48 protein-coding genes, 1 pseudogene and 2 riboswitches (2 of these 51 cut by a window edge) are annotated in these 57671 nt (G+C 64.8%); of the genes and pseudogenes, 25 read left to right on the top strand and 24 right to left on the bottom strand.

Going from position 1 to position 57671, the window contains the following annotated elements; translation table 11 throughout:
- The 9 genes from J1M81_RS03170 to gcvP form a co-directional block, all read left to right on the top strand.
- Window positions 1-116, top strand: the 3' portion of a protein-coding gene (locus J1M81_RS03170; protein ID WP_206497567.1) for a DUF881 domain-containing protein. It extends 739 nt beyond the left edge of the window; 116 of the gene's 855 nt are visible here — the last part of the coding sequence; the start codon falls outside the window, past its left edge; the stop codon is at window positions 114-116.
- A 113-nt stretch (window positions 117-229) separates the two neighbouring features.
- Entirely contained in the window at window positions 230-553 is a 324-nt protein-coding gene (locus tag J1M81_RS03165) for a small basic family protein (RefSeq protein WP_205912519.1), read from the top strand.
- 3 nt (window positions 554-556) lie between these two features.
- On the top strand, window positions 557-1288 hold the full coding sequence (locus J1M81_RS03160; RefSeq protein ID WP_206497566.1) for a DUF881 domain-containing protein: 732 nt from the start codon (window positions 557-559) through the stop codon (window positions 1286-1288).
- Window positions 1289-1328: 40 nt separating this feature from the next.
- Window positions 1329-1733, top strand: coding sequence for a glycine cleavage system protein GcvH (gene gcvH / locus J1M81_RS03155; RefSeq protein ID WP_027497169.1), 405 nt, complete (start codon window positions 1329-1331; stop codon window positions 1731-1733).
- A 229-nt stretch (window positions 1734-1962) separates the two neighbouring features.
- Window positions 1963-2460, top strand: coding sequence for a glycogen accumulation regulator GarA (gene garA, locus J1M81_RS03150; protein ID WP_027497168.1), 498 nt, complete (start codon window positions 1963-1965; stop codon window positions 2458-2460).
- A complete protein-coding gene (locus J1M81_RS03145; protein WP_027497167.1) occupies window positions 2457-3194 on the top strand; it encodes a MerR family transcriptional regulator in 738 nt (245 codons plus the stop codon). Before garA ends, J1M81_RS03145 begins: the two co-directional genes overlap by 4 nt.
- A gap of 97 nt (window positions 3195-3291) precedes the next feature.
- Window positions 3292-3765, top strand: a complete 474-nt coding sequence (locus J1M81_RS03140; RefSeq protein WP_027497166.1) for a bifunctional nuclease family protein — start codon at window positions 3292-3294, stop codon at window positions 3763-3765.
- 413 nt (window positions 3766-4178) lie between these two features.
- Window positions 4179-4718 carry a MerR family transcriptional regulator gene (locus J1M81_RS03135; RefSeq protein ID WP_157226114.1) on the top strand — a complete coding sequence of 180 codons (540 nt, stop codon included), beginning with the start codon at window positions 4179-4181 and terminating at the stop codon, window positions 4716-4718.
- 12 nt (window positions 4719-4730) lie between these two features.
- Window positions 4731-4828: riboswitch (glycine riboswitch) on the top strand.
- Between the two features lie 205 nt (window positions 4829-5033).
- Window positions 5034-7874 (top strand): aminomethyl-transferring glycine dehydrogenase, encoded by a 2841-nt coding sequence (gene gcvP, locus J1M81_RS03130; protein WP_032400830.1) that lies wholly within the window; start codon window positions 5034-5036, stop codon window positions 7872-7874.
- Between the two features lie 31 nt (window positions 7875-7905).
- Here gcvP and J1M81_RS03125 read toward each other — a convergent pair whose 3' ends face one another.
- The 9 genes from J1M81_RS03125 to J1M81_RS03085 all read right to left on the bottom strand — a co-directional run bounded on the left by J1M81_RS03125 (window position 7906) and on the right by J1M81_RS03085 (window position 20432).
- Window positions 7906-9045, bottom strand: a complete 1140-nt coding sequence (locus J1M81_RS03125; protein WP_032372392.1) for a metallophosphoesterase — start codon at window positions 9043-9045, stop codon at window positions 7906-7908.
- A gap of 3 nt (window positions 9046-9048) precedes the next feature.
- A complete protein-coding gene (locus J1M81_RS03120) occupies window positions 9049-10713 on the bottom strand; it encodes a VWA domain-containing protein (RefSeq protein ID WP_230595109.1) in 1665 nt (554 codons plus the stop codon).
- Between the two features lie 67 nt (window positions 10714-10780).
- A complete protein-coding gene (locus J1M81_RS03115) occupies window positions 10781-12955 on the bottom strand; it encodes a malate synthase G (RefSeq protein WP_032372755.1) in 2175 nt (724 codons plus the stop codon).
- Between the two features lie 64 nt (window positions 12956-13019).
- The gene (locus J1M81_RS03110; RefSeq protein WP_206497565.1) at window positions 13020-13934 is read right to left on the bottom strand and encodes a 3-methyladenine DNA glycosylase; all 915 of its coding nucleotides are present in this window, start codon (window positions 13932-13934) and stop codon (window positions 13020-13022) included.
- Window positions 13935-15056: a hemolysin family protein gene (locus tag J1M81_RS03105; RefSeq protein ID WP_032370576.1), complete on the bottom strand. Its 1122-nt coding sequence runs from the start codon at window positions 15054-15056 to the stop codon at window positions 13935-13937.
- Entirely contained in the window at window positions 15049-16428 is a 1380-nt protein-coding gene (locus J1M81_RS03100) for a hemolysin family protein (RefSeq protein WP_027497158.1), read from the bottom strand. Before J1M81_RS03100 ends, J1M81_RS03105 begins: the two co-directional genes overlap by 8 nt.
- A gap of 331 nt (window positions 16429-16759) precedes the next feature.
- Window positions 16760-18196, bottom strand: coding sequence for a GuaB1 family IMP dehydrogenase-related protein (locus tag J1M81_RS03095; protein ID WP_206497564.1), 1437 nt, complete (start codon window positions 18194-18196; stop codon window positions 16760-16762).
- Between the two features lie 11 nt (window positions 18197-18207).
- The gene (locus tag J1M81_RS03090; protein WP_032372395.1) at window positions 18208-19107 is read right to left on the bottom strand and encodes a DMT family transporter; all 900 of its coding nucleotides are present in this window, start codon (window positions 19105-19107) and stop codon (window positions 18208-18210) included.
- Window positions 19104-20432, bottom strand: coding sequence for a DEAD/DEAH box helicase (locus J1M81_RS03085; protein WP_032372396.1), 1329 nt, complete (start codon window positions 20430-20432; stop codon window positions 19104-19106). Before J1M81_RS03085 ends, J1M81_RS03090 begins: the two co-directional genes overlap by 4 nt.
- Window positions 20433-20519: 87 nt before the next feature.
- Between J1M81_RS03085 and J1M81_RS03080 the strand changes: the two genes are divergently transcribed.
- Entirely contained in the window at window positions 20520-21047 is a 528-nt protein-coding gene (locus tag J1M81_RS03080) for a DUF4262 domain-containing protein (RefSeq protein ID WP_052053297.1), read from the top strand.
- 71 nt (window positions 21048-21118) lie between these two features.
- On the opposite strand, the gene gndA is transcribed toward J1M81_RS03080, so the two are convergent.
- The 4 genes from gndA to J1M81_RS03060 form a co-directional block, all read right to left on the bottom strand.
- Window positions 21119-22570 (bottom strand): NADP-dependent phosphogluconate dehydrogenase, encoded by a 1452-nt coding sequence (gene gndA, locus J1M81_RS03075; protein ID WP_206497563.1) that lies wholly within the window; start codon window positions 22568-22570, stop codon window positions 21119-21121.
- A gap of 164 nt (window positions 22571-22734) precedes the next feature.
- Entirely contained in the window at window positions 22735-24408 is a 1674-nt protein-coding gene (locus J1M81_RS03070) for a DEAD/DEAH box helicase (RefSeq protein ID WP_032366175.1), read from the bottom strand.
- A gap of 280 nt (window positions 24409-24688) precedes the next feature.
- On the bottom strand, window positions 24689-25645 hold the full coding sequence (locus J1M81_RS03065) for a M56 family metallopeptidase (protein WP_206497562.1): 957 nt from the start codon (window positions 25643-25645) through the stop codon (window positions 24689-24691).
- Between the two features lie 23 nt (window positions 25646-25668).
- Complete coding sequence (locus tag J1M81_RS03060; RefSeq protein WP_032366177.1) at window positions 25669-26085, bottom strand: BlaI/MecI/CopY family transcriptional regulator; 417 nt, start codon at window positions 26083-26085, stop codon at window positions 25669-25671.
- A gap of 194 nt (window positions 26086-26279) precedes the next feature.
- On the opposite strand from J1M81_RS03060, the gene J1M81_RS03055 reads away from it, so the two are divergent.
- The gene (locus J1M81_RS03055) at window positions 26280-27581 is read left to right on the top strand and encodes an esterase family protein (RefSeq protein WP_032372398.1); all 1302 of its coding nucleotides are present in this window, start codon (window positions 26280-26282) and stop codon (window positions 27579-27581) included.
- A 101-nt stretch (window positions 27582-27682) separates the two neighbouring features.
- Window positions 27683-30205 (top strand): bifunctional lysylphosphatidylglycerol flippase/synthetase MprF, encoded by a 2523-nt coding sequence (locus J1M81_RS03050; RefSeq protein WP_032372757.1) that lies wholly within the window; start codon window positions 27683-27685, stop codon window positions 30203-30205.
- A 9-nt stretch (window positions 30206-30214) separates the two neighbouring features.
- Here the strand turns inward: J1M81_RS03050 and J1M81_RS03045 are convergent, their stop codons facing one another.
- From J1M81_RS03045 to J1M81_RS03035, 3 genes are read right to left on the bottom strand one after another with little or no spacing between them, the layout of a single operon-like run.
- Window positions 30215-31084, bottom strand: coding sequence for an ABC transporter ATP-binding protein (locus tag J1M81_RS03045; protein ID WP_032372399.1), 870 nt, complete (start codon window positions 31082-31084; stop codon window positions 30215-30217).
- Entirely contained in the window at window positions 31081-32133 is a 1053-nt protein-coding gene (locus tag J1M81_RS03040; protein WP_174557250.1) for an iron chelate uptake ABC transporter family permease subunit, read from the bottom strand. The genes J1M81_RS03045 and J1M81_RS03040 overlap by 4 nt, the downstream gene beginning before the upstream one ends.
- A 47-nt stretch (window positions 32134-32180) precedes the next feature.
- Window positions 32181-33656: an iron chelate uptake ABC transporter family permease subunit gene (locus tag J1M81_RS03035; RefSeq protein ID WP_206497561.1), complete on the bottom strand. Its 1476-nt coding sequence runs from the start codon at window positions 33654-33656 to the stop codon at window positions 32181-32183.
- A 222-nt stretch (window positions 33657-33878) separates the two neighbouring features.
- Here J1M81_RS03035 and J1M81_RS03030 point away from each other — a divergent pair, with 222 nt between their 5' ends.
- The 8 genes from J1M81_RS03030 to J1M81_RS02995 all read left to right on the top strand — a co-directional run bounded on the left by J1M81_RS03030 (window position 33879) and on the right by J1M81_RS02995 (window position 41084).
- On the top strand, window positions 33879-34601 hold the full coding sequence (locus J1M81_RS03030) for a hypothetical protein (RefSeq protein WP_228139410.1): 723 nt from the start codon (window positions 33879-33881) through the stop codon (window positions 34599-34601).
- Window positions 34602-34823: 222 nt separating this feature from the next.
- Window positions 34824-35285 carry a PaaI family thioesterase gene (locus tag J1M81_RS03025; RefSeq protein ID WP_027497142.1) on the top strand — a complete coding sequence of 154 codons (462 nt, stop codon included), beginning with the start codon at window positions 34824-34826 and terminating at the stop codon, window positions 35283-35285.
- Window positions 35286-35290: 5 nt separating this feature from the next.
- Window positions 35291-36562 carry an aldolase/citrate lyase family protein gene (locus tag J1M81_RS03020; protein ID WP_045841896.1) on the top strand — a complete coding sequence of 424 codons (1272 nt, stop codon included), beginning with the start codon at window positions 35291-35293 and terminating at the stop codon, window positions 36560-36562.
- Window positions 36563-36612: 50 nt separating this feature from the next.
- Window positions 36613-37245, top strand: a complete 633-nt coding sequence (locus tag J1M81_RS03015; protein ID WP_045841750.1) for an urease subunit gamma — start codon at window positions 36613-36615, stop codon at window positions 37243-37245.
- Entirely contained in the window at window positions 37245-38966 is a 1722-nt protein-coding gene (locus J1M81_RS03010) for an urease subunit alpha (RefSeq protein WP_206497560.1), read from the top strand. Before J1M81_RS03015 ends, J1M81_RS03010 begins: the two co-directional genes overlap by 1 nt.
- Complete coding sequence (locus tag J1M81_RS03005) at window positions 38966-39655, top strand: urease accessory protein UreF (RefSeq protein ID WP_045841751.1); 690 nt, start codon at window positions 38966-38968, stop codon at window positions 39653-39655. Before J1M81_RS03010 ends, J1M81_RS03005 begins: the two co-directional genes overlap by 1 nt.
- 61 nt (window positions 39656-39716) lie before the next feature.
- Window positions 39717-40421, top strand: coding sequence for an urease accessory protein UreG (gene ureG, locus J1M81_RS03000; RefSeq protein WP_032370566.1), 705 nt, complete (start codon window positions 39717-39719; stop codon window positions 40419-40421).
- A 3-nt stretch (window positions 40422-40424) separates the two neighbouring features.
- Window positions 40425-41084 (top strand): urease accessory protein UreD, encoded by a 660-nt coding sequence (locus J1M81_RS02995; RefSeq protein ID WP_027497138.1) that lies wholly within the window; start codon window positions 40425-40427, stop codon window positions 41082-41084.
- Between the two features lie 90 nt (window positions 41085-41174).
- Here J1M81_RS02995 and J1M81_RS02990 read toward each other — a convergent pair whose 3' ends face one another.
- The 5 genes from J1M81_RS02990 to dapA all read right to left on the bottom strand — a co-directional run bounded on the left by J1M81_RS02990 (window position 41175) and on the right by dapA (window position 47580).
- Window positions 41175-42578 carry an NAD(P)/FAD-dependent oxidoreductase gene (locus tag J1M81_RS02990; protein WP_032372402.1) on the bottom strand — a complete coding sequence of 468 codons (1404 nt, stop codon included), beginning with the start codon at window positions 42576-42578 and terminating at the stop codon, window positions 41175-41177.
- Between the two features lie 111 nt (window positions 42579-42689).
- On the bottom strand, window positions 42690-43490 hold the full coding sequence (locus J1M81_RS02985; RefSeq protein ID WP_206497559.1) for a HugZ family protein: 801 nt from the start codon (window positions 43488-43490) through the stop codon (window positions 42690-42692).
- Between the two features lie 99 nt (window positions 43491-43589).
- Window positions 43590-44150: an isochorismatase family protein gene (locus J1M81_RS02980; protein ID WP_206497558.1), complete on the bottom strand. Its 561-nt coding sequence runs from the start codon at window positions 44148-44150 to the stop codon at window positions 43590-43592.
- Window positions 44151-44182: 32 nt separating this feature from the next.
- Window positions 44183-46564 carry an excinuclease ABC subunit UvrA gene (locus J1M81_RS02975; protein WP_032400730.1) on the bottom strand — a complete coding sequence of 794 codons (2382 nt, stop codon included), beginning with the start codon at window positions 46562-46564 and terminating at the stop codon, window positions 44183-44185.
- A 71-nt stretch (window positions 46565-46635) separates the two neighbouring features.
- Window positions 46636-47580: a 4-hydroxy-tetrahydrodipicolinate synthase gene (gene dapA, locus J1M81_RS02970; RefSeq protein WP_052061602.1), complete on the bottom strand. Its 945-nt coding sequence runs from the start codon at window positions 47578-47580 to the stop codon at window positions 46636-46638.
- A 73-nt stretch (window positions 47581-47653) separates the two neighbouring features.
- On the opposite strand from dapA, the gene J1M81_RS02965 reads away from it, so the two are divergent.
- Window positions 47654-48574, top strand: coding sequence for a LysR family transcriptional regulator (locus tag J1M81_RS02965; protein WP_032400731.1), 921 nt, complete (start codon window positions 47654-47656; stop codon window positions 48572-48574).
- Here the strand turns inward: J1M81_RS02965 and helR are convergent.
- Window positions 48530-50692 carry an RNA polymerase recycling motor ATPase HelR gene (gene helR, locus J1M81_RS02960; RefSeq protein ID WP_032400732.1) on the bottom strand — a complete coding sequence of 721 codons (2163 nt, stop codon included), beginning with the start codon at window positions 50690-50692 and terminating at the stop codon, window positions 48530-48532. The genes J1M81_RS02965 and helR overlap by 45 nt on opposite strands.
- A 94-nt stretch (window positions 50693-50786) precedes the next feature.
- Between helR and J1M81_RS02955 the strand changes: the two genes are divergently transcribed.
- Window positions 50787-51311, top strand: a complete 525-nt coding sequence (locus tag J1M81_RS02955; RefSeq protein ID WP_155288724.1) for a hypothetical protein — start codon at window positions 50787-50789, stop codon at window positions 51309-51311.
- Here J1M81_RS02955 and J1M81_RS02950 read toward each other — a convergent pair.
- Together J1M81_RS02950 and J1M81_RS02945 are read right to left on the bottom strand one after the other, a co-directional pair.
- A complete protein-coding gene (locus J1M81_RS02950) occupies window positions 51269-51625 on the bottom strand; it encodes a hypothetical protein (protein ID WP_206497557.1) in 357 nt (118 codons plus the stop codon). The two genes, J1M81_RS02955 and J1M81_RS02950, sit on opposite strands and share 43 nt — an antisense overlap.
- Before the next feature lie 269 nt (window positions 51626-51894).
- Window positions 51895-54090 carry a GGDEF domain-containing protein gene (locus J1M81_RS02945; RefSeq protein ID WP_206497556.1) on the bottom strand — a complete coding sequence of 732 codons (2196 nt, stop codon included), beginning with the start codon at window positions 54088-54090 and terminating at the stop codon, window positions 51895-51897.
- A 373-nt stretch (window positions 54091-54463) separates the two neighbouring features.
- Between J1M81_RS02945 and J1M81_RS02940 the strand changes: the two genes are divergently transcribed.
- The 3 genes and pseudogenes from J1M81_RS02940 to J1M81_RS02930 all read left to right on the top strand — a co-directional run.
- Entirely contained in the window at window positions 54464-55408 is a 945-nt protein-coding gene (locus J1M81_RS02940) for a squalene cyclase (protein WP_206497555.1), read from the top strand.
- Between the two features lie 145 nt (window positions 55409-55553).
- Window positions 55554-56651 (top strand): annotated as a pseudogene (locus J1M81_RS02935) (hypothetical protein).
- 223 nt (window positions 56652-56874) lie between these two features.
- Window positions 56875-56962, top strand: a riboswitch (ZMP/ZTP riboswitch).
- A 15-nt stretch (window positions 56963-56977) separates the two neighbouring features.
- Window positions 56978-57671, top strand: the 5' portion of a protein-coding gene (locus J1M81_RS02930) for a benzoate/H(+) symporter BenE family transporter (protein ID WP_052061588.1). The gene runs 524 nt beyond the window's last position; the window shows 694 of its 1218 coding nt (coding positions 1-694); it begins with the start codon at window positions 56978-56980; its stop codon lies off the right edge, out of view.

Genomic DNA, 57671 nt, shown 5'->3' with positions numbered 1-57671 from the left:
GCACGGTCGCTCAGCTCTACGGTGTCGGTTTCTCGGTACGGCCTGCCACCGATCTCGAGTTCGGGCCGGCCGTCGCCAGGGAGTCGTTCGAGGCGAAGGAGGTGGCCCCACGATGACGGCGAGTGACGTCCCGGACGTCGAGCCATCCGACTCCGGCAGCCCCGGTCCCGAGGTGCCCGGCGGCACCGAGCCCGCCGCGACCGGCCGCGCCGGATTCGCGCTCGCAGCATTGGTCGCGCTCGTCGTCGGAGTCGTGATCGGTCTCGTCGCCGGGCCTCGGGTTCCTGCAGTCGTCGCCCCATACCTGCCGATCGCCGTCGTGGCCGCTATCGATGCAGTGTTCGGCGGCGTGCGCGCCTTTCTCGACGGCATTTTCGACGCCAAGGTGTTCGTCGTGTCGTTCGTCTTCAACGTCCTCGTCGCGGCGCTCATCGTGTGGCTCGGCGATCAGCTCGGAGTCGGAACGCAACTGTCCACCGCCATCGTCGTCGTGCTCGGAATACGTATCTTCGGCAACGCCGCTGCGTTGCGCCGACGGCTTTTCGGTGCCTGACCGATGAACGCAGGCCCCGGACGGCACGGTCGGCGCACCCGACGTGGACAGCGCACGTGGTTCGGCATTCTCGCTCTCGTGTTGATGTGTGCCCTCGGAATCGGAATCGCGACACAGGTGCGCGAAACGAGCACGTCGGGCAATCTGGAGAATTCGCGGCCCGAGGACCTGTTGGTGGTGTTGGACTCACTGACGCGACGCGAGGCGTCGATCCGCGACGAGATCAGCGCGCTTCAGGGCACGCTCGCCACCCTCCGGCAGTCCGGTTCAGGGTCGGACGCCGCGGTGGCGGAAGCCCAGGAAAGATTGTCCGCGTTGTCCATTCAGATCGGCACCGTGGCGGCCCGAGGACCCGGCGCCACGTTGACGATCGACGACACCGACGCCGGCGTCGGAGCAGAGGTTCTGCTCGACGCGTTGCAGGAGCTGCGGGCCGCCGGTGCCGAGGCGTTGCAGATCAACGGTGGTGGGGTCGCCGTCCGCATCGGTGTGGATTCGTGGATGGCCGGACCGGCCGGCCGAGTCGTGGTGGACGGCCGAGAACTACGCGCTCCCTACACCTTCACTGCCATCGGAGATCCGGCGACTCTGGAAGCTGCACTGAACATTCCGGGAGGGGTGATCGACACGGTCGCCCGCAACGGGGCGAGCTCGCGAGTCGAGCGATCGGACCAGGTCACGGTCTCCGCCTTGCGGGATCCGCGCCCACGTCAATACGCTCAGCCCGGAAACTGATCGCCCGCTCGCCCCGGGCACGATGGAAGGGAATGCCGCGTTGAGCGACATCGACACACCAGCTGATCTGCTTTACACCCCCGAGCACGAGTGGGTGCAGCGGACGGGGCCTGCGACGGTTCGAATCGGTATCACCGACTACGCCCAGACTCAGTTGGGCGACGTCGTGTTCGTTCAGCTTCCGGCGATCGGTGACAGCGTCACCGCGGGCGAGTCTCTCGGTGAAGTGGAATCGACCAAGAGCGTGTCCGACGTGTTCAGTCCTCTCACGGCCAAAGTCGTTGCCGTGAACGAAGATCTGGATTCCGAACCCGAGAAGGTGAACTCCGGACCGTACACCGGCGGGTGGCTGATCGAGCTCGAGGTCGCATCCTCGGAGGCATTGGACGCGGCGCTGGCACCGATGCTCGATGCCGCCGGATATGCTCTCATCACAGCTGAGTGACGAAGGGCCGTACACACCGGCCAACCGACCACAGGTCCTCGGCGCGCAGGGTACGGTCGACACCGAGCGAACAGCCTGTCGGGGCGAAGGTCGCGCATGGTGAGTGGTCCGCCACGCACCGAGGAACCGAAACGCACCACCGAACGCCAGCAGAACCAGAAGTGAAGACCATGTACTGCGTTACCCGAGGTGATCGTTGCCCGGGTCAACGGACTGAGAAGGAGTAACGGTGAGCCAGAACGACAACGACAGCAACTACGGGGAGTCGCCGGCCGAGACCACCTCGGTCTTCCGCGCCGATTTCCTCCAGGAGCTGGACAACTCCGCTACCGCCCAGAGCACCGAAGCTCCGGTATCGGGTGTCGAGGGCTTGCCTGTCGGAGCTGCCCTGCTCGTCGTCAAGCGTGGTCCCAACGCCGGATCCCGATTCCTGCTCGACCAGCCGACCACGTCGGCCGGTCGTCACCCCGACAGCGACATCTTCCTCGACGACGTCACCGTGAGCCGTCGACATGCAGAGTTCCGCCAGGACGAGGACGACTTCCAGGTCGTCGACGTGGGCAGCCTCAACGGCACCTACGTCAACCGTGAGCCGGTCGACTCCGCCGTGCTCGCCAACGGTGACGAGGTGCAGATCGGCAAGTTCCGTCTGGTCTTCCTCACCGGGCCGCGTGGCGGCAATGGATCTGCAGTCGGCGAGTCGTCTGCGGGTGCAGGAAGCCAGTGACCGCCGTCGGGCAGCAGTCCAGCGGGGGGATGTCGATTGGCTCCGTCCTCGATCGACTCCGGCCCGACTTTCCCGACGTGACTATCTCGAAGATCAGATTCCTCGAAGCCGAGGGTCTGATCTCTCCGGAGCGCACTCCGTCGGGCTATCGGCGTTTCTCGATCGCGGACTGCGAACGGCTGCGGTTCGTGCTCACCGCTCAGCGTGATCAGTACCTGCCGCTGAAGGTGATCAAGGAACAACTCGAAGCGATCGACCACGGCGTTGCAACCGTCGAGAGAGCAGACGCCTCGGTCAAGCGCCCACGGTCGTTGACGATCGCGGCCGGTGAAGTCTCGCCGGAGGAGTTCCTGCCCGATCGCGAGGTCCGCATCAGCAAGGCAGATCTACTGGCTCAGGCCGGCATCGACGACGCCTTCCTGACCGAGTTGCTGCGCAGCGGTCTGATCACTCCCGGGCAGGCCGGGTTCTACGACGACGGTGCCGTCACGCTCGCTCGTACCGCGCACGCGATGTTGCAGTTCGGGCTCGAGGTTCGTCACCTCCGTGCGTTCAAGCTCGCGGCGGACCGCGAAGCGGGTCTCGTCGCTCAGATCGCCGGGCCGGTCGCCAAGGGGCGCGATGCCGGTGCACGTGATCGTGCCGAAGAGATGATCCGGGAATTGGCAGCTCTGTCGTTGACCTTGCATACGTGTCTGGTCAAAGCAGCGGTGCGTGGTGCGCTCGACCGGTGAGGTTCGCTCGCGCCGGTTCGGATTCCAATAGACTCGGTTCTGGTGAGCTGGACCAGCGACGACCAGCGAAGATTTCTCGAGGTGTGAGGTGGACACGATGAGTGAAATGCGTGTGGTCGGTATTCGTGTCGAACAGCCGCAGAACCAGCCCGTGTTGCTGCTGCGTGAATCCGACGGAGATAGGTACCTCCCGATTTGGATCGGCCAAACCGAAGCTGCCGCAATAGCTTTGGAGCAGCAAGGTGTGCAGCCGGCTCGGCCGCTGACGCACGATCTGGTGAAGAACCTGATCTCTGCGTTGGGGCACGAGCTCAAGGAGGTGCGCATCGTGGACCTCCAGGAAGGCACCTTCTACGCCGATCTCGTATTCGACAAGGACATCCGCGTGTCGGCGAGGCCGTCGGATTCGGTTGCCATCGCGCTCCGTGCCGGAGTCCCGATCTATGCGGAGGAGCCTGTGCTCGCCGAGGCCGGCCTGCTGATGCCGGACGAGCGGGAGGACGAGGTGGAGAAGTTCAAGGAATTCCTCGAATCGGTGTCGCCGGACGACTTCAAGGCCACCGACGGGTAACGGAATAGTCTCAACCTCAACTTTAGGTTCAGGTTTACGGCGCGTTGCGTTGAATCTGGTCGATCGCCCCCATAACGTTCGTGCCAGTGAAGTTCATCGCCGGCGCAGTCCGGACCGACGCAGTTCACGCCTCTTCGGTTGCCGCCGAGGCGTAGTCTGGCCCTGGTACACGGTATGACTTCACGCGAGTACACCGAGGCGTTCAGGCGCGCTTCGGACGGATCCCAGTACTGACTGGATCCGAACGCAGTGAGACATCCGAGAGGGAGCAGTCAGTGGGAGATCAGCCGCAGCAGCATCACGGCAGTCGAGAATCCGACGCCGCAAGCCGGACAGAGGACGCGTCCGCAGCCGATGCTCGGGTCGAGACCCCCGACGAGGCGTCGAATCGCCCTGTCGCACAGTCGCAGGACATTCAACCCGGCCTGTTCCCCGACGATTCGGTGCCCGACGAACTCGTCGGATACCGCGTACCCAGCGCGTGCCAGATTGCCGGCATCACCTATCGGCAACTCGACTACTGGGCTCGTACGGGCCTGGTCGTACCGTCCATCCGAGGCGCAGCAGGTTCGGGCAGCCAGCGGCTGTACTCGTTCAAGGACATGCTGGTCCTCAAGATCGTCAAGCGCCTACTCGACACCGGAATCTCGTTGCAGAACATCCGCGTCGCGGTGGATCACCTGCGCCAGCGTGGCGTGGGCGACCTCGCCAACATCACCCTGTTCTCCGACGGCACCACCGTCTACGAGTGCACGTCGGCCGAGGAAGTAGTCGACCTGCTGCAGGGCGGGCAGGGCGTCTTCGGTATCGCCGTCAACGGCGCGATGCGCGAGCTCACCGGCACCATCGCCGACTTCCCGGCCGAGCGAGCAGACGGCGGAGAGAGCCAGCCGAGCCCCGAAGACGAACTGGCGTCCCGCCGCAAGAATCGCGCGAGTCGTAAGACCGGCTAGACTTCTCACCGTCGCGCCTGCGCGGGAGAGTTCCGAGGCATCCAGTCTCGGACGCCGAAGGAGCAATACCTCCCCGTCAATCTCTCAGGCACACGGACCGTGTGGGCTTCGACAACTCTGGAAAGTGGTGGGAGCACCCACCCGCCCAAGGGGAAAGGTGCCGGTGCGCGCACGTCAGCGCGCCGTGTTCTACCGAATCTCTCAGGCGCACGCGTCAGCGAGCACACGACAGAGGGGGAGGAGCGGTCGGCGCGTATGCCCCGGCCGTCCGACGCCTTGTCTTGGGACCCCTGGGAGTAGACCGTGACCGACCGAATGACTTCGACCGCATCGGCTTTCGTCGACAGACACATCGGCCCCGACACCACCGAACTGGCCCGCATTCTCGACGCAATCGGTGTCGACAGCCTCGACGAGCTGGCCCGCAAGGCTGTTCCCGAGTCCATTCTCGATACCGTCGTCGACGGGGTTCCCGATGGCCTGGCGACATTGCCGCCTGCTCTGAGCGAGCACGATGCGCTGGCCGCGCTGGCCGATCTCGCCGGCCGCAACACGGTGGCCACCTCGATGATCGGCCTGGGCTACTACGACACCCTGACGCCTCCGGTGCTCACGCGCGGCATCCTGGAGAATCCGGCCTGGTACACCGCCTACACCCCTTATCAGCCCGAGATCAGTCAAGGCCGACTCGAGGCACTGCTCAATTTCCAGACGATGGTGTCGGACCTGACCGGTATGGATGTCGCGAATGCCTCCATGCTCGACGAGTCCACTGCCGCAGCCGAATCCATGACGCTCATGCGTCGCGCCAACCGAGGCTCGAAGTCACCCCGCCTCGTCGTCGATTCGGATATTTTCCCGCAGACCAAAGCCGTGCTCGCTACGCGCGCCGAACCGCTCGGGATCGAGCTGGTGTACGCCGACCTCGCCGACGGCCTGCCCGAAGGCGACTTCTTCGGAGTGCTGGCGCAGCTGCCGGGAGCATCAGGCCGTCTGGTGGACCACACCGCCACGATCGAGGCAGCACACGAGCGCGGTGCGCTGGTTGCAGTCGGGGTCGATCTGCTGGCCGCCACCCTGGTGACCGCGCCCGGCGAAATCGGTGCCGACGTCTGCTTCGGAACCACCCAGCGCTTCGGGGTTCCGATGGGGTACGGCGGTCCGCATGCCGGTTATCTCGCAGTGCGCTCCGGTCACTCGCGCCAGCTGCCAGGGCGGTTGGTGGGAGTGTCCGTCGATGCAGACGGACATCGGGCCTACCGCTTGGCCCTGCAGACGCGCGAGCAGCACATTCGCCGTGAGAAGGCGACCTCCAACATCTGCACCGCCCAGGTGCTGTTGGCCATCGTGGCCGCGATGTACGCCAGCTACCACGGCGCGGATGGGCTGCGCGCGATCGCACGTCGCGTCAACACCCGTGCTCGAACCGTCGCAGCAGGGTTGCAGGCTGCGGGCATCGACGTGGTGCATGCCGAGTTCTTCGATACCGTGCTCGCCGCGGTCCCCGGCGCGGCCCACACCGTCGTCGATGCCGCCAAACAACGCGGTATCAACCTCCGACCGGTCGACGACGATCACGTCGCGATCGCCTGTGACGAGGCAACCACGGAGGCTCACATCGTCGATGTGCTCGCTGCATTCGGTGCCGAGCCCGCCGGCCCGGGAGCCGAGTCCGTCCCGGCCGATTGTGCCCGCACGTCCGAGTACCTGACGCATCCCGCCTTCACGCGCTACCGCACCGAGACAGCCATGCTGCGCTACCTTCGCGCGCTGTCGGACAAGGACATCGCCCTCGACCGCAGCATGATCCCGCTGGGATCGTGCACGATGAAGTTGAACGCGACCGCTGAAATGGAGTCGATCACCTGGCCTCAGTTCGCGCGCCAACACCCGTTCGCGCCGTCGACCGACGTCCCCGGACTACTCCGGGTGATCGCCGACCTCGAACAATGGCTCGTCGACATCACCGGCTACGACGCGGTCAGCCTGCAGCCCAATGCAGGAAGCCAGGGCGAGTACGCGGGACTACTTGCGATCCGCCGATACCACCAGGCCAACGGCGACACCGGTCGCACGGTCTGCTTGATCCCGTCGAGCGCACACGGCACCAACGCCGCCTCCGCGGTGATGGTCGGGATGCGCGTCGTCGTGGTTGCGTGCCGACCGAACGGAGACGTCGACGTCGACGACCTGCGGGCCAAGATCGCCGAGCACGCCGACACCCTCGCCGCCATCATGATCACCTACCCCTCCACCCACGGTGTGTACGAGCACGAGATATCCGATATCTGCGCCGCGGTGCACGACGCGGGTGGACAGGTGTACGTCGACGGTGCCAACCTCAACGCTCTGGTCGGGTTGGCTCGGCCGGGTCGTTTCGGCGGAGACGTCAGTCACCTGAACCTGCACAAGACCTTCTGCATCCCGCACGGCGGTGGCGGTCCCGGCGTCGGACCCATCGGCGTCCGTTCGCATCTGCAGCCGTACCTGCCCGGCCACCCGCTGGCACCGCAACTGGGCGACGGTCCGACCGTTGCGGGCGCACCGTACGGAAGCGCGTCGATCCTGACGATCACGTGGGCATACATCGCGATGATGGGCGCGGAGGGGCTGCGCCGGGCGACCTTGACCGCCATCGCGTCGGCCAACTACATCGCGCGCCGCCTCGACGAGTACTTCCCCGTGCTCTACACCGGCGACAACGGCATGGTGGCGCACGAGTGCATCCTCGATCTGCGAGGTCTGACGAAGGACACCGGCGTCACCGTCGACGACGTGGCGAAGAGACTGGCGGACTACGGCTTCCACGCGCCGACGATGAGCTTCCCGGTGCCGGGGACCCTGATGGTCGAGCCGACCGAGAGCGAGAATCTGGAGGAGATCGACGCATTCTGCGACGCGATGATCTCCATCCGCAGGGAAATCGACCGCGTCGGCTCCGGCGAGTGGACCGTAGAGGACAACCCGTTGCGCGGCGCTCCGCACACGGCGCAATGCCTCGTCGCCGACTGGAACCACCCGTACTCGCGGGAACTCGCGGCGTACCCCGCAGGCTACGACCGACCGAAGGTGTGGCCCGCGGTCCGGCGGATCGACGGCGCGCACGGCGACCGCAACCTGGTGTGTTCCTGCCCGCCGATCGAGGCGTTCGCCTGACCTGCTGTTCGCCCGATGGACGGGCAGATGGTCAGCCCCGCGTGAGTTCGAGCATCGCGATCTCGGGCGGGGCTGCCACGCGCACCGGCGGACCCCACGCGCCTGCACCGCGGGTGGTGTAGAGCGTGGTGTCACCGATCGTGTCCAGCCCCTCGACACTGGGCTGCTGGAGCGGCACCAGATAGCGGATCGGCCAGATCTGCCCGCCGTGAGTGTGTCCGGACACCTGCATGTCCACGCCCAGCTCGGAGGCCTCCACAGCCTGCTTGGGCTGATGAGCCATCAACAGCACGAAGCGATCCGGGTCGATGCCGTCGAGCGCAGCGCCGAGATTCGGTTCGTACGGTTCCGGGGCAGTGGCGTCGTTGATGCCGGCGATATCGATGGCAACGCCATCACGGGTGATCGTCGTGCGCTCGTTGCGCAACACGTCGATGTCGAGGGTCGACCAGAAGTCGAGCCACTCTCCGCCGTCGCCCGCGTAGAACTCGTGGTTGCCGCTGACAGCGAAGACCCCGAGAGGGGCTTCGAGGTCGCGCAGCGGCTCGAGGTCTTCTCCGACCAACTCCACTGTCCCGTCGATGAGATCGCCGTCGAGCAGCACGACATCAGGCTGCTGCGCGTTGACCGAATCCACGACCGTGCGCACGAAGCCCGCACCGCGAGACGGTCCGGCGTGAATATCGGACACCAATGCCACTCGCAGACCGTCGAATTCGGCCGGCAACCGGTCGAGCGCAACCTGGGTGCGTGTGACACGAGGCGAGGCGGCTTCGACGAGGCCGTACCCCACTGCGACGACGCTGACGAGAGCCACGACGACGGAGCCGACCCGCGATATGCGCAGCCGAACAGCAGTCGAATCACGATGCGACAGCGCGAACATCACCCGCACGACGGTGCAGATAAGAGCAACGAGGACCGTGCCGAGGAACAGATACAACACCACCGCCAACCAGGTCAGGCCGAGGAAAGCCGGGCCACGGGCCCAGGACGGATCGAACTCGACGCCGCTGCCGAAGCCGACCACCGCGCACAACCACAGAAGTATCAGCAACAGATCTGCAGGGCGTCCGACACGTGCCGGTGCCCTCGTTACGGAGAGAAACCGCCAGTGCAGGAAGAGCGTGACGAGGAGTAGGAAGACGCCGACAAAAAGTACACGAGACATGTTCTAGTACAGCAACTTTCCGAGTCGATCGAGGAGGTCTGGGGAATCCGATGTCGGGACCGTGTCCACGGTGCCGCCGGTGCGAGCTGCGATGTCGGTGAACACGGGGGCAGGGCTGCCGTCGCCGATGCGCACGACGTTCACCGCGACCGGCCGCGCCGGATCGGACGCCGATGTCAGTTCGGTGAGTAGCTCGTCCGCCGACAAGGGTGAGTCGTCCGGGCCGTCCGTGATCAGCACGACCGAATTGACGCGGCCGGGGACGTAACCGGCCACGGCGTCGAGATACGCGACGAGGACGGACGCGTACGTGAACGAGCCGGTTGCCGGCGTCAACGCCTCAGCGGTCGCATCGAGGGCGGAGCGCCTCGGAGTGGTCCCGACGGGAACTGTCATCGGTCCGGTCGGGACATCCACCCGGAAGGGCAGCGAGTTGTTCAGGTCTTCGCTGAAACTCCACAGACCGAGTTCGGTGGCGTCGGGGACTCGTCGGAACTGCTCGCTCAGTGCGCGAACAGTGTTCTGCAGCCGCGTCGCACCGCCTTCGGTGGTGCGCATCGACTCGGACACGTCGAGTAGAACAGTGGCACGGCGGGGCAGAACCGGATTGCGAAGCACAGCGAGCAGAGCGTCGGCAACCGGCCCCGATGGTGGGGCGACGATGCCCGCGTCCTGGGGCTCGTCCACGCTGAATCCCGCGTCCAGGAGTGTCTGCGTACCGTCGGGCTGACGAACGAAATCCACGAATGCCGCGGCTGCTCGGGTGGAGGTCTCGTCACCGGAGAGCACGACCGCCGGATGATCGGCGACAGGCGTTGCACCCTGTGGGCGAACGGCGGTCAGCGTCGAGGAATCGGTCGACGCGAGTTGCTGTTCGGTGACCGGGACCGCGTGGACGGCGGCGTCGGGGCCTGCAGCATTCTCGAGCGCCGCGAGGGCGTCGTACGTGGTGGAGGCCAAGGTTGCGGCAGCGCCGGTATCGGTCACCGCCAACTCCGACATCGCCGACACCAGTTGCGTCGAGGAGGCCTCCTCGACGGTGAGTGTGGTGGTCGGGTCACCGCGTACGCCTGCCGCGATGGCCGTGACCGCAAGAGTGCTCGCGCCGGTGTCGGAGCCGGACGGCACGGCGAGTCGAAGCCCACCCCACTCGGGGAGTCCGAGAGCCTGCGGGTCGCGTTGCAGTCGTATCAGATCTGCCCAGCTAGAGCCTGCAGCGACGACGGCGTCGGCCACCGCGCCCGGTGCAGCGAGGACGATCGGACTCGATGCGACGGGCCGCGGCGTACCGTCGATGGCTCCACGGTCTACGACGGCCTCGACGTCTGCCGAGGACTGGGGTATCCACAGACCTGGACGAGCGCCGAGCGCACCGACATCCCAGTTGTCGGCGCCGGAGTTCAGTGCCGCCCGCACCGCATCGGACGCGATGGCTCGAACCTCTACTGTTACACAGTGATCGCGAATTACCGGGGCGGTCGCGTCGAATCGTGTTGCCAGCTGTTCGATCGCGGCGGAGATGTCGGGGTCGGCCGCCACGGTGAGGACGGCCGGTCCCTCCACGCAGGTGTCGGCTGCCTCGATCCCCTGATCCGAAATTCGATCACGCAGCGCAAACCATCCGAACACGGCTGCCACCAGGACCGCGATCGTCAGTACGACGATCACGGGCCCGGCGGCTATGGAACGTCCGCGCCCTGAGTTCCGGTGTTCACCCACGTGGTCGACAAGTCCGTCAGGCGTTGACGGCCTTGTACTCCCGTCGGCGACGATGCAGGATCGGCTCGGTGTACCCGTTGGGCTGGCTCGTGCCCTGGAAGATCAGATCACTCGCAGCCTGGAAGGCGATGTTGGTGTCGAAATCGGGTGCCAACGGCTTGTACGTCGGATCGGACGCGTTCTGCCGGTCGACCACCGGTGCCATTCGCTTCAGCGATTCGCGCACCTGCTCCTCGGTGACAATGCCGTGCCGCAACCAGTTCGCGATGAACTGGCTCGAAATGCGCAGCGTCGCACGGTCTTCCATGAGAGCGATGTCGTTGATGTCGGGCACCTTGGAGCATCCGACACCGTGGTCGATCCAGCGCACGACATAACCGAGGATGGACTGCGAATTGTTGTCGAGTTCGTTCTGCTTCTCCTCGTCGGTCCAGTCGGTGGACGGCGCGAGAGGGATCTCGAGGATCTCGTCGACGGTGGCGCGCTTGGCTTTCGCGATCTCGTGCTGACGGGCGAACACGTCGACCTTGTGATAGTGCAAGGCGTGCAGGGTCGCTGCGGTGGGGGAGGGAACCCACGCAGTGTTCGCGCCGGCCTTGGGGTGGCCGATCTTCTGCTCGAGCATGTCGTGCATCAGATCGGGCATGGCCCACATGCCCTTGCCGATCTGCGCCTTGCCCTGCAAGCCGGCCGCCAGCCCGGTGTCGACATTGAAGTCCTCGTAGGCGGCAATCCACTTCTCGCCCTTCATCGCTCCCTTGCGAACGACGGGCCCTGCCTCCATCGAGGTGTGAATCTCGTCGCCGGTGCGGTCGAGGAAGCCGGTGTTGATGAACACGACCCGCTCGGACGCGGCCTGGATGCAGGCCTTGAGGTTGACCGTCGTGCGGCGCTCCTCGTCCATGATGCCGACCTTGAGCGTGTTGGTGGGCAGGCCGAGGACCTGCTCGACGCGGCCGAACAGTTCGGCGGTGAAGGCGACCTCGTCCGGTCCGTGCATCTTCGGCTTGACGATGTAGAGCGAGCCCGTACGCGAGTTCGAGAGCACGTTGTCCGGAGTCAACGAGTGCAGACCGGCGAGCGAGGTGAACAGTGCATCGAGAATGCCCTCGGGAACCTCGTTGCCCTCGGCGTCGAGGATCGCGTCGGAGGTCATCAGGTGGCCGACGTTGCGGACGAACAGCAGCGAACGACCGTGCAGCGTCAGCTCGGAACCGTCGACCGAGGTGTAGGTGCGGTCCCTGTTCATCGCGCGAGTGAACGTCTTACCGCCCTTGGAGACCTCCTCGGTGAGATCGCCCTTCATCAGACCGAGCCAGTTGCGGTAGCCCAGAACCTTGTCGTCGGCATCGACTGCGGCGACCGAATCCTCGAAGTCCATGATCGTGGTGACAGCCGACTCGAGGAGCACGTCCTTGACGCCCGCTCCGTCGGTCTTGCCGATCGGGCTCTCGGGGTCGATCTGGATCTCGAAGTGCAAACCGTTGTGCACGAACAAGATTGCCGTCGGCGCATCGGGTGTGCCCTGGTAGCCCAACAGCTGGGACGGATCCTTCAGGCCGACGGTGCTGCCGTCGGCCAACGTCACCGTCAGCGACGCGGCGTCGACGACGTATCCGGTGGTCCCGACGTGCGAGCCGGAGCTCAGCGGCAATGCCTCGTCCAGGAAGTCACGCGCGAACGCGATGACCTTGTCTCCGCGGACCTTGTTGTAGCTCGTGCCTTTCTCGGCTCCGTCGGTCTCGGGAATGGCGTCCGTTCCGTAGAGGGCGTCGTAGAGCGAGCCCCATCGTGCGTTGGAGGCATTGATCGCAAAGCGTGCATTGAGCACAGGAACCACCAGCTGCGGCCCGGCCGTGGTGGTGATCTCGGTGTCCACGCCGGAGGTGGTGATCTGGAAGTCGGCAGGCTCGTCGAGCAGGTAGCCGATCTCTGTCAGGAAGGTCTTGTACGCTGCGCGGTCGTAATCGGCACCGGCATGTTCGCCGTGCCACGCGTCGACCTTGCCCTGGATCTCGTCACGGACGGCAAGCAACGCTTTGTTCTTGGGAGCGAGATCGGCGATCACCGACGCGGCACCGGCCCAGAAGGCCTCCGAATCTACGTCGGTACCCGGCAGCGCCTCCTTCTCGACGAAATCGAATAGGACCTTGGCGACCTGAAGTCCACCAGCCTGCACACGATCGGTCATGAATTCCTCACTCTTTCCGGTCACGGACACCGGTGACGGTGTCCCCACGACAACGCTGTCGATGTTACTCGGCGGTAGGTCCGACGCCGAACCCGCCGCCGGTGAGCAGCTTTCGACACCGATCCACCAGTGCCGAGCGTAGGGGAGCGGCCTTTTCCGACAGCTCTCCCTGCGCGCGAACGTACTCTGCCCGTCCAACCGCAGTTTCGATTCGGATGGGATCGAGATGGTACTCGCTCAGATCGTACGGACTTGCGCGCATATCGATCGTTCGCGCCTCCAACGCCAACTCGAAACAGTCGGTCACGAACTCCGAGTCGATCAACGGACCCAATTTGTAGCACCACTTGTACAGATCCATCGACGCGTGGATGCAACCGGGCTGCTCGGACCCCAGGCGCGACTCGGGGGACAACGCGAGGGCGTTACGCGGTACCGCGTCCTCGGTGAAGAAGCGGTAGGCGTCGTAGTGAGTGCACCGCAACGTCATCGAGTCCACCACGGCGTCGGTTCCCTCGTGACCGAGTCGCAACGGGACCTGGCTGTGCCGGACTGCCGAGTCGCCGCCGCGGTAGACCATCGCCCATTCGTGCAGACCGAAGCAGCCGAGCAGGGGCGGTCGCTCCCGCGTCGCCGACAGCAGACCCAGAACGAACTCGATGCTGGGCCGGCGTCGCTCGAGCAGATCCGACCGCACCCGGAATCCTGGACCGTCCGCAGTCTCGACCTGCTCGTACGAGGCGAACTCGGCGAAGTCACGCGCCCGATCGCCCGTCAGAACCGTGCCGTGGCCGGGATTCCATCGGCGCAACTGACCCGGGCGGTGGCTGTAGTAGGTGAACAAGAAATCCACCACCGGATGCACATTGCCGTGTCCGCGATCGACCAGATAGCTGCCGACGAGACTCTCCACCCGCGCCGAGTGCGCGTCTCGCCGGGCAGTCCACTCCGCCTCGGTCAGCGTTGCCGATTCGCCCATTCAGACGTTCCGCGGGGTACCGGTAGGTGCGGACTGACCCGGTCGGGGACCGGCGACACGGTGAGTCCCGTCTCGAACCGTGCCCACGAACTCCTCCACCAGATCCTCCAGCGCGACGATGCCGACCGTGGCACCGGTCGCATCGTGCACGGCACCGAGGTGGCTGCTGGCGCGCCGCAGCTTCGTCAGCGCGTCGTCGAGCACGGTGTCTATGGACACCACGGGCAGGGCCCTGACATCGCTGCGGGGAATGACGGTCTCCGGGCCGGCGGAGTCGTCGGCCATGTCGTCGAGCACGTCCTTCAGGTGCAGATAGCCCACCAGGGAACCGCTCGCATCACGCACCGGGTACCGAGAGAACCCGGTTTCGATGACTGCGCGTTCCACCGAACCGAGGGTCGGACCGAGAGTGTGGTCCGGCCCGGACAGCTCGATACTCCGAACCTGATGCGAGGGAATCAGAACCTCGGCCACGGTTCGGCCCGAGGTCTCGAGAGCCTGGCGCAATCTGCGGTGTTCCTCGGCGTCGATCAGTCCCTCCGAGCGCGATTCGCCGATCATCTGCGACAGCTCCACCGCCGAGACGGACGAACTCAGTTCGTCCTTGGGCTCGATGCGAAGCATGCGCAGCGTCAGGTTGGCGCACAGGTTGTAGAACGAGATCAGGGGCAACGCCACCTTGATGAACATCAGGTGGATGGGCACGAGCACCATGGCGGTGCTCTCCGGGCCGGCGATGGCGATGTTCTTCGGGACCATCTCGCCGACGAGAATGTGCAGAACCACGACGAGCGTCAGCGCGATGGCGAAGGCGATCGGGTGCAGGAACGAGCCGGGGATGCCGACCAGCTCCAGGGGCACCTCGATCAAGTGCGCGACCGCGGGCTCGGCGACGCGGCCGAGCAGAATCGAGCAGATCGTGATGCCGAGTTGTGCCGCGGCGAGCATCTGCGACAGATTTTGACCGGCCTCGATGACGCTCTGCGCGCGCTTCTTGCCCTGCGCCAGCAATGCTTCGAGACGATCACGGCGAGCTGAGATCAGTGCGAACTCGGCACCGACGAAGAAGGCGTTTCCGGCCAGCAGCAGAACTGCCAGACCTACCCCGAGAAAGTCACCCATCGACCTCACCGTCCGATCGCAGACGCGCCACTGCTTCGGCGTCGACCGGCAGGATCAGCACACGATCGATACGGCGGCCGTCCATGCGGATCACGCGCGCCATCCACCCGCCGTCGCCGTCGGGGACGTCCTCCGTCGCCGGGGACGGTAGAAGCACCGCGTCTCCCTCTGATGGAATCCGGCCGAGTTGCATCAGTACCAGGCCCCCGATGGTTTCGTATTCGCCTTCCGGGGCCGAATAGCCCGTCGCCGACGCAACCTCGTCGATGCGAAGCAGCCCCGCGCAGTCCCAGCCGTCGCCCGAACGAGCGACGTCCAGTTCCGGCTCGTCGTGTTCGTCGCGCACGTCGCCGACGATCTCCTCGATCAGATCTTCCATCGTCACCATGCCTGCGGTGCCGCCGTACTCGTCCACCACGAGGGCCACCTGCATTCCGTCGGCTCGCACGCGTTCCATCACAGCGTCGCCGTCCAGGCTCGACGGAACGACCGGAACGTCGCGCGCCAGGGACTCGACAGTGGTGGACCGGCGGTCCGCTCCGGCCACCGTGAACGCATGCTTGATGTGTACGACACCGACGGTGTCGTCCAGGTCGCCGTCGACCACCGGGAACCGAGAGAAGCCCGTTCGCGCAGCGGTTTCGATCAGGTCGGCGACGGTCGCGTCGGTGGCGAGAGTCTCGATCTTGACCCGCGGAGTCATCAGTTCCTCGGCGGTGCGGTCGCCGAACTGCAACGACCGGTCGACCAGACGTGCGGTGTTCTCGTCGATCGAGCCCTGCTGGGCCGACGTTCGGACCAGTGAACCGAGCTCCTGCGGTGATCTTGCCGAACGCAGTTCCTCGGCCGGTTCGATGCCGAGCCGTCGCACGAGCCAGTTGGCCGAGCCGTTGAGTCCGTTGATCGCCCATTTGAAGATCAGGGAGAACCCGGCCATCGCTCCGGCTGTGACCCGCGCGGTCGACATCGGTTTCGCGATGGCGATGTTCTTGGGGACCAGTTCACCGAAAATCATCGAGAACGACGTGGCCAAGATCAGAGCCACCGCGAGGGAGATGCCCGACGCAAGAGAGTCCGAGGCACCGAGCGCGGTGGTCACCGGCCGAATGAATCCTGCCAGCACCGGCTCCGCGAGATAACCGGTGATGAGGGTGGTGATCGTGATGCCCAGCTGCGCGCCCGACAACTGAAAAGACAGCGTCTTGTGAGCATGCAGAACTTGGCGCGAGCGTAGGTCGCCGTTCTCGGCCTGAGACTCGACCGCACTGCGTTCGAGAGCAGTGAGGGAGAACTCTGCCGCGACGAAGAGGGCAGTACCTGCCGTCAGCGCCACGAAGCCGATCAGGCTGACGATGGTGACGAGAGTGGCCACAGGTCAACGCCGCCGAAGTTGAGAGAGCAGTACCGCTCCGCTCGTCTGCGGGGACCTGTCGAAATCGGTGTCGCCGGGTTTCTCTCCCGGCTCGATAGAGGATCCCTCCGATGTGGAACCGTCGTCGTGCTGTTCCGCAGTTGCCGAACCGGCAACCGAAATAGTGGGTGCCTCGGGCACCTGATTCCCTTCTGTCTGGTTCGCGTTGCGGCACACCGGTGGTGGCCGACGCGTCGTCGATCCGCGCCGAGTCGACGTTGTCGTCTCGGCGCGGGCAACGACAGCGAACGTCGTCGAACTCGTAGTGGGTGAGTCTAACCGTGTCGGTGCGTTACCACCCGGACGGCAGGGGGCGCCCTTCGGCAAATCCTGCGGCCGACTGGACTCCGAGGACGGCTCGTTCGGCCAATTCGGGCAGGGAACGGGCCCCGGCATAGGTGCATGTGCTGCGCACACCTGCGCAGATGTGATCGATGAGGTCTTCGACGCCGGGACGATCCGGATCCAGTCGCATCCGGGAACTGGAAATCCCTTCCTCGAACAACGCCTTGCGGGCGCGGTCGAAGGCCCCGTCGGTGGCAGTGCGCGCCGCGACGGCACGCTTGGACGCCATGCCGAAGCTTTCCTTGTATCGGTTGCCCGCCGCGTCGACGCGAAGGTCTCCGGGAGATTCGTAGGTGCCCGCGAACCAGGATCCGATCATGACGTTGGCGGCACCGGCCGCGAGCGCGAGCGCGACGTCGCGAGGATGGCGAACACCGCCGTCGGCCCAGACCGACGCACCGAGTTCGGCTGCGGCAGCCGAACAGTCGGCCACGGCGGAGAACTGCGGCCGACCCACGCCGGTCATCATGCGAGTGGTGCACATGGCCCCGGGGCCGACACCGACCTTGACGATGTCCGCACCCGCCGTCACCAGGTCACGGGTGCCCTGAGCGGAGACGACGTTGCCGGCGGCGAGCGGTACGCCGAGATCGAGCGAACGCACTTCGGCCAACGCTTCGAGCATCTTCTGTTGGTGCCCGTGGGCGGTATCCATCACCAGGACGTCCGCACCGGCCTCGACCAGTGCCGTCGCCTTCTTCGCCACGTCGCCGTTGATGCCGACCGCGGCGGCGATCCGCAGCCGTCCCGACGCGTCGACGGCAGGGGCGTAGATGCCGGTGCGGACGGCACCGGTGTTCGTCACCACACCGGCCAACGAACCGTCGTCCTCGACGACGATCGCGAGCTGGGCGTGGGCGGCCTCCATCAGCTCGAAGACCTCTTTGGGTGAGGCGTTGCGGGCCACCCGCACGAAGTCGGTCGCGGCCACCGAGCTGAGCCGAGCGAAGCGATCGACGTCCGCGCAGGCGCTCTCGGTGACGACACCGACGGGCTTGCCGTGCTCGACGATCACCACGGATCCATGAGCGCGCTTGTGCACCAGGGCGAGCGCATCGGAGACCGAGGCGTTGGGGCCGAGAACGACCGGTGTGTCGGCAACGAGATCTCTGCTCTTGACGAATGCGACCGTTTCGGCGACGGCCTCGGTGGGCAGGTCCTGCGGAATGACGGCAATGGCACCGCGTCGTGCGACGGTCTCGGCCATCCGCCGACCCGATACTGCGGTCATGTTCGACACCACGATCGGAATGGTCGTTCCCGACCCGTCGACCGTGCTGAGGTCCACGTCGAAACGAGAAGTGACATCGGTCCGGTTCGGGACGAGGAAGACGTCGTCGTAGGTGAGATCGTAGGGCGGCTGGTGACCATCGAGGAACTGCACGTTGATCGAGACTACCGGTCGGATGGACTTCCTGGGTTCGACGCCCCGTCCCGAGCGGTCGGTTCGGACGCGTTCGCAGCCTGCGTACGCGACAGCAGGACCGTCGTGACGATCATGACGGCCACGGCCACGACGATGACCGTCAGGGCTGCGCCCTCGGTTCTGATTCGCTCGTTCAGGACAGTGACTCCGACGAACGCCGCGCCGAGTGGTTCACAGATCGTCACGGCCGGCATCGACGCCGACAGCGGACCCACCTGGAATGCACGCTGCTGCAGGTAGAAGCCGACGACGCCGGATCCGATCAGCGTGTAGGTCTGCCAGGCCGTCAGCGCCTCGACCGGGTTACCGTCGACGAGGTCGGTGACGTTCTTGGTCAGCGCAGCCGCCAGGCCGAACAGCAATCCTCCCGCTGCACCGAGCAGTAGTGCCCGAACTCCCGGCGAGGTGAGCAGCAATCCGCCCGCGGCGGCGCAGCCGACCACGACGGCCACCGCGATCAGTGGAACGAGCCATTGCACGAAAGGGGCGTCGGTATTGCCCTCGCTCGGGTCGCCCACCACGATGAAGACGGCGAGTGCCGCGGCCATCGCCACGGCGAGCGCCCAGGTGGTGGCGGGCAGTGTTCTCCCGACCAGCTTTGCCGACATCGGGAGAGCGAACAGCAGTGCTGTCACCAGCAGAGGTTGGACGATCAGTACCGAGCCGACCCACAGCGCGGCGATCTGAACCGCATAGCCACCGCCGTCTCCGAGGACCCCTACCCACCACCGCGGGCTGCGCACCAGTGCCGAAACGAGGGATTCACCTTCGGGGACGGACGCGGCCGCGCTCTGTTGCGCGACCGACGCGCAGGCGAACAGGAACGCCGAAATCAGCGCGAGTACGACCGCCGGCCAGGACGCGGTCACCCGCGTCGTCCTCTGCTACCGCCACCCCGCCGACTCTGGGTGCCATCGCTCCGCCCACGCCTGCCCGGCGTACCCGTCCGGCCCGCACCGCGCGCAGTTCGGGGGTCGGCCGCAGCACCGCTCGTCGTCGGTACCGAGGCCGGTAGCGGTCGACCGATCGGGGTGCGTGCGCCCGTCGGTCGACGCCACGCGGACTGGTCCAGATCGGTATCGATGATCGTGGCGGCAACGCCGGCCTCGTCGGCCATCGATCGGACGCGATCCAACTGGTCGTCCGTTGCCAGCGTCACGACGGTTCCGCGGGCACCGGCACGTGCAGTACGTCCGGCGCGATGCAGGTAATCCTTGAAATCGACCGGGGGATCGACGTGAACCACGAGCGTCACGTCGTCGACGTGAACACCGCGGGCTGCCACGTCGGTTGCGATGAGAGCCACGGACGTGCCCTCGCCGAAGGCCGCGAGCGATCGGGTGCGGTGCGCCTGAGTCTTGTTGCCGTGCAACGACGATACCGGCACACCCAGCGCGAGGCACTCGTCGGTGAGTCGATCGACGGCATGGGTGGTCCGTAGGAACAGAAGTGTCTTCCCGTCGCGGTTGGCAAGTGCAGCAGCGACTTCGGTCTTCCTGGCCGCCTCGATTCGGAAGACGAAATGGGTCATGTCGGGTTCGCTGACGGCTGCCGCAGTGGAGTGCACAGCGGGGTCTTTCAGAAACTTCTCGACCAGCCCGTCGACCTCCCCGTCCAGCGTCGCGGAGAACAGCATCCTCTGACCGTGTGCCGGGGTGGCGGCGAGCAGTGAATCGACCTGAGGCAGGAAACCCATGTCCACCATGCGATCTGCTTCGTCGATGACGGTGACCTCGACATGCTCGAGTGTGATCGAGCGTCGCTGGAGGAGATCGATGAGCCGGCCGGGAGTCGCGACCACGATGTCGACTCCGCGCTGAATATCTCGGACGTTGCGTTCGAGCGGAACACCTCCGACGACGCCGACGGTTCGAAGTCCGAAGGTGGCACCGTGGATGTCGAGTACTTCACGAATCTGCAGTGCCAGTTCCCGCGTGGGGGCGAGAATCAACCCGCGCGGTGCCGCAGGTGCGCTTCGCTTGCCGGCGAGGTGGACGAGAATCGGCAGGGAGAACGCCAGGGTCTTACCCGAGCCCGTGGGTGCGCGCCCGAGGACGTCCCGTCCGGCAAGGGCATCGGGGATCGCCGCGACCTGAATGGGAAACGGGTCGCGAGCACCTGCATTCCTGAGGGAGTGCACCAGAACGACGGGGAGACCGAGGTCTGCGAACGATCGAGTGGATTGACCCGGCATGGAGCTGACCTTACCGCCGGATCGACGACGCGTTCGACCGTTCTTGTCGGTACCGCACGCAATACTTGCCCTAGAACGTGAGTTCGAATGGCGTTCGAGACGCAATCTCCGCAGGGGCGGTTGCACGGCGAAGGTGGGGGAGTCATGTGCAAGATGTGCCGAGGGTTCGGTGTCGACAATTACATCGATGACGTGAGGGCAACGATCGAGACATTCGGGTGGGCGCTGCAGTACGTGGAATCGGAGGTCGATCGAGACGGCGTTCATCCCGCGTTCTGCTACACGGTCGGTCTCACCGACCTGGGCAGTCCCGAAATCGTCGTGACGGGACGCGGGCCACGTGAATCCTCGATGATCCTGAACGCGCTGGGGACTTCGGTGGCGTCGGGGATGTTGGAGATCGAATCCGGAATCGGTTGTGCAGCAGCAGGATTCGATCTTCTGGCCATCGACGTACCGGATTGTGCGGACATCCTGTACGTCGCCTCCGACGTGTACGGCACGGGACGCTTCAGCGCCGTACAAGCCGTCTGGAGGGACCTCGAAGGTGCACTGCCGTGGGAGGGAATTCCGTCGACGGTGGTGCAACCGATACTCGGGCCGGTGCCCTTCTGAGCGAGCGAAGACCGATCACACCGGTGGCACCGCACGAAAGTACGCGCGGTGCCACCGGCGAGGGACCGATGTCAGGCTTCGATCTCGGAGCGATCTCCACTCCACAGAGTGTGGAACTTGCCCTCGGAATCGGTGCGCTCGTAGGTGTGCGCACCGAAGAAGTCGCGCTGTCCCTGTGTCAAGGCCGCAGGCAGACGCTCGGCACGCAGCGCGTCGTAGTACGAGAGCGAGGATGCGAACGCAGGCACCGGGATGCCGAGCGACGCAGCCGTGATGACGACGCGCCGCCAACTGTCGATCGCGTTCTCGATGGCGTCACGGAAGTACGGCGCCAGGATGAGGCTCGGTAGTTCGGCGTTGACGTCGTACGCGTCCTTGATGCGGTTCAGGAATCGCGCCCGAATGATGCAGCCACCACGCCAGATCGTGGCGAGATCGCCCGGATGCAGATTCCAATCGTATTCGGCGCTACCCGCCGCGATCTGATCGAAGCCCTGTGCGTAGGCGACGATCTTCGACGCGTACAGCGCCCGGCTGATGTCGTGGGTGAACTGCTCGGCATCGGTCGGCTTGTCGGCCAGTGATCCCGAGGCGAGGCCGACAGCGGCCTTGCGCTGGGCCCGCGATCCCGACAGAGCCCGTGCGAACACTGCCTCGGCGATGCCGGTCACGGGTACTCCGAGATCGAGTGCCGCCTTGACGGTCCATCGACCGGTGCCCTTCTGCTCGGCAGCATCGACGATCACATCGACCAGTGGCTGCCCGGTCTTCGCGTCGACCTGGCGAAGGACCTCCGCAGTGATCTCGACGAGATAGCTCTCCAGATCGCCCTTGTTCCACTCGGTGAAGACGTCTGCAACCTGCGCAGGCGAGTACCCGAGCGCGTCGCGAAAGAGGTTGTACGCCTCGCCGATGAGCTGCATATCGGCGTATTCGATGCCGTTGTGCACCATCTTGACGAAGTGGCCGGAGCCGTCGGGGCCGATGTGCGTGCAGCACGGCGTGCCGTCCACCTGCGCAGCGATGGACTCGAGCAACGGTCCCAATGCCTTGTAGGACTCGGCCGGACCACCCGGCATGATCGACGGGCCGTTGAGCGCGCCCTCTTCGCCGCCGGAAATACCGGCGCCGACGAAGAGCAGACCGCGGTCCTTCATGGCCGCCTCGCGGCGGATCGTGTCGGTGTAGAGCGCGTTGCCGCCGTCGATGATGATGTCGCCTTCCTCCATCACACCGGCGAGTTCCTCGATCACCGCATCGGTCGGGTCGCCTGCCTTCACCATGATGAGCACGCGCCGCGGCTTCGCCAACGCGGCCACGAACTCCTCGATGGTCTCGGTACGGATGAAGTTGCCCTCGGTACCGTGCTCGGCGATCAACGCGTCGGTTTTAGCGATAGTGCGGTTGTGCAACGCGACAGTGTGCCCGTGGTGGGCGAAGTTACGCGCGATGTTGGAGCCCATGACGGCGAGTCCGGTGACTCCGATCTGAGCCAGTTCTGTCTCTTTTGCTGCTGAGGTCATACAGACAGCTTTCCTTGCCGCGCGATTTCGCGCGAGCCAACCCCCTGGGTCGGGTGCGACGCCGGCCGATACGAAGAAAAAGGTGCCGCATTCGCGAAGAATGCGGCACCTCGGGGTTCGAGCGACGAAGCCCGTCCAATCAGGACTTCGCCTCGAACAATGGATCAGTGGCTGCGTGCAGGCCCGTCGAAACCGTCGTACGAACGACGCTCGGTGCGGCTACGGAACCCACCCGATCGGTTCTCGTCCTGGCGCGGGGCGGATGCGGGACGACGGTTGTCCGAGCCACGGTTGTCCGAGCCGCGACCTTCGTAACCGCGACCCTCTGAGCCGCGGTACGAGCTCGAGTCGGAGCGACGCGGGCGGTCACCCTGGTAGCCGCCTTCGCTGCGCGGGTTGGATCCCTGGTAGCCGCCGGTGCGAGGGCTCGATCCCTGGTATCCCGTGCGGGGACGGTCACCCTGGTAGCCGCCTTCGCTGCGCGGGTTGGAACCCTGGTAGCCACCGCTGCGGGGGTTGGACCCCTGGTAGCCACCGGTGCGCGGGCGGCTGTTGCGATCACGCGGGGTGGATTCGGCACGCAACGGCTCACCGGTCGGCTTCTTGGCTCCGGTGATGCTGTTGAGTTCGGCCGAACCGGGGGAGACGTTGACCGCGGTGGCCTTGACGCCGGCCATCCCGGTCAAACGCAGAACCTGACGACGCTGATTGGGGAGCACGATCGCGACGACGGTGCCCTTTTCTCCAGCGCGTGCCGTGCGGCCGGCGCGGTGCAGGTAGTCCTTGTGGTCGGCGGGCGGATCGACGTGCACGACCAGGTCGATTCCGTCGACGTGAATTCCGCGGGCCGCGACGTCGGTGGCCACGAGCACAGGGGTGCGACCGTTCTTGAATCGCTCGAGCACTCGGGTGCGCTGGTTCTGTGCCTTGCCGCCGTGCAGCGACTCTGCAGCGATGCCGAGGGCGCGCAGGCGATCGGTGATGCCGTCGCAGCCCAGCTTGGTGCGCGCGAACATGATGGTGCGGCCGCCTTCACGGGCACCGATCTCCGAGAGCACCAGATCCTTCTGGCCGCGGTCGACCATGAGGACGTAGTGGTCCATGGTTCGGACGCTGGCCTTGCCGTCCTGGGTGGAGTGCTCGACGTGGTCGGGCAGGAACTGGCGAACCAATGACTGGACCTCGCGGTCGAGGGTGGCCGAGAACAGCATCCGCTGGCCGTCTGCGGGTGTATCGGCGAGTACGGCGCGCACCTCGGGCAGGAAGCCCATGTCGGCCATCTGATCGGCCTCGTCGAGCGCGGTGATCTCGATGGAGTCGAGGATGCAGGTGCCCTGACGCAGGTGATCTGCCAGTCGTCCCGGAGTGGCGACCAGTACGTCGACTCCGCGGCGAAGCTGCTCGACCTGCTTGTTGAACGGGGTGCCGCCGACGGCAGGCATGACCCGGAGGCCCTGTGCGTTGGCGTAGGGAGCGAGCGACTCGACTACCTGGAACGCGAGTTCGCGGGTGGGAACCAGTACGAGCGAACGCGGGCGCTTGGCGGCCGGTCGATCGGTGTGCAGCGACAGGCGCTGCAGGATCGGCAGGCCGAAGGCGAGGGTCTTGCCCGAACCTGTCTGCGCGCGACCGAGGACGTTCTTGCCGGCGATGGCGTCGGGAAGCGCCTTTTCCTGGATGGGGGACGGCACGGTGATCGAGTTACGAGCGAGAGCCGCGACGACTGCCTCGGGCAGACCGAGCTCGGCGAATGTGAACGCCGGTGCCGCTGCGGGCGTCGGTACGGCCGTCGAGTCGGACTCGGGGGAAACGGTGGTATTGGAAACAGCGTTGGTCACGCAGTAAAGCCTCTCCGGATTGCGGGCACGCCAATAAGCCCGAAGCTGAGAGACCCGACGAGAAGGGAAACACGAAAAACAGCCAGAACACATTGATACGAGCCAGGGCACTGTCACCTGGCCATCGGTACGCAGGTCGAACCTGCATAAAGTGGGGCTGTTTGTGCCATTTCGATTGCTTGGTCGCGATGGCGACCGAGTTCTACTGTACGGGACGTACCGCCATTTGTTCACCCGGATGGGTGTGACCTGCGTGACCCCCTGACGTGGCGGCGCTCGATCAGCCGAGGAGTCTGCTCAGCTCTTCGAGCCACGGCATCGCGACGTAGATGGTCGGCAGCACGAGTATGACGACGGCGGCCAGATATGCCACAGCGGCGATCCGGACGTCGCTGCCCGGCCCGCTCAACCGCTGGACGCGTATGAGTGTGTGCGGTCCGCCGGCTGCCATGGCACCCCGCGGTGCGGTGGATCCGGCACACGTCACGAGTGCGCGCGCGAGAGGGGTGGGTCCGGTGACCTTGACCGCCGTGTCATCGGCCAGTAGCTCGACCAACAGCTGAACGCTGCTCAAGGCGGACTTGCTACGAACGATTCTGGGGAACGCCTCGTTGACCGCGGTGAACGCTTCCAGCACGAGGTCGTGACGGGATCGTAGGTGTGATCGCTCGTGACTGAGGATCGCGGTCACCTCCGCTTCGGAGAGGCTGGCAAGCGTTCCGCGGCTCAGCACCACCCGCTGCCGTAGTCCGGGCAGGCAATACGCAATAGGTTCCGCCGCGTCCAGAACCCGGATGTCTGCATCACGCAGGCTCCTGAACGGATTGTCGCTCTTGTCGGTCCGGTCGAGCAGATCGACCAACATGCGATGACGGGAGCGGCGACGGCGGGTACGCACCGCCACCTGAGCCACCGAGAACATCAGTTTCGCTCCGATGCCCAGAGTGATCGCGAGCACCACCACGTACAAGGTCCACAGAGGCAGGCCCAAGGCGTCGATCTCGTCGGTCGGAGCCGTGGTCGGACGGCCGTCGGGGCCCGGCACGAGCAGCAATCCGCCGATTGCCAGGCCGGAACTGAAGGCCGACAACACGGCCGCGAGGGCGATGGCCTGCCACAGCACCAGAGCAGCGCGAGGCGACCGGTACGGCCAGCTCGCACGGGCGAGCATCGCCGGCACAGGTCCAGCCAGGATCAGCGCGAGTATCGCGAATACCAGCGCAGTGGTGGAGTTCATGTCCTCACTTACTACGAGGAGCCTCAGTCCGTCGGACGGCCTTCTGCAGCAGAAGGTGACTCTGTCGTCGATTGTGCCACTTCCAGCGCCGCGAGTGCTTCACGGAGGGCGGCGGCCTCATCTGCTCCGACCTGCCCGACGAAGTGCACGAGGGCAGCTGCACGACCGCCGGAGGCGGGGGCCTGGGACAACGCGTCGACCATCAGGCTCGCGACCAACTCGTCGCGACCGTGGACCGGGGCGTAGCGGTGGGCTCGGTCGTCGCGCTGCTGGACGACCAAACTCTTCTTCGCCAGACGCTGCAGGACCGTCATCACGGTCGTGTACGCGAGTTCACGATGAGTCGCAAGGGCCTCGTGAACCTGACGAACGGTCTGCGGCTCCGTCGATTCCCACAGATGGTCCATTACTGCGCGTTCCAATTCACCAAGGCCAGCCATTCCTCCGAGTCTACGGCCAGTCCGACGCGGATGCGTACTACTCGTAGTAGTAACTGCCGTCCTAGTGCTGTGGTCTCGGTCATAGCCGCGGTCGAGTGGCGTCGGCGGGTCGTGACCGTGAGCGAGTCCGTGGGCATACTCTGTCGAGAGTTGGTGCCGCTGGGCCGAGTCGGAAAGATGAGTGGAGACCTCGCGTGAAGTGGTTCGATTCACTGTCGTTGCTCGATGGGCCACTGCCGGTGATCGTGTCCGTGCTCGGCGCCGCCGGCGGACTGTGGTTGCTGGTCTCGAGGTCGCGTCGGTACGCCAGGCGTGCGCTGCCGATCGCTGCCACCGCGGCGATCGTCGTCACGGCCATCGGTTACGTAGTGGTCGAAAAAGTATGGCGTCCGTTCCCCGATCCGATCGACATCTCGATCTACGTGTGGATCGGGGTGGGTGTGGCTGCCCTGTTCGCACTCGTACCACGGTCGATCGCTGCCCGCGGCGTGGTCGGCACAGTGTTGTCGGTGCTGGCGGCGGTACTCGTGGTGGCGACGTCTGCTCTGCACGTCAACCTCGAATTCGATGCGTATCCGACCGTGGGAAATGCGCTCGGTGTCGAGTCGGCCGAGCGCATAGCGTTCTCGGACGTGCCGCCTCCGGTCTCCGACACCGTCACCGGCACACCCCTGGAATTTGCCTGGTCCGCACCTGCCGGCCTGCCTTCCGCCGGCCGCGTCACCTCCGCCACCATTACTGCCACCGCGTCGAACTTCACGGCGCGAGACGCCCAGATCTACCTACCGCCGGCCTATTTCGCCGATCCCCGTCCGCTTCTTCCTGTCCTCGTACTGCTCGCCGGCCAGCCCGGCGCACCCGAAGACTGGTTCAACGGGGGCAAGCTCGCCGAGACCATGGACAACTTCGCGCGTGATCATGCCGGTTTGGCACCGGTGGTGGTCGTGGCCGACGGCACCGGCTCGTCGATCGCCAATCCGCTCTGCGTGGATTCGACACTCGGCAACGCGGCCACCTACCTCGCACGTGACGTTCCCGATTGGATCGACAACTCCCTACAGGTGGATCGAAACCGTGCTCATTGGGCGATCGGCGGATTGTCCTACGGCGGAACGTGCTCGATACAGATGGCCACCAGTCATCCCGAGGTCTATCCCACGTTTCTCGACCTGTCGGGTCAGCGCGAGCCGACCCTCGGCGATCGAGATCGAACCGTGCAGCAGGCGTTCGGCGGCAACGCCGCAGCGTTCACCGCGATCAACCCTCTCGACCTGCTGAAATCGCGTCGATACCCGGACTCTGCCGGTATTTTCGTCGTGGGGTCCGAGGACAAGGATTACCAACCGGGCCAGCAGGAGATGTACGACGCGGCGAAGGCCGCTGGAATGGATGTGCAGTACGTGGAGGTACCAGGGGGACACAGCTTCGCGGTGTGGTCCGAAGGCTTACGTCGAGAACTGCCGTGGCTGGCTACGAGAACAGGACTGACGGCGTGAACACCGACGAGTCGGGGGGTCCGACGGAAGCGATCGATGCTGCGGCACCGACGTGGATGTCCGAGAAGGTGGCCGTCGTGAGATCCGCCGCCTCGGCGACGATGCGGCAGTCGCGGCGATTGTGGTCGCTGATCCTGTTCGGTGCCGTGGGTGCCCCGGTCAGCTTCACCCTGCTCGCCGTGGTCTGGCTTTCGGGGATGTATGCCGTCGTGTCGGACGGCCATGGTCAGGTCGACAGGTACTTCGCGGTCGGCATCGTCCCGTTCGAGCACTGGCATCTCTGGACGCCGCTGACATCTGGTCTGGCAGCGCCGAATATTGCGGGCTGCGTGGTGGCGACCGTTGCGGTGCTCCTCGCTGCTGCCCCGATCGAACGTCGTATCGGTTCCCGTCGGTTCGCGGTAGCCGCATTCGTGACGCAGGTTGCGGGGTCGTTGTTCGGGCTGGGCCTGGCCGTGCTGGCGAAGACCGTCGACGAGGATTGGGGTTTCCGCCTGCACGTAGGTACGGCCGTGGGCCCGACGACATGGGTCTGCGGAGTTGTGCTGGTTGCCACGTCGCGGATGGACACGCTGTGGCGCAGGCGGATTCGCGTCGGACTGCTGACCCTTCTGGTGACCCTGGCCTTGTTCGGCGGTCACCTGCAGGACGTCGTTCGGTTGGCGGCAGCGGTGATCGGTCTGATCGTGGGCCCGTGGATCGTCGGCCGCTCGGCGCGCGGTCCGAGATTGGCGGGAACGCAGCGTGAAGGACGTGTGCTGGTCGCGCTGATCGTCGCCGCCAGTGCCCTCGGTCCGGTGCTGGCGGCCTTGAGCCCCAATGCCGTGGGGCCGTTCGCGGTGCTTCGCGACGTGGTGCGCGGCGTGCCGTACACAGCTGCCGAGGTTCGTGAGATCTGCGCCGATGCCACGACCGATCCGGTGGAATGCCGCCGCGGGCTGCTCGACCTCAGGCTGGGCGGAGTCGGACCGACGATCCTGAGCATCATGCCGTCGCTGTTCCTGTTGGTGGTCAGTGACGGTTTGCGCCGCGGTCGACGGTTCGCGTGGGCGATGGCAGTGATCTCGCAGGTGGTTCTGCTCGCGCTGTCGGTGGCGAACTACGCCATCCGATTCCTCGAAGCCGGTGACGACGAATCGTTGTTTTACGGGCTGGAATCTCCCACGGCCTACCGCACTGCCGTGCCCTTCCTTCTGCCCCTGATCGTCCTGCTGGTCCTGATCGTCACTCGGAAGTTCTTCGACGTGTCGGCACCGGCTGGCACGTACCGACGCTGGGCCGCGTCCGTCGTGGCCGCCGTAGTAGGACTCGGCCTGATCTACTCGATCGGTGGCTATCTCGGTCGCGGCGGTTTCGCCGACTCGCCGTCCTTCGGCGGATTGCTGGTCGATTTCCCGCAGAGGCTGGTTCCGCCGGTCTATCTGCAGTGGCTCGAGCCCGCCCTTCTACCCCAGAGCACCCCGACCACCTTGCTGTTCGAGTGGACCGGCGTCGTGTTCTGGGTCGTGGTGTGTGCGCTCACGATCAGCACCTTCCTCACACCGGTGTACGGCCCGGAGACCGATGCCACCGAACGGGCTCGCAGCGTGCTGATGTCGAGCAGCGGCTCGGCGCTGTCGTGGATGACGACCTGGCGCGGGAACAAGTACTGGTTCAGCGCCGACGGCCGCAGCTACGTGGCGTATCGCGTCATTTCCGGCGTGGCTTTGACCACCGGTGACCCTGTCGGGCCGCGAGCATCGTTGCGAGACAACGTCGTCGAGTTTGCCGAGTTCGCGTCGAAGAACGGGTGGATTCCGTGTTTCTACTCCGTCACCCCGGCCGTCCGGCGTATCACCGATTCTCTGGGATGGGGCGGTATCCAGGTCGGTGAGGAGACCGTGCTCGATCTGGACGGAATAGCGTTCACCGGCAAGCGGTTCCAGGATGTTCGTACTGCGCTCAATCGAGCGAAGAAGGCAGGCGTCGTCGCGGAGTGGATTCGGTTTCCCACCGCTCCACTGGCCATCACCGATCAGATCACCGCGATCTCCGAGGAGTGGGTGGCAGACAAGGGGATGCCGGAAATGGGCTTCACCCTCGGCGGACTCGAGGAGGTCGACGACGAGAACGTGCGATGCCTGATTGCCGTCGACGAACATCGAACCGTGCACGGGGTCACGTCGTGGATGCCCGTCTACGAGGACGGCGTCATCGTCGGGTGGACGCTCGATTTCATGCGGAGACGGTCGGAAGGTTTTCGGCCGACAATGGAGTTTCTCATCGCCTCTGCCGCCCTGCTCCTCGAGCAGGAGGGGGCCAGGTTCCTGAGCCTGTCCGGTGCACCTCTGGCCAAAGTCGACGAGAAGCAGCCCGAGCACGTGTCCAGCGCCGAGCAGTCGACGCTGTCCGGCTTGCTCGAACGGTTGCTCGATGTACTCGGGCGAACCCTCGAACCTGTCTACGGGTTCCGGTCTCTGCTGGCATTCAAATCCAAATTCCAGCCGCGCTACGAGCCGATGTACATGACGTTCGCCGATCCGGCCGCCCTGCCCAGTATCGGCAACGCAATCGGCCGGGCCTACCTGCCCGACGTGTCCATCGGTCAGGGCTTCAAGCTCGTCCGAACGATGATCGAGCGGTGACGCTCTGCGCTAGACGGCCCGCGAGTCCAGTGTCCCGGAACGCCTGTCCGATTTCACCGGACCACCGACCGACCCGTACACGTGGCGAGTTCCGATCGGAACGATGAGCGGGCGATCCGACATGGGATCGTCGATCACGGCTGCCTCGAGTCCGAACACGTCGAGCAGTAGTTCCTCCGAGATGACGTCCTGGGGGCGACCGGACGTAACGATGGTTCCTTGCTTCATGACGATCAACTGGTCGCTGTATCGCAGTGCGAGGTTGAGATCGTGCAACACCATGACGATGGTGCGGCCGAGCTCCTCGTGCAGGCGATCGACGAGGTCGAGTACCTCGATGGAGTGGGCGAGGTCGAGGTAGGTGGTCGGCTCGTCCAACAGCAGGATGTCGGTGCCTTGCGCCAGTGCCATCGAAATCCAGGCGCGTTGCCGTTGACCACCGGACAGCTCGTCGACGGGACGGTCGGCGAGGTCGCCGACGCCGGTGAGTTCGAGTGCGTTAGCCACTTCTGCCTCGTCGTCCGAGCTCCACTGCCTGATCCACGACTGATGGGGGTGACGACCGCGCGAGACCAGATCGGCGACGGTCAGTCCTTCCGGAGCAGTAGGTGCCTGCGGCAGCATGCCCAGGGTTCGGGCAACCTCTTTGGTCTTCATCGAGGAGATCGCCCGGCCGTCGAGCATCACGCTTCCGGCCTTGGGCTTGAGCAGGCGTCCGAGCGATCGCAACAGGGTCGACTTGCCGCAGCCGTTCGGGCCGATGACGGTGGTGATCACTCCGGTGTGAATCGCGAGGTCGAGGTGCTCGATGATGGTCCGGTCGCCGTAACCGAGGCTGAGATCGTCGGCGACCAAACGCGAGGCGTGGCTGATTGTCATACGGAAGCCTTTCGATTGCTGCGCACGAGAAGGTACAGAAGGAACGGTCCACCGAGTGCCGAGGTGACGATGCCGACCGGCAGTTCCACCGGCAGGATCGTCCGCGCGATGAGATCACTCGCCACTACCAGCAGTCCGCCCAGTAATGCCGAGGCGATGATCGGCGGTCCCGGGGTTCGAAGGAGCCGTACCGCGATCTGCGGGGCTGCCAGTGCGACGAACGCGATCGGTCCGGCCGCAGCCGTGGCAACGGCAGCGAGTGCGACGGCGGCGAGCAACATCACGGCTTGGCTGTGCTGCAACCGCACTCCGAGCGATCGTGCATTGTCGTCACCCAGACGCAGTGCTCCCAGCGTGAACGTCGACACGATGGTTGCGCCCCCGACGATGACGACGGCGACAGCGACCGGCCACACCGTCGACCAGTTGGCTCCGTTGAGAGAACCGTTGAGCCAGACCTGCGCGCGCGACACGTCGTTGATGTCGGCGCTGATCAGCAACCACCCGATGACGGCCGTGAGCATGGCGTTGACGGCGATTCCCACCAGAATGAAGCGAAAGCCGTCGACGCCTTTCCGCCAGGCGAGTGAGTAGATCGCTATTGCGGTGAGTACTCCGCCGATCAGCGCTGCCAGTGGCAGCCCGAGGGTGGCGAGCAGACCGCTGAAGGTACCGCCGCCGCCCAGGACGATCAGCGCGACGGCTGCAGCACTGGCACCGGCGGTGATGCCGAGAATATCGGGACTGGCGAGTGCGTTTCGAGAGATGGATTGCGTGATCGCACCGGAAATTCCCAGGGCCGCTCCGACGAGCAAGCCCGTCAACGACCGGGGCAGGCGCAGGTCCATGACGATGAACCGTTCGATCCGCGTTCCGCCGCCGAGCAGGACGTCGAGCACCTGGGGGATCGACAGCGGAAAGTCGCCGCGGCCGATGTTGACACACATGACCAGAATCAAGGCGGCAGCCACGAGGACGGTGGTGACGACCATCAGTGGACGGCGGACGAGGGACACCCGCCCCAGGCGAACGGCGGGCCGCGCGGGCACGGTGCCGGGGCCGGCCGTGGAGGGTTCGGGGGACCGGATCTCGGCGGTCACAGGCTCGCCAACTTTCTACGGCGTACCAGTGCGATGAAGAACGGCGCGCCGAAGAGGGCGAGGACGATGCCCACCTGCAACTCGCCCGGGCGCACCACGACGCGTCCGATGACGTCCGCGATCATCAGCATCACGCCGCCCATGAGGCCCGCGTAGGGCACGAGCCAGCGGTAGTCGGGTCCGGTCACCGCTCGGGCGATGTGCGGAACGACGAGGCCGACGAAGGCAATGGGCCCGCACGCGGCCGTTGCCGCTCCGGTCAGCAGAGTGATGGCCAGGATGCCAACGGTTCGGGTGACCGCGATGTTGGTTCCGAGGGACCGCGCAACGTCCTCGCCCAGGCTCATGACGTTCAGGCCCGGGGTGCTGGCGAGTGCGATCAGCACACCGAGAATCAGGAAGGGGAGAACCTGCCACAGCACGTCGAGCCCCCGACCGGCGACCGATCCGACCACCCAGAAGCGGTAGCCGTCGAGGCTCGTCTGGTCGAGCAACACGATGGCATTCGTCATCGCGGAGAGGAAGAACGCGACACCCGCGCCCGCCAGGGCGAGGTTGATCGGACTCGATCTGCCCGACCCGATGGACGACAGACCGAACACCACGACGCTCGCCACTGCCGAACCCGCGAACGCGAACCACAGGTACTGGCTCGGAGAGGTGAACCGGAACAGGTAGATGGCCATGACGACGAAGAACGCAGCCCCGGAATTGAGGCCGAGCAAGCTGGCATCGGCCAGCGGGTTGCGCGTATGTCCCTGGATGAGGGCACCTGCGATACCGAGCGCGATGCCGACCACCAACGCCAGCACCGTTCGGGGGACCCGCAAGGTCCGCACGATGATGTCGGTGTCCGTGCCGTTCGAATCGATCAATGCACGGGCGATCTCGGCGAACGTCAGTGGTCGGGCACCGATGGCGATGCTCGCAAAGATGCCGGCGGCCAGAGCGACGACCAGCACTGCCAGGCCGAGCAATCTGCGTCGGCGAATGGCGGCAACCGAACCATCCTTGGGAATGGGCTCGAAATCATCCGCTGCAGCTGTCTTCTCGCGCACGACCTCCGAAGTGGACCGGCCGAGACCGAACTGGCGACGGAGAGCTCGACGGACACCGACCGGGCCGGTGGTGTCGGTGTCGCGGAGCGTCAGACTCATCCACCGTCTACCTGTGCTCTGCCCCTCGTTGCCATCGCGGTAGCCGCGGTTCCAGACGAACAAGGCGACGGCCACCGATAGAGAAATGGCTCCGAACACGACACGGTCGGCCTGGCCACCGCCGTTGTCGTCGCGAAGGGCGTCGACGATCGACCACCCGATGAACAACGGCACGAGCACGATCAGCGCGTCGATCCCCGCGGCTGCGATGCGTGTACTCCACGGTGCGGGCCCGGTGGGCACGTCCTCGGTCCCGTATCGCTCGTCGGGCGAGCGACGCGAGCCGTGAGGGCCGAGTAGCGGAGCTGTGGTCACTGGGGTCGTGACTCCTCGCTGGATCGAAGGGACACGGTTTAGGTTACGGAACCCTTGCTCGCCGTGCGACACGAGGTAAGGGTAGCGGTGCCTGACTCGGCAGCCGGATCTGGTTAGGCTAACCTACATCCATTGGTCGACGGTGGGGCGAGTTCACCGGTCACGAACAGAAGGAGCGTTCAGGTGTCACTTGCAACTGCGGCATTCACGGGCTGGGCCGATGTGCACCGATTCTCGGACCGATCCGGTGGGCACGCTCTGTTGGCCGAGTCGTGTTCCACTCTGCGCGCGCTCAATCCCGACTATCCGCGGATGTACGCGGTGGCCGCCATGGCCGACGAGGGTAAGCGGCGTTGGTGGCAGCTGTCGGTCGGTCTCGACGACGGTCGCGTCGAGCAGATGTACCGCCGTTCGCTCGAGGATCTCGAAGTGCCGCACGCTGCGGCGGTGCAGGTGGCGACTGCGCTGATTCATGCGGTGGTCGGGCGGGTTGCAGCACTGCTCGTGCTCGAAGCGCGTGCCTGGGATCCGGGCATCGAGAACTTGTGGATCCATATGGACAGCGACGGGGGAATCGATTGGGCGGGTGTTGCGTCGCCCATCTTGCGAGTGCTGCCGGAGGATCCGGCAGCCGGCGAGCCCGGAACCGTGACATTGCCCTGTGAACAGGCTCTTCTCGTCTGGACCGCGCATCGGTGCCTGACGTCTCTCGGATCTGTCTATCGTGCGATCAGTGAGCGGGCTCCGCTGGATGCTCGCGTCTTCTGGGCGCTGGTGGGTGACGCGATCCTCGGTGCGTCGACGTACGTCCCGATTTTGGCCGGGACCGGCCCCTCCGCCGGAACGCGGCGAGGCCAGTTACTGCTCGACGCGATGGTCGCTGCCGGCGCGCCCGTGCGATCGCGAGTCGGAGTCCCGGGCCGGCAGCGGCTACGCGCCTCGTGAAGGCCTTGCGTCCGAACTGAGGTATGCCTATGCTAATTTCAGACCAGCGGACCGCGCCGGAGACCTGAGGGCTGCAGTGTCTCCCGGTCCTTGCCACGGTGGGCCTCTCGTTCGACTCGAACGAGAGGCCCACCGATTTTCTCGGGCGGAGTGTCGTGTATTTCTGGTCATGGGTCGACTGCAGTCGGCGAACATTCTCAGTACGCGACCGGAAGCGGAGCAATGACCGATTCGAACGGCACCACCGAAGCGAGCCCCTTCGAGACCCTCACCCCGGAACAGCTGACCGAACTCTGCGGACGCGGATTCGACGGCGTGGTCGGACTGACCTACCGAGAAGTGACCGGCGACGTCGTTCGCGCAGAGTGGGATGTCACCCCGCAACTGCACCAGCCGGCCGGGATCATGCACGGTGGTGTTCTGTGCGCCGTGGTGGAATCGGTTGCCAGCATCGGTGGATCGGCCTGGTTCGGTTCGCGCGGTCATGTCGTCGGGGTGAACAACAGCACGGACTTCCTGCGAGCAACGCGCTCGGGCTCTCTTGCCGCGCACGGACATCCGATCCATCGAGGCCGCACCCAGCAACTCTGGCAGGTCGACATCTCCGACGAGGGCGGCCGCCTGGTGGCACAGGGCAAAGTGCGGCTGGCGAATATCGAAAACACAGCACGTCTGGGACAGTGAAGCCCATGACCGGACACGACGATGTCGTTCCCCCTTCCGCCGGCGGAGCGCTGACCGACGACGCGTTCGACCGCCTCGAAGCACTCTTCGAGCCCATCGATGCCGATCTGGCGCAGCACTATCCGGGAGACCGAATAGGCGGGCAGCCCTCCCACACTGTCTACATCCCGGCCTCCGAGGCGTCCGAGAACATCCCGGCCGCATGGGGAACCGCAGCCCTCGGCCTGCTCGATGCGCACCCCGAGGCCTTCGCCGGCCTCGGCACCACCGATGCTCTACCGGTGGTACGGGACCGGCTGAACGCAGCACCGATCCAGGACCTCAGGTTCGATTTCGAGGACGGCTACGGGTGGCGCTCCGACGCCGTCGAGGATCGTCACGCCGCGGCAGCAGGTGCAGCGTTGGCTGCGCTGGCACACGACACGGCGGGCCCGTCGTGGCTGGGCATCCGTGCGAAAGGCCTTGCCGCTCATGAGCGTCGGCGTGGCATTCGAACCCTGGAACTCGTCCTGGACGGGGCCGGGGGAGTGCCCGACGGGTTCGTGTTCACAGTGCCCAAACTCCGCGCGGTCGAGCAGGTTTCGGCCGTGGTCGCGTTGTGCGAAGAACTCGAGCGGGCTCACGGTCTTCCCGATCGGGCACTCCGTTTCGAGTTGCAGATCGAAAGCCCGCAGGCCGTGATCGGTGCCGACGGTACGACGACGTTGGCGCGTGCGATAGCCCGCGCGGATGGTCGCTGCACGTCGCTCCACTACGGCACCTACGACTACAGCGCGGCGTGTGGAATCACATCGGCGCAGCAATCTCTGGCTCATCCGGTGGCAGACCATGCCAAGAACGTCATGTTGGTTGCGGCAGCGCAGACAGGCGTGTGGGTGTGCGACGGGTCCACCCAGGTGGTTCCGACCGGTAGCTCCGAACAAGTGGCAGCGTCGGCGCGGCGCCACTTCGATCTGGTGACCAGATCCCTCGAGCGGGGCTTCTACCAGGGGTGGGACATGCACCCCGGTCATCTGGTGACGCGGTGGTTGGCCACGTTCGAGTTCTTTCGTCACGCGATGCCCGTCGCCGCAGCTCGACTGGGCAATTACCTCGATCGCCGCGGCGGAGATGTGATGGACGAGCCGGCGACGGCGCAAGCTCTCGCGGGCGTATTGGTACGCGGCCTGGACGCGGGCGCGTTCAAGGTCACCGAACTGCAGGACGTGGCCCCTTCTGTCGACCGAAATGTCCTGCGGGGTCTGCTCGATCGGTCGGTCACCGTGCCCTTGGGCTGACTGCGTGTCAGAATTGCCGAGCATCATCACCGATCGGACGGAGAACCTACATGCGGTTGTCTCCGCACGAGCAGGATCGACTGCTCGTCAGCTACGCCGCCGAACTCGCGCGGCGGCGCCGTGCTCGCGGCCTGAAACTCAATCACCCCGAGGCGATCGCGGTCATCACCGATCACCTCCTCGAGGGTGCTCGTGACGGAAAGTCCGTGGCCGAGCTGATGGCGTCGGGCCGGGAAGTGCTCACGGCCGACGACGTGCTGAGTGGTGTGCCCGAACTGCTTCCCGAGGTGATGGTGGAAGCGACGTTTCCCGACGGAACGAAACTGATCACGGTGCACGAGCCGATCTCGCCCGAGCGCGGAGACGGCCATCTGGTTCCGGGTGAGATCTTCACCGTCGCAGGAGATATCGAGATCAACGACGGTGTCGAATCGATCACCTTGACGGTGGTGAACGGCGGCGATCGACCGGTGCAGGTGGGAAGTCACGTGCATCTTCCTCAAGCGAACGCCGCCCTGCAGTTCGATCGCGATCGCGCCTACGGGTGTCGGCTCGACATTCCGGCCGGCACTGCCGTGCGCTTCGAGCCGGGCATCGAGCAGACGGTGCAACTCGTGCCCCTCGGTGGGACCCGCGAGGTATACGGCTTGAGCATGACACCTCCAGGAAAGTTGGACAGCTGATGGCGCGTATGAGTCGCAGTCGATACGCCCAGTTGTTCGGCCCCACGACGGGTGATGGGATTCGGTTGGCCGACACCGACCTTCTGATCGAGATCACCGAGGACCGTAGTGGTGGTCCGGGCAAGGCCGGCGAGGAAGCGGTGTTCGGCGGCGGCAAAGTGATCCGTGAGTCGATGGGCCAGTCTCGCGCCACCCGGGCAGACGGTGCCCCGGATACCGTCATCACCGGCGTCGTCGTCGTCGATTACTGGGGAATCATCAAGGCAGACCTCGGTATTCGCGACGGTCGGATCGTTGCGCTCGGAAAGGCCGGCAATCCCGACACCATGACCGGCGTTCATCCGGATCTCGTGATCGGACCATCGACCGAGATCATCGCGGGCAACGGAAAGATCGTCACGGCCGGCGGCATCGATTGCCATGTGCACCTCATCTGCCCGCAGATCAAGGAAGAAGCCCTGGGCGGCGGCATCACCACGGTGATCGCGGGTGGTACCGGGCCCGCCGAAGGGAGCAAGGCAACCACCGTCACCCCGGGTGCCTGGCATCTGTCCAGGATGCTCGAATCTCTCGACGACTGGCCGATGAACATCGTGCTGCTCGGCAAAGGCAACACGGTCAATCCCGATTCGATGTGGGAGCAGTTGCGCGGCGGCGCTTCGGGATTCAAGTTGCACGAGGATTGGGGGTCGACTCCCGCCGCGATCGACGCGTGCCTGCGAGTGTGCGACGAGGCGGGAGTTCAAGCGGCTCTTCACTCCGACACCCTCAACGAGGCCGGATTCGTCGAGACCACCCTCGCTGCGATCAACGGCCGTGGAATACACGCTTATCACACCGAAGGTGCAGGCGGCGGACACGCTCCCGACATCATCACCGTTGCCGCGCAAGCACACGTACTGCCCAGCTCGACCAATCCGACGCGTCCGCACACCGTGAACACGTTGGACGAGCATCTCGACATGTTGATGGTGTGCCATCACCTCAGTCCGAGCATTCCGGAGGATCTGGCGTTCGCAGAGAGCCGCATTCGGCCGTCGACCATCGCGGCCGAGGACTTGCTGCACGACATGGGAGCGATCTCGATGATCGGCAGCGATGCTCAGGCCATGGGACGTATCGGTGAGGTGGTACTGCGAACCTGGCAGACGGCTCATGTCATGAAGGCGCGGCGCGGATACCTGCCCGGGGACAACGGTGCCGACAACAATCGGGTCAGGCGATACGTCGCGAAGTACACGATCTGTCCGGCCGTGGCCCACGGTCTCGATGCGGAGATCGGGTCGATCGAAACGGGCAAGCTCGCCGATCTGGTGTTGTGGGATCCAGCCTTCTTCGGTGTGCGTCCGCACATGGTCATCAAGGGCGGCATGATCGCGTGGGCCGCGATGGGCGACGCCAATGCATCCATTCCTACGCCGCAACCCGAGCTGCCGCGGCCGATGTTCGGAGCGTCACCCAAGGCAGCTGCTGCGACGTCGCTGCATTTCGTTGCGCCACAAGCGATCGAGGACGGTCTGGCCGATCGCCTTGCGTGCGATCGTCGTCTCGTTCCGGTTGCGAACGTGCGCGGGATCAGGAAAGCCCATATGCCGCTCAACGATTCGCTTCCGGAGATCGAAGTCGATCCGGACACCTTCACCGTGCGTATCGACGGCGAGGTGTGGAAGGAACAACCGGCGTCCGAATTGCCGATGGCGCAACGGTATTTCCTCTTCTGATGGCCCTAGGATCCCTCTCGTCGACTGCGTCGTCGTACGCTGCACGTCGACAGGTCACAACCCTTCTCTCGCTTGCAGATTCGCGGTTTCCCACCGGTGGGCACGTCCATTCCGGGGGAGTCGAAGAAGCGATCGCATCAGGTTTCGTGCGCGACATCGATACCCTCGAGGCATTTCTGCGTCGGCGAATTCGGACGTCGGGAGCCACGGCGGCGTCCATCGCGGGTGCGGTTGTTCTCGGCTCGTTGGACACGGATGCGGCCGATGCCGAGTGCGATGCCCGGACGCCGTCGCCGGCAGTGCGAGCTGCGTCGCGAGCTCAGGGTCGGGGGTTGCTCAGATTGGCCAAATCAGCATGGCCGCATCACGATTGGCTGTCCATTGGCCGGCGGCCGCATCTGGCCGTCGCGGCCGGGCACGTGGGACTCGCAGCCGACCTGTCCGTCGCCGACACCGCGGCTGTGCAGGTGTACATCACCATGACCGGCTCGGCGATCGCGGCGCAACGTCTGCTTGCGCTCGACCCCGCCGAGGTTGCCTCGTGCACCATTCGGTTGGGGGACTTCTGCGACGAGGTGGCCGACGCCGCGTGCGCATCGCTTCCGGTTCTGATGGAGCTGTCCGATCCGCTGCTGGACATGTTCGCGGAAGCCCACGCCGTCCGCGATCGCCCATTGTTCGTATCCTGAATTCACGACCGCTGACACGGTTCTCGACCGCAGTACCGTTTTCTCGACCGAAGGAGATGTCATGCCCCCGCACCTGATCGACGGTGAGCCCCACGACCACGGGTTGGACCGACCCAAGCGCACACGGGTCGCAGGCGATGCTTTGCGTGTGGGAATCGGCGGACCCGTCGGGTCGGGCAAGACCGCCTTGGTGGCCGCCTTGTGCCGCCAGCTCCGCGACGAGCTGTCTCTGGCCGTGCTCACCAACGACATCTACACCACTGAGGATGCCGACTTCCTGCGGCGGCACGCAGTGTTGCCGGACGAGCGCATCACGGCCGTGCAGACCGGCGGCTGTCCGCATACCGCGATACGCGACGACATCACCGCCAATCTCGACGCGATCGACGACCTGATCGAGAACAACCCCCCTCTCGACCTGATTCTGGTGGAGTCCGGCGGCGACAATCTCACCGCCACGTTTTCGTCCGGTTTGATCGACGTCCAGATTTTTGTCGTCGACGTCGCGGGAGGAGACAAGGTGCCTCGTAAGGGTGGTCCCGGCGTGACGTTCTCCGACCTGCTCGTCGTCAACAAGACCGATCTCGCGCCGTACGTCGGTGCGGATCTGGGTGTCATGGAGCGCGACGCCGCGCAGGTGCGCGAGGGTCGCCCCACGGCCCTGATCTCTCTCACGGACGATCCCGCAGCAACGACGGTGCTCGGCTGGGTGCGTGAGCAATTGAAGGTTATCGCCGACGCCGACGCACACGACCACGCGCACTGAACGATGCACACCGAGCTCCGCATCGACGCGAGTCGTCGACGCAGTCCCCGCATCACATCGGTCGGCGGACTCGCAGGTAGGCAAACGGGGCCCGACACCGTCCACCTGATCGGCACCGCGGCCACGCCTCTCGGCGGAGACACCATCAGCGTCAGGATCTCGGTGGCTGCCGGCGCTCGTCTGGATGTGCGCAGTGTGGCAGCGTCCTTGGCGATGCCCGGTGCAGCACAACGTCATTCGTCGGCGCACTGGCACGTCGAGTTGGGGGCGGGGGCGTCACTCGTTTTCGACCCCGAGCCGATGGTCGTCGTCTCCGATGCCTCTCATACGGTGCTCAATGTCATCGAACTGGAACAAGACTCGGATCTGTGGCTGCGTGAGCGCGTACAGATCGGCAGGCTCGACGAGGTGGCGGGACAGTGGGCGAGTTCGATGCACTGCGATGTGGGAGGCCGGCCGCTGTTGCGCCACCGGGTGGAACTGGGGGAGGGGACGGTGGCGCACGACGGGTTGTCGGCACCGATGTCGATGTCCAGCACGCTTCGCTATCCGGACAGTCGGGATTCCGAGGTCGATCTGGCGGGCGGCACCGTGCGCTTGGCCTTGGCCGGGGGTGGCTCGCTGAGTACCTCCGTCGGTCATCGCCTTCAGCCGACCCGATAGATCGGGCAGGGCAGAAAGAAAGGGCTCCGTCCGACGATGTGCGTCGGACGGAGCCCTTCTTGCTTCGCTACTCAGTGGGTTCTGCGTGAATCAACCCGCTGCTTTTTCGCGTTCCTCTTCGACCTCGGCTGTCCGCTGGTTCACGTCGCCCGCTTTTTCGAGAGAGTTCAGTTGTTCGATGGCAAGCCGCGCGAACACCTGCTGCTCCGTCGATGCCATCTGAGCACGGCCTCTACCGAGGAACGTGACGAACCAGGAAATGACCGTGGTGATACGGCTGCGGTACCCCACCAGGTAGTACAGGTGGAGGGCGAGCCACATGAGCCATGCGATGAAGCCACCGAACTCCAGCTTACCGACCTTCGCCACCGCATTGAACCGCGACACCGTGGCCATGGAGCCCTTGTCGAAGTACTTGAAGGGTGCTCGCTGGGTGGGGTCGTCCTGCCCCTTGACCGACGCCTTGATCAGCTTGGCTGCGTAGGTGGCACCCTGGATCGCACCCTGTGCCATGCCGGGAACGTCCTTGACCGACATCAAGTCGCCGATGACGAAGACGTTCGGATGACCCTTGACAGTCAGATCCGGTTCCACCAGAACTCGGCCGGCGCGGTCCGTCTCCGAACCCGACTGGTCGGCCAGCTGCTTGCCGAGCGGGCTGCCCTGCACGCCCGCGGACCAGACCTTGCACTGAGCCTCGATACGACGCGTCGTTCCGTCTTTTTCCTTGACGGTCAGGCCGTCGTTGTCGACGTCGGTGACCATCGCGTTGAGCTGGATCTCGACACCGAGCTTCTCGAGCCGTTCGGCTGCCTTGCGGCCGAGTTTCTCGCCCATCGGGGGAAGGACGGCCGGTGCGGCGTCCAGCAGGATGACGCGCGCGTCGCGGGGATCGATGTTGCGGAACGCTCCGTCGAGGGTGCGGTCGGCGAGTTCTGCGATCTGCCCTGCGAGTTCGACACCCGTCGGACCTGCTCCGACGACGACGAACGTCATCAGGCGGTCCTTCTCCTCCTGGTCGTCGGAGAGTTCCGCCTGCTCGAAGGCTCCGAGGATGCGTCCGCGCAGTTCGAGTGCATCGTCGATTGTCTTCATGCCGGGCGCGAACTCGGCGAAATGGTCGTTACCGAAGTACGACTGCTGGGCACCGGCGGCCACGATCAGGCTGTCGAACGGGGTGACGGTGACGCGCTCGAGCAACTTGGACGTGACCGTCTTGGCCTCGAGGTCGATGTTCAGCACGTCGCCCAGCAACACCTCGGCGTTCTTCTGCTTGCGCAGAATGACGCGGGTAGTGGGAGCGATCTCACCGACGGACAGAATGCCTGTGGCCACCTGGTAGAGCAGCGGCTGGAATAGGTGGTGGGTCGTCTTTGCGACGAGGGTGATGTCGACGTCGGCCTTCTTGAGCGCCTTGACGCCGAACAGACCTCCGAACCCGGAACCGATGACGACGACACGGTGACGCTTCGATTCGACCGGTTGGATGCTCATTACCTGCTCCCTAGACGTTGCGATGTGGCCACAACGGTAGTCGCCCCGGGGCGGAGCGTCTCGCCAAGGGCCCAGCTATCGGTCGAGGTGCAGCTCTCACTGTCACGAGGACTACGGGGCGGTCGCCGACCTCCTGGCCAGTTCCACCGTTGCAGCGCGCAGCTCGTCCGCGGAATCGATGGGCTCGGAGTAACCGACTCTGGTGTAGGCCACACCGCGCGGTGTGTGGACGTTCAGATCGAGGCCGTATCGATCTGCGGCCGTACACGTCGCCGAGGTCGCGTCCGGGTATCCACCCAGCTGACGGGCCATCGCCAACAGTGACGTCGCATGGTCCGCGTTGAGGTGCTCGACGGCGTAGGCCGAGGACGGAGACACGGGATCCGGGGACGCCTCGGAGTACGCGTCGGCCGTCGCCGAATCCATTCGGCCGTACCCGCCGACCCATCGCACCCGATGCACTCGCATGACCCACAGCGTGAAGTCGCTGTAATCCACGTAGTACTTGGCGGCCGGCACCGCGTCGAGATGCGCTTGTCGTGCGGCAGTGAGCTCGGCTCCTGCCGGTCGCTCGAGCACCCCGGCCAGCGTGATGCGGCCCGAGGCCAGCGGGTCCGTCTGTGACTGAGGTGCAACGATCGACAGACTCGCTCGTGGATCACCGTCGAGATTTCGACCATGCTCCGCCATCCGCGACACGCACAGCACGGGTGCTCCGTCGAGCAAGCCGTATGTCACGAACGACGCCCATGGATCGCCGTCGGCGGTCAAACTGGCCAGCGTCGCGATATTGGTGGACGCAGCGATCGTGCGCGCCTCCTCGGCCGCCGACGGACGACGGTCCGCGACCACCGGAGACAGGGGAGGGGGAACGGACGGGGCGTCGCCGGGATCGCCGTGATCGAGTGCCATGGGCGGCAGTCTACGTTCGTCCCGGAACGAGATGGTGTGCGTGCGTGACCGCGTCGCCGATCAGCGCGAGTCGAACAGAGCAACAATAGGAGCGTCAGGCTAGCGGCCGACGATCGTGACGTCCTCTGTGGCGACGGCCGATGCGGTTCGGCCGGGTGCGGTCTGGTTGTCCCAATACATGTTCGTGTGCGCGATGACCTGCTGCGGTGTGGGCAGGGCGGGGTCCGGCAGGTTCTCCGTCGTGTGGGCGTCGCTGACCAAGGTCACGTCGTACCCACGAATCAGAGCTCCGTGCAGAGTCGATCGCACACAGAAGTCCGTTTGCGCGCCGGCAACCACCACATGACCGACGCCGGCATCGGCGAGCACCTCCTCCAAGGACGTGCCCTCGAAGGCGTCTCCATGCTTCTTGTGCACCAAGGCGTCTCCGGCTTCGATCGGAAGTTCCTCCACGAGTTGCCAGCCCGGGCTGCCGGACACGAGCTCGTGGTCCGAGGAATGCTGCACCCAGATCACTGGTGTGTCGGTCTTTCGCGCTCGTGAGACCAGTCGCACCATGTTGTCGACGACGCGAGTGCGATCGAGGGCGGCGGCCATGACGTCGTTCTGGACGTCGACGATCAACAGCGCAGTTGCAGGGCGGTCGGGCAGGGTGGTCACGTCGTCTCCATCGAGTATTCGGTTCTGGTCAGCTATCCGACGTACGCGGCCAGGTGCTTCGCGGTCAAGGTGGATCCGTCCGCCACCAGATCTGCGGGGGTGCCCTCGAAGACCACGAGGCCGCCGTCGTGCCCGGCTCCTGGGCCGAGGTCGATGATCCAGTCGGCGTGGGCCATGACGGCCTGATGGTGCTCGATGACGATCACCGACTTACCCGAATCGACCAGGCGGTCGAGCAACCCGAGCAGTTTGTCCACATCGGCGAGGTGTAGCCCGGTGGTCGGCTCGTCGAGTACGTACACCCCACCCTTCTCGGCCATGTGTGTCGCGAGCTTGAGTCGTTGCCGTTCGCCGCCCGAGAGAGTCGTCAGCGGCTGGCCGATCTTCAGGTAGCCGAGTCCGACGTCATTCAGCCGTTGCAGAATCTTTTGTGCTGCAAGCAGTTTCGCCGGTCCGTCGGAGAAGAAATCCTCGGCCTCGGCCACCGACATGGACAGCACCTCGTCGATGTTTCGGCCGCCGAAATGGTACTCGAGTACCGAAGCTTGAAACCGTTTGCCCTCGCACACCTCACACGTCGTAGCAACGCCGGCCATCATGGCGAGGTCGCTGTAGATGACTCCCGCCCCATTGCACGTCGGGCAGGCACCCTCCGAATTGGAGCTGAACAGAGCGGGTTTGACCGCATTCTCCTTCGCGAAGGCTTTGCGGATGGGTTCGAGCAGACCCGTGTAGGTCGCGGGGTTGCTCCGCCTCGATCCGCGGATGGCACCTTGATCGACCGAGACCACATCGTCGGTGCCCGAGAGCGACCCGTGAATCAGCGAGCTCTTACCGGAGCCCGCCACTCCGGTGACAACGACCAGCACCCCGAGTGGAACGTCGACGTCCACGTCTCGCAGATTGTGCGAATCCGCCCCTCGAATCTCGAGCACCTCCGAGAACTCGCGAACCGAATCCTTGAGACTCGCGCGGTCGTCGAAATGGCGGCCGGTGACCGTATCGCTCTGCCTCAGTTGGTCGACGGTGCCCTCGAAGCAGACGTGCCCACCCGCACTGCCGGCACCGGGCCCCAGGTCGACGACATGGTCGGCGATGGCGATCGTTTCCGGCTTGTGCTCCACGACGAGAACGGTGTTTCCCTTGTCCCGCAACTGCAGAAGAAGGTTGTTCATCCGTTCGATGTCGTGGGGGTGAAGACCCGTCGTCGGCTCGTCGAACACGTAGGTGACGTCGGTCAACGACGAGCCGAGATGTCGAATCATTCTCGTGCGCTGCGCTTCTCCGCCCGACAGGGTGCCCGACGGCCGATTCAGGCTCAGGTAGCCGAGGCCGATCTCTACGAACGAATCCAGGGTCTCGCTCAGCGTCGTCAGCAGCGGTGCCACCGACGGTTCCTTCAGACCTGCGACCCACGTGGCCAGATCGCTGATCTGCATCGAGCAGGCGTCGGCGATGTTGATGCCCTTGATCTTCGACGATCGTGCACCCTCGTTGAGCCGCGTTCCGTCGCATTCGGGACACGTGGCGAACGTGATCGCACGCTCCACGAACGCCCGGATATGCGGCTGCATCGCGTCGACGTCCTTAGAGAGGAACGACTTCTGGATCTGAGGGATCAGGCCCGAATAGGTCAGATTGATGCCCTCGACCTTGATCTTCGTGGGCTCTCGATACAGCAGATCGTCGAGCTCTTTCTTCGTGTATTTCGCGATGGGTTTGTCGGGGTCGAAGTAACCGCAGCCGCGAAAGATCCTGCCGTACCAGCCTTCCATGCTGTAGCCGGGAATCGTGATGGCGCTCTCGTTGAGGGACTTGCTCGCGTCGTACAGGGCATTCAAGTCGAAGTCGCTGATCGAGCCGCGTCCCTCGCAGCGCGGGCACATTCCACCGGTGACGGAGAAGGACTTCTTTTCGGTGGTCTGACGACCTCCCTTGTCCACCTTGTAAGCACCTGCACCGGAGACGGATGCCACGTTGAACGAAAAAGCCTGTGCAGAGCCGATATACGGTTTCCCCACTCTGCTGAAGAGAATGCGAAGCATGGCATAGGCGTCGGTGGCGGTTCCGACGGTGGAGTGGGGATTGGCACCCATTCGCTGTTGATCGACGATGATGGCCGTGGTGAGCCCGTCCATCACATCGACGTCGGGCCGCGCGAGAGTCGGCATGAAGCCCTGAACGAAGGCGCTGTAGGTCTCGTTGATCATGCGCTGGGATTCGGCCGCGATGGTGCTGAAGACGAGGGAGCTCTTTCCGGACCCGGAGACACCGGTGAACACCGTGAGGCGTCGCTTGGGAAGTTCGACGCTGATGTCGGCGAGATTGTTCTGCCGCGCGCCCTGTACTCGAATCAGATCGTGACTGTCGGCGGCGTGCGCTGCCGATTTCTGCGTGACCTTGGTCGTCGCCATGCTCGCGGTGTCTCCTGATCGTCACGGCAACCGAAACCGAGAAGGTCGATTGCACCGAGGTATGTGTGCGATCACGGTAGTCGTATCGGAACGCGCATGCTTCTCGATTCCTGATCGATTCCTGTCACCGCCAACGCGTGGGTCAGACGCTGCAGATCTGCGGCGGACGATTCGAGCAACGGGCGCCGCACCGTGGCGTCGGCCAGCACACCGATGGCGACCAAGGCCGCCTTGGCCATGATCGCTCCCTGGGTGGTGCGCATGACGGCCTCGACGAGAGGTAGCAGCGATCGCTGTACCGCGTTCGCGCGAGTCAGATCTCCGGCACGGACCGCGTCGAAGAGGTCGGCGTAGCGGTCGGCGACGACATTGCCGACCACACTCACCGAACCCGTTGCACCGCAGCACAGATAGGGCAGGGTCAATTCGTCGATACCGCAGTAATAGGCCAGGTCGGTTTCAGCCATGACGTTCATCGCCTCGTATAGGTCGCCTTTCGCGTCCTTGACCGCCGTGATCGAGGTATGCCGCGAGAGGTCGACCAGGGTCGACGCGTCGATCGGCACACCGGTCCGAGCCGGCACGTCGTACACCATGACCGGGAGCGCTCCGGCGTCGGCGATGGCAACGATGTGATCGGCGACGCCGGCCTGCGTGGGGCGCGAATAGTAGGGGGCGGTGACGAGCAATGCGTCGGCCCCCGCATCGGCGGCACGTCGCGCCGACTCGATCCCGGCGGAGGTGTCGTTGGTGCCGACACCCGCGATCACACGCAGGGCGTGGCCCGAGAATTCGCGCGTCGCCGTGATCAGATCGGCCTGCTCACGCGGCGTGAGAGTCGGTGCCTCCCCGGTGGTGCCGGCGACGACGACGCCGTCGCACCCGGTCGCGAGCAAGTGGGTCAGCAAGGCGTCCGTGCCGGTGCGGCTCACCTGCCCATCGGCGTTCATCGGTGTGCACATGGCAACCAGGTTGGTGCCGAACGTCGACGTGGCCGAAGGAGTGGACATGTTCATCGTCCGAGTGTGAGCCCACATGATCGTCTCGGTCCAGCGATGTAATTTCGGCAGTATTGCGTACCTTTGCTTCATGATCGATATCAATGCACTCCACGCGCTGCGTGCAGTTGCCGCCCTGGGCACGCTGACGAAAGCGGCCGACGAGCTCGGTTACACCGCGTCGGCCGTCTCCCAGCAGATCAAACGGCTCGAACGCCAGGTCGGAACGCCGGTACTTGCGCAGGCGGGCAGAGGTGTTGTCCTCACGCCGGCCGGACGGGCAATGGTCGAATCTGCGGACGAGGTGTTCCACGCTCTCGAGCGGTGTCTGGAGTCGGCGAGATCGGCAGACGAGGGTGCCGCGCGCGGGGTGGTACGAGTGGTCGGATTCTCCACTGCGATCCGCGGTCTGCTCGCCCCTGCACTCGCGACCCTGAGCGCTCGCCATCCCGACCTCACCGTGCAGATCGGGGAGGAGGACCCGGATAAGGCGCTGCACAGTGTGCATTCGGGGGCAGCCGACCTGGCGCTGGTGCACGACGCCGACGGAGTTCCCGCAGTGGCTCCTCGCTCGATCGTTCGGCGATCCATTCACACCGACCACGGCGATGTCGTCATGAATCGAACCCACCCCCTCGCCGCAGGGAAGTCGCCCCTGACACCGGCAGGCCTCGCGACGTACCCGTGGGTGACGAGCCCGGCGGGCACGTTGTGCCACCAGTGGTTTCGTCGACTGTTCGCGGACACGTCGAGCGAGATCGACGTTCGGCACCTCGTCGACGACTTCTCCACTCAGCTTTCCCTGGTGGAGGCAGACGATGTGCTGGCACTGATTCCCCGTCTCGCAAGACCGCCTCTCGGCCCGGCGCTCGTGGCGGTCCCGCTGGCGCGCGCCCCCAAGCGAGAAGTGCATGCCGCGTGGAGGCGCAGCGCCGATGCGAGTCCGGCGATCCACGCCGTGCTGGATCTACTCGATTCGCTCGCGCTGCGACGAGGTCAAGATGACGAGTAGACCGGTGGCTCGCGTCATGGCCACATACGTGTCGACAGCACCTGCGATGCCGGAGCCGAAAGAATCCGGGTCGATCAGAACGACCAGATCGAATTCCAGACCTTTGGCGAGCTGTGGTGTCAGCGAGCTGATTCGATCGGACTGCCGAAAAGTAGGATCACCGATCACGCATGCGGTTCCGCCGGTCGTCGAACCGAGCCAATCGGCGAGAACCGTCGAAAGTGATGCGACGTCACCGTATTCGACCGGCACGCCGGTTCTGCGTATCGACGTGGGAACGTTCGCGTCGGGCAGCGCCGCCCGGATCACCGGCTCGGCCACGTCCATAATTTCCTGCGGCGTCCGGTAATTCACGCCGAGAGCGGCGACGGTCACCTCGTCGATACCTACTCGTTCGAGCCGATCCGGCCACGTCTCGGTGAAGCCCCGACGAGACTGCGCCCGGTCTCCGACGATGGTGAAACTCCCAGCAGGACATCGCCGAATCACCATCTGCCACTGCGCATCGGTCAACTCCTGAGCCTCGTCGATCACGATGTGCGCGAACGGACCCGCCAGCGGATCCGTCGGATGGTCCTCGAAGCCGGACGAATCGACGAGTGCATCCCGAATTATCTCCTGACGGAATTGCGCGGCCATCATTTCGTCGTCGTCGACCGCGATCAACTCGTCGACGACACTGTCCATTCGCGAGCGTTCGATCGCAGCAGATAGCGATCGACGTCGTTGTCGTAGAGCATGTTTCGGATCGCCGAGTCGCGCCCGTGCCGCGTCGAGCAGAGGTAGGTCGGCCACAGTCCAGCGTGTCGCATCAGCGCGTCGAAGTGCTCGAATGTCGTCCGCGTCGAGCCAGGGTGCGCATGTGCGCAGGTATGCCGGAACGGTCCACAGGTCCGCCACGAGGTCTGCGGCATCGACGATCGTCCACGAGCGTTCCAGGACGTCACGCAGATCCTCGTTCAGCTGCAGCGACTGCCGAAATTCTTCGCGGGATCCCTGTGCGGCACAGCGATCGGTCACGATGGTCGTCAGTAGGTCCCAGATCAGCTCGCGAGCCTCGTTGTGCGGCGTACCGGGATCTGGCGCACCGAATGCCTCCACCCAGTCGTTCGGCGTCAATACAAATGTTCCCCAGTCTGTTTCGACTGTGACGTCGTGGGTCGGTGGTTGTTCGTAGAAGGCAACAGCCGCCTCGATGACCGCGTCGACGTCGAGGTCTTCCTTGAGCCGCGCCGCAACAGGATCGGTGTCGTCGAGCGCATGCGTCCCTTCCGCGACGAGGTCTCGCAGGGTGCATGTCCGTACTCCCTCCTCGCCGAGACTGGGGAGTACGCCCGAGACGTACGCGAGGTAGGGCTGATGCGGACCGATGAACAGTACTCCGCCGCGGTTGTGCCCTATTCGTGAGTCTGCGTACAGCAGGTACGCGGTGCGGTGAAGGGCAACAACAGTCTTCCCGGTTCCCGGGCCACCGTCGATCGCCAGTGCCCCGTGCGCGTGGGCTCGAATGATCGCGTCCTGATCCGCCTGGATCGTGCCCAGTACGTCACGCATCCGAGGTGAGCGCTCGGCACCCAGACTGGCGATGAACGCGGACTGATCGTCCAGCGCGGCATTGTCGTCCAGAGACGTGGGATCGAAGACCTCGTCCCAGTAGTCGGTGATGCTGCCGTTCGTCCACCGATAGCGGCGACGGCTCTTCAGTCCCATCGGGTTGGCATGGGTTGCACCGAAGAACGGCTCGGCAGCGGGGGAGCGCCAGTCGACGAGCAATTGTTCGCCCGCATTGCCGAGTAAGCCGGTACGCCCTACGTACACCGGTTGGTCCGAGTCGATGGGGACGAACCTCCCCAAACACAGATCGGCACCGTAACGATTCAATTGGCGCAGCCGCCCGTTCAGTCGGTGAATCTCGAAATCACGTTCCATCACCTCCTGTCCCATCCGCCCGGATGACTTCTGGATGGCGTTCAATCGAGCGATCGTGTCGGAACGTGACTTCTCGATGCTGGCGGTGATCGCCGAAAAGTGCTGTCGGTCATGACCGATGAGCGTGGGTTGGCGCTTCGGTGCGAGCCTGTCGGGGAGGTCGAAGACATGGGGCGGCACTGATTTCACGGGACTCCGATCCGATGGTGCGGGTGTGCAGCGAGCCATTCTGAACCCTCGACGGGGTCTTGCCGCAAGACCCCGGGTGAGCTATACATTAAAAGTGGAAAGAGAGCGAATCTTCTTCTCCGCATCACGCCGCAGACGCCCGTTGCGTGTTCTGCGTGGATTACTTCCCTTGATCGGCACGGGCGTATTGGCCGGCGGAGCCGTTCAGCTCGGTTTTGTGACCGGCGTACGGGTCGACGGTCACGGCGGTGAGGTCGGCGCTGCTGTCGCTCTGATCGGCGTGACATGTTGCGTAGCGCTTCTCGCGTGGGGTTGGACCGGATTGTGTGCGTCCCCGAAGGCGCTCGCGGCGGCCATCTCGACCGGGGTCCTGGCGTTCCTCACCACGGCGCTGACCATTTTCTTCGTGGCAACGCCCTACGACGCGATCGTGTGCGGACACTCATCGGACTTCTGCGGACTGGGAGTGCTTCAGGTGGTTCCGACTGTCGGGGCGGTAGCGCCATGGACCGTCGCCGGAATTCCCGGCCTACTTCTCGTACTCACGGAGCGGCGTGCACGACGCGTAACAAACGATCAGACGGTCAGCCCACCACCGCGGTGGAGCTCGAGTCGGTAGATGACGCCGCCGAACAGGGTTCGTTGTACTGCTTCGTCGGCGAAGTAGCTGTCGATGTGCAGGGGTTCGAGATTGGGGTGCGCGTCGAGGTGTTCACGAATGACCGGTACGACAACGTCGGGCGTGAGCACGAATCGCTCACCACCGAGGTCGGTGATGCTCGCTCGGCCGCAGCCGTCCCAATCGTGGACGTTGGACCAGTGGCGGATTCCGCAGCCCTCGATCGCTTCGATCAACAGTCGCTGCGCGTAGGGCAGCACGATGGTGCAGTTCGCGCGGCACCGCCGCAAGGCCCTGCCGATACGTGACTCCATTAGCCGCGGCGTAAGCCCGAGCTGCGTGCTTTTCGACGTGGTTCCTGGTCATGAGAGTTCCAATCGCATTGTGCACCAGCCCCGCGCGCCGTTGCACCGGTCGGAAATCATGAACACGGCGTGACGTAACTGAACGTTCTTCATCGCAGATCCGGGCGGACCTTGCCCCTGAAGCGCTGTCGGAGGCGGCGCGGGTGCCTTCTGCAGCTGGGGTGGCTATGCGAGTAGCTCTGATTCGGCACGCTATCACGAAGCGAAGTGACGGGGGTTCACTCAGAAGAGAGCAGCAGATCGGTGATTGCTGCGGCGCTCAGCGGACGTCCGAGCAGGAATCCCTGAGCTACGTCGCATCCTGTTGCGGCGAGTGCTTCGAGTTGTTCTTCGGTTTCGACGCCTTCGCCGACGACTGTGACGTCGAACGCGCGGGCGAGTGCAACGATCGCCGAGATTATTGCCCTGGCGCGGACGGCGGGCAACCGGGCCACGTATGACTTGTCGATCTTGAAGCTCTCGAACATCGGGTACCGGTCCAGATACGACATGGAACTGTGCCCTTTGCCCATATCGTCGAGGAGCAAGGACACGCCCATTGCGTGCAGCGCAGCAACGGTATTCGCCACTCGTTCGGTGTCTGCGACCCACACTGTTTCGGTCACTTCCAGACCCAAGGCGTTCGGTGGTAGGCCGGTGTCAGCCAGAACAGTGGCGACCTGCGTCGGAAACTCGTGGTCGCGCAGTTGAAGCGCACTGACGTTGACGCGCACCACGACGTCGGAGAATGCGCGCCACCGCACTGCGTCGCTGCACGCGACGCGGAGCGCCCACGCGCCCAATGGTGTTGCGAGACCTGCTCTCTCGGCGACTGCGACGAATTCGGTCGGCTCGACAGGCCCTAGATCGTGATGATTCCAGCGGGCGAGCGCCTCGACTGCAACGACCTCACGCGTCGAGATGTCCACCAGAGGTTGGTATGCCATGGTGAGTTCGTTCGAGCTCAATGCCGCGCGCAGGTCGACCGACAGCGATCTGATCCGGTCGGCGTCGTACAGGTCTCCCGGGTCGAAAACTGCATGGCCACCGGTTCCGCTGTCCTTGGCGCGGTACATTGCCAGATCTGCCCGGTGAATCAGCTCATGCCTTGTCGAATTCGAGTCGGAGACAGCGACACCGATGCTGGCACTGAGGGGGATGGGGACGTCCTCGGCAGCGAATGGTTTCGCGATGGTGCGGGCGATGTGTCGCGCGATCTCCTCCGCTCGTTCCACAGTGCGCACCCCTTCGCAGATGATCAGGAATTCGTCCCCGCCGAGACGAGCAATGGTGTCGGTCGCGCTCGTTGCGGACACCAGTCGCTCCACGAATTTCACCAGCGCCCTGTCTCCGGCGTCGTGGCCCAGGCTGTCGTTGATGATTTTGAAGTCGTCGATATCCAGCAGAAGGAGGGCCAAAGTATCGGACTGAAAGCGTGCCCGAGCCAGAGCGGTGTCGAGGACGTCGTAGGCGAAAGTGCGATTGGGCAACCCGGTGAGTGCGTCGTGGGTGCTGCGCCGTCGGAGTTGGCTTTCCAGTTCCATTCGTCGAAGTGCCGCGGAGACGATACCCGTGACGGAGCTGAGGAACGAGACTTCCTGTTCGCGATACAGCCGTGCTTCCACACTGTGGATCGAGAGGACTCCCCAGGCGTCTCCAACCGCAGTCATGATCGGTACTGCCACACCGCTGCGCAGTCCGAGCTCCGCCATCGTGTCTGTACGAAACCGGCTTTCGTCGCCGCGGTTGCTGCAAATCACTGGCTGTTCGTGAGCGAGTGCGTACCCGGTCATGGAGCCGTCGCCGGAAGGAACGTCCCGACGAATACCGAGCGAACCGCTCGCGGCATCCATGGTCAAGTAAGGATCGGTGGAATTCTCGAGGTGCGCGATGGCGGAGTTTCCCACACCCATCAACGTGGCGGCAGTGTCGGTGGCTGCAGTCAACAGCTCCGACAGCTCGGCGACGACTGCGAACCGACTGAGGTCGGCCAGGGCTTTTTGCTCCTGTGCGTGTCGGCTGGCGGTTACGGCATCGGCCGCCATCCGGGCACTACGTTGTTCGACGGTGTGCCGATGCCGGATGATCGAGGCGACGACGTCAGGTCGGCCGTCCGGGGTGTGAACGACGTATGCCGAGACCACGACCGGAATACCTGCACCGGTCCCGTGATGGCGTAGTTCGCAGTAGCCGTCCCACCTCCCGTCGGAACGCAGCGCCGTACCGATCTCCTCGGCGCGCTCACGGCCGTCCGCAGTGAGAAAATCCAAAGCCGGCAGTGTCGATGCCTCGGCCCAGTCGGACACGCCGATGAGTTCCAAGCCTGCTGGGTTGATGTGGAGAACTGTGCCCGTCAGGTCGGCGAGTACGACGAAGTCCGGCGATCGCTCCAGAAAATGCCGAAGCGACATCACATCGTCGGCAGCATCGAACATCGGCCCTCCGATCTGCGTCGCTCGGTGTTCGAGCGGCTCGGGCCAATGTTATTCGGCCACCGAGTTCGATGGGTTCGAACACGAGCGGGCAGTAACCCAATTGTCAGAAGCACGCCGCCTTCGGACAGTCGACAACGGTTGCGGTCAGAGACTTCTCCGCCACGGAGAACGCGAGCTTCGATGGGGCCGAAAAACAACTGGGCCAGCAATACATTTTCCGACTCGGACCCTCCCCGAGAATCACGTGCAGGCGACTCGGATGTCTTCACCAATTGTCTCGGCAATTTTGCAGAAATTCGGAACGTAGAGAATGCCCGATGACCCGTCCGCACACAGCGCCGAAAAGATCGATTTCATTGCTAGCCTCGCCTTCATGGTCATCGACGAGTGGCTGCTCGATTCCGATCCAGCGATTCGATGGCAGGTCCTGCGCGATCTGCACGACGCGCCGCCTGCTGATGTGGCGAGTGAGCGCAACCGAATTGTGTACGAAGGCTGGGGCGCTCGTTTGCTTGCTGCACGCGACCCGAACGGCCTGTGGGCCGGAGGTGCTTGCTTCCCATCGGGTTTCGACGGCGATTTCTCAGGAGGGCAGCCGTGGACTTCGACGCTTCATTCGTTGACGTTGCTGCGCGAGATGGGTGTCGACCCGTACGCCGGTGAAGTACGGACCGCCATCGAGGCGGTGCGCCGGAATTGCCGGTGGGAACACGCAGGCCAACGGTTCTTCGACGGTGAAGTCGAGCCCTGCATCAACGGGAGGACCGTCGCCGTGGGTGCATATTTCGGAGTCGACGTCGACGCGATCGTCACCGGACTGGTGAAAGATCAGCTCGCCGACGGCGGCTGGAACTGCGAGGCGGAGTACGGATCGACTCGCGGGTCTTTTCACTCGACGATCTGTGTGCTCGAAGGGTTGCTCGAGCACGAACGAGCCACGGGCGGCACTCCCGCGTCGAGTGCCGCACGCCACCGAGGCGAGGAGTACCTTCTGGAACGCCGGCTGGCCAGGAGGGTGAGCACGGGGGAGCTCGTCGAACCGAACTGGTTGCTTTTCTCCTTTCCGACCTGGTGGCATCATGACCTGCTTCGTGGAGTCGACTACTTCCGAACCGCTGGATCTTTCGTCGACCCGAGGTTGACGGAGGCAATCGAACACATCCGGTCGAGACAGTGCGACGACGGCACTTGGCTGCTGGACAGAACTCACGCCGGTGCGGTCCACTTTCCGATGGAGAATGGCGATGGGCGTCCGAGCAGGTGGAATACCCTGCGCGCCCTGCGAATCATGAGATGGTCCGGAGTGGAGACATCGTGACAATCCGCGCGTGAGCCGGCGACCGAGTGAGCAGCGAAAACCTCTGTGCGGACATCGGTTTGGTGAACCGATGCCGAATTCGCCGAGCCTCAGGAATTCTCGAGCCAGAGGGTTCCCGGATCGGACCTGACTGGTTAATAGAGCGGTGTCGGGGATCGACCACAACCAGGTGGATCGAGCGGGTTCCGCAGGCGAACCGGCTTCGGTGTTATTGATCGCTGATCCCGGCAAACCCACTGCGCTCGCACACCGGGTGGCTGCGCACCTACCGCAACACTTTTGAAGCAGAGACCACCGCGAGCGCAGATGGACGTCGCGAGTACGCAGTAAGCCGTACCTCTCTGGAGAGCAAGCGGACTTGGCGGACGTTATCGACGCTGTCGATCCGTCTTTGGAAGACGCAGAAATCGTCGTGTACCTCACCGATCTGCCACGGCGAGAAGACACCATGCCGGTGGTGGCCGACGTCAGCGCCGAACGATTATTCGCACTCATCTCCGTTGCAGCGGTGGGTGGTGTGCGTATCGAGGACCGCGTCCGCACGGTGACCGAACTGGCAATCGCCTGTGCCGTGGGTGAACCGGAACTAGCCCCACCCGGCGCACAATCGCGGTTTCCCAGCGAGAACATCGAGGGCGGAACACGCTTCTTCGCACCGTCGGGACTTCGACGGTTGCGGCTGTTGTCGGGGATGGTGCGGGCGAACCGGCCGTGGCGGCTCGTGACAGGGCTGTCGAAAGTGCTGGTCGGAGGGTTTGCCACCGGAGCGTTCGCGCTGGCTACCAGCACGATTTGGTTGTTCGCCGACACAATGGGCCCATGGCGAATGTGCGCGGCGACGATTCTCTCCATTGCGGCGATGGTTCTGTGGCTGATTCTCGATCACGAATTGTGGGAGCGGCCGAAATCAGCCGAAGAGCGAGACAGATCTGTGCTGTACAACGCAGCGACAGCCGTGACGTTGGTGATCGGCGTTGTCGTCCTCCACATAGCCCTGTTCTGCATGCTGCTGGGGACCGCGTGTCTCACACTTCCTCCGGGACTGCTGTCCAGCACCCTCGGACACGCGGTCGGCTTTTCCGATTACCTCAGTCTCGCTTGGCTACTCGCGTCCATTGCGACCATCGGTGGGGCGCTCGGTTCGGGCCTCGAAGACGATCGCGTAGTCACCGAAGCCGCATACGGTGTGCGGCAGAGGCAACGGATCGAAGAGACGCAGGCACGCTCGAACGACCCGGAATGACACTGCGACCGATAGAACCGTGGCCCTCTTCGGCGGCGGCACGGATTTCGTCGGCCGACCATCGAGGACTGCCCGGGTTCGCAACGCGCACAGTCTTTTCGATACCGGGTGAAAGCATCAATGGCACCCAAGATGGTTCGGGTGGTGCGCGTCGGGTTGCTCCATGGGATGAAGCGGTCACGGTTGTTCCGGTACCGATGGTCCGTAGTTTCGGTCTACCCTGTGGTCGGGCCGTGACTGGCGCTGTGGATGGATCACCATCGGGAAGCGGCCTCGTCTGTTGACGTCTGCCGCGCGCCTGGGCTCCCACCGAGCCGAGGAGAACCATGAGCCACACCCCACCGCGTGATACCGCCGATTCTGATGCACGTAAGACGGGTGGACTGGCGCCACCGATCACGGCAGGCGTGGTCTCGGCCTTGGTCGGGTTCACCAGTTCGTTCGTGATAGTCCTGAGCGGCCTGACAGCGGTAGGAGCGAACCACGAGCAGGCCGCCAGCGGCCTGCTCGCTGTCAGCGTCGTCATGGGTCTGGCCTGCATCGTCCTTTCCTGGCAGACTCGGCTGCCGATCACCGCCGCCTGGTCCACCCCCGGCGCGGCCCTGCTCGCGACCACCGGCACCGTCGATGGCGGTTGGCCCGCCGCGGTGGGGGCGTTCCTTGTCACGGGGGTGCTGATCGTCCTCACCGGTTTGGTACCCCAGCTCGCGGCGCTGGTCACCCGCATCCCCACCTCGCTTGCCCAAGCCATGCTCGCCGGGGTCCTCCTGCAGCTCTGTCTCGGCCCGGTCACCGGGTTGGCTGTGAACCCGATCGCTGTCGCCCCGGTTGTCCTGACTTGGCTTGTTGCACTTCGGTTCTCGCCCCGTTGGGCCGCGCCCCTCGCCTTGCTTGCCGCCGCAGTCGTCATCGGGATCACGGTGGCGGCCGGCGAAACCACGGTGGGCCCGGCGGACCTCGTACCTCGGGTCCATTTGACTTCGCCGACGTTCACTGTCGCGGGTGTCGTCGGGATCGCAC

The organism is Rhodococcus sp. KRD175 (assembly GCF_017168275.1).
GTDB classification, from domain to species: Bacteria; Actinomycetota; Actinomycetes; order Mycobacteriales; family Mycobacteriaceae; genus Rhodococcoides; species Rhodococcoides fascians.
This window is presented reverse-complemented; position numbering and strand designations above follow the sequence as displayed.

What these genes read in the sequence shown, in the direction of transcription:
- J1M81_RS03160 (WP_206497566.1), top strand. Translation starts at nt 557, where the DNA reads ATGAACGCAGGCCCCGGACGGCACGGTCGGCGCACCCGACGTGGACAG.
- J1M81_RS03140 (WP_027497166.1), top strand. Translation starts at nt 3,292, where the DNA reads ATGAGTGAAATGCGTGTGGTCGGTATTCGTGTCGAACAGCCGCAGAAC.
- gcvP (WP_032400830.1), top strand. Translation starts at nt 5,034, where the DNA reads ATGACTTCGACCGCATCGGCTTTCGTCGACAGACACATCGGCCCCGAC.
- J1M81_RS03125 (WP_032372392.1), bottom strand. Translation starts at nt 9,045, where the DNA reads ATGTCTCGTGTACTTTTTGTCGGCGTCTTCCTACTCCTCGTCACGCTC.
- J1M81_RS03115 (WP_032372755.1), bottom strand. Translation starts at nt 12,955, where the DNA reads ATGACCGATCGTGTGCAGGCTGGTGGACTTCAGGTCGCCAAGGTCCTA.
- J1M81_RS03110 (WP_206497565.1), bottom strand. Translation starts at nt 13,934, where the DNA reads ATGGGCGAATCGGCAACGCTGACCGAGGCGGAGTGGACTGCCCGGCGA.
- J1M81_RS03105 (WP_032370576.1), bottom strand. Translation starts at nt 15,056, where the DNA reads ATGGGTGACTTTCTCGGGGTAGGTCTGGCAGTTCTGCTGCTGGCCGGA.
- J1M81_RS03085 (WP_032372396.1), bottom strand. Translation starts at nt 20,432, where the DNA reads ATGCCGGGTCAATCCACTCGATCGTTCGCAGACCTCGGTCTCCCCGTC.
- J1M81_RS03080 (WP_052053297.1), top strand. Translation starts at nt 20,520, where the DNA reads ATGGCGTTCGAGACGCAATCTCCGCAGGGGCGGTTGCACGGCGAAGGT.
- gndA (WP_206497563.1), bottom strand. Translation starts at nt 22,570, where the DNA reads ATGACCTCAGCAGCAAAAGAGACAGAACTGGCTCAGATCGGAGTCACC.
- J1M81_RS03065 (WP_206497562.1), bottom strand. Translation starts at nt 25,645, where the DNA reads ATGAACTCCACCACTGCGCTGGTATTCGCGATACTCGCGCTGATCCTG.
- J1M81_RS03060 (WP_032366177.1), bottom strand. Translation starts at nt 26,085, where the DNA reads ATGGCTGGCCTTGGTGAATTGGAACGCGCAGTAATGGACCATCTGTGG.
- J1M81_RS03050 (WP_032372757.1), top strand. Translation starts at nt 27,683, where the DNA reads ATGCGGCAGTCGCGGCGATTGTGGTCGCTGATCCTGTTCGGTGCCGTG.
- J1M81_RS03045 (WP_032372399.1), bottom strand. Translation starts at nt 31,084, where the DNA reads ATGACAATCAGCCACGCCTCGCGTTTGGTCGCCGACGATCTCAGCCTC.
- J1M81_RS03025 (WP_027497142.1), top strand. Translation starts at nt 34,824, where the DNA reads ATGACCGATTCGAACGGCACCACCGAAGCGAGCCCCTTCGAGACCCTC.
- J1M81_RS03020 (WP_045841896.1), top strand. Translation starts at nt 35,291, where the DNA reads ATGACCGGACACGACGATGTCGTTCCCCCTTCCGCCGGCGGAGCGCTG.
- J1M81_RS03015 (WP_045841750.1), top strand. Translation starts at nt 36,613, where the DNA reads ATGCGGTTGTCTCCGCACGAGCAGGATCGACTGCTCGTCAGCTACGCC.
- J1M81_RS03010 (WP_206497560.1), top strand. Translation starts at nt 37,245, where the DNA reads ATGGCGCGTATGAGTCGCAGTCGATACGCCCAGTTGTTCGGCCCCACG.
- J1M81_RS03005 (WP_045841751.1), top strand. Translation starts at nt 38,966, where the DNA reads ATGGCCCTAGGATCCCTCTCGTCGACTGCGTCGTCGTACGCTGCACGT.
- ureG (WP_032370566.1), top strand. Translation starts at nt 39,717, where the DNA reads ATGCCCCCGCACCTGATCGACGGTGAGCCCCACGACCACGGGTTGGAC.
- J1M81_RS02995 (WP_027497138.1), top strand. Translation starts at nt 40,425, where the DNA reads ATGCACACCGAGCTCCGCATCGACGCGAGTCGTCGACGCAGTCCCCGC.
- J1M81_RS02990 (WP_032372402.1), bottom strand. Translation starts at nt 42,578, where the DNA reads ATGAGCATCCAACCGGTCGAATCGAAGCGTCACCGTGTCGTCGTCATC.
- J1M81_RS02985 (WP_206497559.1), bottom strand. Translation starts at nt 43,490, where the DNA reads ATGGCACTCGATCACGGCGATCCCGGCGACGCCCCGTCCGTTCCCCCT.
- J1M81_RS02975 (WP_032400730.1), bottom strand. Translation starts at nt 46,564, where the DNA reads ATGGCGACGACCAAGGTCACGCAGAAATCGGCAGCGCACGCCGCCGAC.
- dapA (WP_052061602.1), bottom strand. Translation starts at nt 47,580, where the DNA reads ATGAACATGTCCACTCCTTCGGCCACGTCGACGTTCGGCACCAACCTG.
- J1M81_RS02965 (WP_032400731.1), top strand. Translation starts at nt 47,654, where the DNA reads ATGATCGATATCAATGCACTCCACGCGCTGCGTGCAGTTGCCGCCCTG.
- J1M81_RS02950 (WP_206497557.1), bottom strand. Translation starts at nt 51,625, where the DNA reads ATGGAGTCACGTATCGGCAGGGCCTTGCGGCGGTGCCGCGCGAACTGC.
- J1M81_RS02945 (WP_206497556.1), bottom strand. Translation starts at nt 54,090, where the DNA reads ATGTTCGATGCTGCCGACGATGTGATGTCGCTTCGGCATTTTCTGGAG.
- J1M81_RS02940 (WP_206497555.1), top strand. Translation starts at nt 54,464, where the DNA reads ATGGTCATCGACGAGTGGCTGCTCGATTCCGATCCAGCGATTCGATGG.